Origin of the sequence: Caballeronia sp. ATUFL_F1_KS4A (assembly GCF_023630905.1) — a bacterium.
GTDB lineage: Bacteria > Pseudomonadota > Gammaproteobacteria > Burkholderiales > Burkholderiaceae > Caballeronia > Caballeronia zhejiangensis.
This window is the reverse complement of record NZ_JALQEB010000002.1, coordinates 453,494-509,871: the sequence shown is the minus strand read 5'-3', so window position 1 is coordinate 509,871 and position 56,378 is coordinate 453,494. Positions and strand designations below refer to the sequence as shown.

The following is a 56,378-nucleotide window of genomic DNA, read 5'->3' as shown; positions in this document are numbered from 1 at the left end:
AGCTCGCCGCCTTGTCGAGATTCAAGACGAAGGAACCGCTGACATTGCTGTCTCCGTCTACGTAGAACTGATTGACATCTGCGGTCATTCCGGCGTGAAAGGGTGACTGAAGGACATCCACGAAGTGATCCGGCGCATCGAAAATATAGTGATAATTCTTACCAAGAAACACTAGCGTCTTCTGGTCAGCCGAGATAAGCACACTGCTTATCGTTTCCGCGTACCTGTAGTAATCGGGCGACTTTGCTTCCTCGTTCAATCCGGATGTCAGGCACCCGCTGAGAGCGAAAGGCATCGATACCGTGAGGGCAATAAACTTTCTTCTTTTCATTTGACGTCCTTTGACCGCATCGCCGCCTGTCGTTGGTTCAAACAATCAGCGCGATCAATCGGCGTTCGTCGCGACCAACCTCTTGCAATCCATCCACTGCACACCCGATGCCGTCAACCGGTCATGCAACCAGGGCACCGCAACCTGCGCCTTCGGATGAATATCGTGGAAGAGAATGATCCCGCGTCGCCACAGCAGCATGAGCGTGAGCACGCGCTGTTTGACTTCATCCGCGCTCACCTTCTCGTTCCAGTCTTGCGAATCGATATTCCAAAGCGCCACACGCAGGCCTTGCGATGCGAAGAAGTCGCCGCTGTCCGCTCGGCGTTGACCATAGGGCGGCCTGAAGAGCGGAACGGAACTGTCCGGCAGATTCGCCTGCGCCAGCCCGATGCTCCGCGCCACCGACTCTTCCCACGACGGCCAGGTTGCGTGCGAACGATGCTCCCAGCCATGCGCGCCGACGCACATGCCGCGATAGGCATACGCCATCGACGACGCACCCGCCTGCTGCAAGCGCGCTTGCAACCGCGTCCCGAGCGTGAAGAACACGCCATTCAAGCGAGCGTCTCGCAACGTCCGCAGCAACGCGTCGGTTGTGCCGCCGGCGGTGGTCGGGCCATCGTCGAAGGTGAGCAGGAAGGTGCGGTCGGCGAACTCGTTGCCGTCGATCTCTCGCGACGAATACGTGTCGATCTCACTGCTGACCTTCGGAAAGAGCGCGGCCAGTCTCAGCAGTTCGTCGAGATACGTGTTGTGAAACGTCCGAGCCTGCGATGACCACGCGCGATACGGACTATCCGCCGGGACTGCGAAGACTTTGGCCGCGTTCACGAAGTCAGCCTCGCCATGCACCTTTACGCAAAACGGAGCACTCGGCGTGCAATTCGCCGAAGCGTTCAGATAGTTTCCGGTCAGACGCTTCCAATAACGGCCCCGGATACGATCGACCGATGCCCGATCGAACGATTTCACCTTCAGCCGGCTCTGCAACTCGGCGTCTGACAGTCGTTCGCTATCGGCCAGCGCTTTGCCGAATGCGAGAAGTTCGGCGCGCGAAGCGAGATCGAAGTTCTCCGTACTATCGATGGATGTCGGCCACGTCCCGCGATCGCCGATGGCGACCGAAACCGGACCTGCCGCGTGCGACGACATCGCGGCGAATGCCATGAGCATCGCCGCGAGAGCTTTCTTGTACATGTGATGAGCGATGCGGGCCCCGGCGCGATGCCGGGGCCTGGATTGAACGGATTTAGCGATTGCTGACGCGCGTAATGGCGGCGTCGTAGACCGGATTCGACGTTTCGCGTCGCGCTGCGCGGTAGTTGCTCAATGCGTCGGTGAACTGGCCGGCGTCCTCATAGATGCGGCCGATGTTGTAGTACGAACTGGCGCGGACCGTCGCGGCCGTCGCTCCATTCGCGAGCGCGATCGCCTTGCGATTGGCCCAGATGGCTTCGGCAGCACGTCCGGCCTTCTGGAAGGCGAGCCCGAGATTGCTGTACGCCTGGCCGAATTCCGGATTGAAGCTGATCGCCTCGCGGTACAGCCAGATAGCGTCGTCGAAGTTGCCTGCGTGATAGGCACGCTCGCCGTCCTTGTTGATCAGGCTCGCGCGGGCCGCGTCGACATAGTCCTGATTGGCCGGCACGATTCTCAACTGCTCGTCGTTGTAGTTGTCGATGGTGCCGAGCACCTCGCTCGCTCTGACCGTCACGCCACGCATGGTGTTGATGTCCTGAATCTCGCCCTCGCCGTTGACGCGGAACACGGTCCACAGCTTGCCCGCCTGACGCGGCACGCTGAACGTTCGAACCAGCGACTGGCCGACATACACGAACACCCTTGCCTCGCTGTTCGCAAGCTCCGACGACGCGGGGTTGCTCTCGTTGCTGAAATCGTGCACGGCGAAGACGTAGGTCTGGCCGGAACGCTTGTGATCGAGCGTGATGGTTTCCGGACCGTAGCTATCCGTGTGGTCGACATCCAGATTGGCGTCGTCCCCGGCTTGGTGTTGAAAGTAGACGTGATTCTGCGGATAGGACACGTGCAGATCGAGATCGCGCGGGCGCTGTCCCCATGTAAGCACGACGCGCATGCCATCCAGATTCTTCATCACCGGACTCAGCGCATAGGACAGTCCAGCGCATGGGCACCTGGCGGCCAGATCGGAATAACCAGCCTTCTTGATGATCAGAAGCACCTTGCTGTCATTCGCCATATCGGCTGGAATCTGCGCAGCGCCTTGTGCATCACTCTGGATACGAACCGACTGGGCGCCGTCCTTTTGAAGAATGACAGTCGCGCCGGATATCTTTTGGTCCTTTACGGTAGCGCTGAGCACCTGAATAGGCGCAGTCGCCGCCTGAGCGCCTGCAGCGCAGAACAGCGCGAGCATCATCGATAACTTACAGATGGAACGAAACATATTGTGAGGAGTAGACGATTGATTGATGAAGCGATTCATCGCATCGTTACTTATTCGGATACCGAATCATGAAAGCATAGCAATCGCCGATTCGCTCGATCTAGCAGCCGATGCGCAATTTCTTCAAATTTCTGCAAAAGCCATACGGCACCGTGGACAACAGCGCAGCGTGCTGCAATGCTCGCGACCGGACATACGAAAGGACCGCACACTCGAGGCAAGCATCATGGAACCAACCGAACATCAACTAGACGTGCCTCAAATCAACACCGAGATACAGTCGCCCACGCTCGAACTGGACGTCGCTCTCTTCGTCGGAAAGAACGCGAAGTACTACGCGTACAAATGGTCCTTTCTGAACAAACGCGGGCAGCCAAGGTGTACATGGAACGGAGCCGCGTTCGTGATCGGTCCAATTTGGCTTGTCTATCGAAAGATGTACTGGCAAGCTGGAGCGTTGTTCGCGGCTGCTGTCCTGCTTCGGCTCGCCGTCGGTTCGCTGGGAGATGGGGCTGGCGGCTTTGTGTCGTACGCGATTTCGTTCACGCTGGGACTCTCCGGCAATCTTCTCTACCGGGAACATGTGCTAAGGAGCATCGGCAAACTTCGCAACCAGGGTTCATCCGGCAGCGCGCTGGAATACGAGCTGTGCCGCAAAGGCGGCACGAACGCCGCGGCGGCATGGATGCTCGCGCTTCTGATGATCGTGGTTCTGGGCATTGCCCTCTTCGGCTGACGGTGTGTCGGGGATGGGAGTGGCTTTGCTGCAAGCGTTTGAAGCAACGATGTCACCCGCCCTCAACCACCACCGCCACACCCACGCACACCCACTGCACGACCGCAAGCATCACGCTCGCCCTGAGCAGTCGAGTCACGCCGCGCACACGTGCATCGAGCGGCCGGCCGGCACGCGATGCAGCGGTCCATCCGAGCTCGATCAGCACGCGGTCGAGATCATCGAGCGTCGAAGATTCCATTGCGGCAAGCGTGGCGAACAACTGTCGGTCGATGACGATTCGCACCATTAGCCACGAAGCGCCTATGCCCGAACATGTGCTGATGAGCGCGATCAGCGTTCGCACGTAATGCAAATGCTCGCAATGAATGGCGACACCCCACCCCACGCCTGCCGCTGCCAAGGCGACCGCGCACGCACAGCAGCCAGCATCGAGCGCACCACGCGCCGCCGCGATGAAATAGGCGTTCATCCTTGTCTTCCATGAACCGTGCAATGATCGATCCAGTCCTGCAGCAACGCGACGGTGTCCTTCGACCAGACCGCGCGACGCTGCGCCGACCGCACAGCCAGAAGTGCCGCGCGTGCATCGTGCAAACCTTGCGTCTTCGCGATCCACGCCGCCGCGCACAGCACGCTGCGCCCATAACCGAGCGCACAGCAAACCAGCACATCGCGCCCGTCGCGATGCAGTTCACCGAGCGCCTCGACAGCCGCGTTCAGACGCAGCAGAGTCGGCGGCACGAGATCCAGATGCGGCACGCATAGGTACACATGCGATTGATCGAGCGCGATCCAGCGCGGCATCTCGGCCGTCAGATCGAGCAATGCATCGAAACCATGCTGCCGCCATTCGCGAGGCGTCGGCGTGCGACCGATGGAAACGCCGGTCGCAACGCGAACAGGCGATGGCCTCTTGCGCGTCCATAACCGTGAGTTGATGAATGCGCCAGCGATAGCCGGAGCGAGCAGCAGACGGACGGCCAACGGAATGCGGCCCCGCTCGTCCTTCTGAAACGCGGCAGGCGAGCCTTGCCAATAAATCCACGCAACGCAAGCGAATGCCAGCGAAACCCATCCCGTGACAAGCGCGGCACCAACGGCATGCCTCACAAGGATCAACGTGAACGCGGTCAGCGCGACCGCGACGGTCGCATAGACGCCGGCTATCCGCCGGCTTCGCGCGCAAGGGAGCGCGGCGCCGGTCACATCGTCTGCGAGAGGAAAGAGAAATAGCGCAAAGGCACCCACCGCCGCGCCGGTCGGCACGTCGATCACATGGTGCTGCCATGTGGTCAGAACGGAAACACCGATCGCCATGAACCAGAGATGCAAGACCGCACGAGCAGCTTTGTTCCGCAGAACGCCCGCGTAGAACGTCCAAAGCACGATCAGCAATCCGATGTGCAGCGATGGAGCCTGGTTATACGGCTTATCGATGCCCGTCAGGAGGTCGAATAGCACGCCGGTCACACCGCTCGAGACTGGCCGCTCGGCGCCGAAGCTCAACGGCCACGCGATGAAACATGCCACGGAGATCATTTGCACCGTGAAAAGCCTGCGGACGTGCGCGTAGAGCGCCGCGCGCCTGACGCACAACAGGAACGAGAGCGCGTAGAACACATCGATGGACCAATACGGCACGATGCTCCACGGCATGAACGGAATGGCCCGTTCCCATGCGAATGCGAAGGTGGGCACCGAGGCGCGCGTCGACGCCAGCCAGTTCGCGAAGGCGTATGTCGAAAAGAACAACGCGCCCATGATCGCGAGCCATCCGGATCGCAACATCAAGGAGGCGTCCCGTTCGCTTCGCGCACCGGCGACGGACAAGGCAGCGCTATTCATCAGGACGCGACGCGCTCGGCAAGCGTCACCGTGAAGATCCCCTTTTCATCGATGCGCTGCGTGATCTTGCGAAAGCCGGCGCGCGCGACGAGTTCGTCCATTTCCGCCTGCGAACGGCGACGCATGACCCACGCTGTCTCGCCACGATGATTCCCAAGCACGCGCGCAATGAATTCGAGCTGCGGATGCCACGGCTGTCCGGTATAGACGAGGTAGCCGCCAGGTTGCACGGCGCGCGCGAGGCCACGGAGCGACTGTTCTATCGAAGCGTTGTCGCCAAAAAGCTCATACAGCCCTGACACGATCGCAAGCGTCGGACGGGGATCGAGCGCGGCGAGCGAGGCCTCGTCGAAGGCATCGCCTTGCTCGAAACGCGCAACGCTTTCGAGACCACGTTGCGCAATCAGAGCGCGTCCAGCATCGACGTTCGGCGCGCTGTAATCGCGCAACAGAATGTGCTCGGGCGACACGCCATCGCGACGGGTCACCGCGGCGATGGCGTCAAGGACATAACGGCCATGTCCCGCCGCGATATCGACGATCCGGACCGTCTCGCCCGAGCGCGTGATTCGCGTCATCGCCTCGGCGATCAACGCCTCGATATTGATCTTGCGCTGACGGATGCCCACCCAGCCAGGAGAGTCGAGGTAGTTGCGATCGATGTGCCGCCCCACACATCCGCGTCCCCTCGCTTCGTTGCGGTACACGTAGTCGAGCGTCGAGCCGGAATCGAACCCGAGCCGATGCCCAAGTGCAATGCCTTCCGAGAATGCGCCGCCCACCCGCAACCCCGCGCGCGCAGCCATCCAGTACAAACGCGCGAGCGGACTGGCGGGAGCTTGTTTCAACGCTTCGTATTCCGCATGAAAAGGTCCGCGCGTGTCGGCATCCACGAGCGAGACTCGCGCGCAAGGCGCCTCGAACTCACGCAGCAGAAACGCCCGCAGCGGCGCGAGCGCCTGCGCGCGGTCGCGTTCACCGAGCGTATCGTGATAGAAACCGGGCAGCACGATGCGCTCCTTGCGCGCCGACCCGAGCCGCTCGAAGAAGCGTTCCTGCGGTCCGCGATGCACGACCCAATCCGCACCCGAGATCAGCAGTTGCGTCGGCACGGTGATGGCGGCCGCATCGTCGACGATGCGCCTCGCCGTGTCGTGCAGGTCCAGCAGCATATTGACCGCGATCGGCCGCGTGATCAGCGGATCCGCGGCATAGCTCGCGATGCGCTCCGGATCGTGCGTCAAAAATTTTGGCTTCACATAGCTGTTCACATAGAACAGACCGCGAAGCTCGTGCATCAGACGCAAACCCGGACGTGCAAATGGCACGTACAGCTTGATATGAAACGCCGGCGATGCGAGCGCGAGACAGCGCACGGGCGGCGCATAATCGTGCGCCCAGGCCGCGGCCAGCACGGCGCCGACGCTCTGACCGACGACCGCCATGTCTTCGATGGCGACGCCATGAACGTCGCGGATGTGTTCGACGAAGCACTGGAGGTCGCGCACGCAAGCCGCTGCGTTCGGACTGTATCCGCGCGCGCCGGGCGAACGTCCGTGCCCACGCGCGTCCCACGCAAAGAAATCGTAGCCAGGCATGTCGAGTTCATCGACCAGATGCGCGACACGCGCCGAATGCTCGTGCCCCCGATGCAGCAGCACCACAGCGCCGCTGCGTGTCGCGCCCGCCGCGGGCCAGTGCCGATAGAAAAGCGCTTCACCGTCGTGAGTCGTGAAGCGCGCCTCTTGTGCGCGTCGAATAGTCGCTTGAGTCATGTGATTTTTGCCTTCGTTGTTTCGATGTTGCAGGTAACGCTTAACGGCCCGTTTCACGCGATAAGCGAACGCCCATCGCGACGCGTCTGATCGCAGTCAATACCGCGAGTGCGATCAGTGCACGCCACAGCCAGACGAACGTCGAACCGACCGGCAGCCCCATTCCGAACCAGAGCGCAAATGCCCCGAGCGCCAGCGCGCGGTCGCTCTTGCCGAATGGCCCGTCGTAGCGACGATCCGCGCCGGCCAGTGGTCCGATCAGTCCCGCGCACTCGACTACGCACGCCGTCCAGGCGAAAAGCCACACGTCCGATGGCGCGAAAGCCGGCACGGCCAGAAACGGCAGCACGAGCGCCGTGTCCGAGATCACATCGCCTAGTTCGTTCAGGTAAGCGCCCAATGCGCTCTTATGGCCGTGTTCGCGCGCAAGCATGCCGTCGATGGCATTCAGCGCCATGCGGATGAAAAGCCACAGCGGAATGAGCAGAAACAGACCGCGCTCGGGATAACCGAGCCACGCCGATGCACCGACTGCCATCGATCCAAGCATCGCGGCTACCGTGACCTGGTTTGCGGTCACGCCTCGCCGCGCGAGCCAATTTGTGAATGGACGAAGCAGAATTTGGAAGCGCGGCTTGAGTGCGTAGAGGCTCATTGCGATGTTTTCGCCGGTTCGTCGACCATGCCTGACGTCCCGATGGATCGAAAAAGCCGCTACTATCATGGCACTTTTGCATCTCGTCAACCGTTAGGATTGCAGAGCCTCTTTGTTATGCAGTTCTGTTATCACTTGCTAAACATCTGACACATCTTGTCAAGACCACTTGCTCCGTCGATGCGCATGTGAACGGAATATAAATAAGCAATCCACACCACTAACGACTCATGAAACGGATATATGCCTGGCAACGCGATTTACTGTTATCTCTCGTTCGGTTGGTCGCTGGAGCCTACCCAGTCTGTCATGTCCCTCGTGCAGGCGAAACTCAACAGATCTACTTCTCGAATCACACGAGCCATATCGACACACTCGCTATCCTCGCTGCGTTGCCGCGCAGTTTGCGCGATTCGGTGCGGCCCGTTGCTGCGCGCGACTACTGGAACGCCAACGCGCTCAAGCGACATATCGCGCAGAAACTGCTGAACGTCGTGCTGATCGATCGTCGACGCGAAGGAGATGGCGATCCGCTCGATCCGGTTCGCGATGCGCTCACGAAGGGGCATTCGGTGATTATCTTTCCCGAAGGCACACGTGGCACGGATGCTTTGCCGCAAGGCTTCAAGAGCGGACTCTTTCATCTGGCAAGCGAGTTTCCCGGCATCGCCCTCACGCCGGTCTATCTCGAGAATCTTCAGCGGATCATGCCCAAGGGCGCGATCTGGCCGATTCCGTTGATCTGCAAAGTCCATTTCGGCGCGGGCGAAGCGCTTCGGGCGACCGATGACAAATCTGCTTTTCTCACACGCATGCGCGATGCGATCGTCGCGCTGGCGCCATCGGCTTGCTCAGACTGAGCTTGCTGCAACAACATCTCCGATTCTCGAACATGCCAGAACTGTTTTGGAAATTGATCGCAGGCGTGGCGGGCTTTCTCGCCGTCGCGACCGTGACAGGCGCCATCCTCGCCGCCCGGCCGAATGGCAAGAGCGCGACCATCGTCAACCTCAATGAACGCATCCGCGCGTGGTGGGGCATGGTCGCCGTCATGGCGATCGCCATTGGACTCGGCGAGACTGCAACTTATGTGGTCTTCGCGCTACTGTCATTCCTCACGTTGCGCGAGTTCATAACACTCACGCCGACCACGCCGAGCGATCACTCCACGCTGTTCCTCGCGTTCTTTGTCGCGGTTCCCGTTCAGTACATTCTGCTTGGCATCAACTGGTACGGCATGTATTCCATCTTCGTACCGGTGCATCTCTTCTTCGCGATGTCACTGGTATCGGCGCTGACGCAGGATACGCGCGACTTTCTGAGTCGCAATGCACGCATTAACTGGGCGCTGATGGTCTGCGTCTACGGCCTGAGCCACGCCGCCGCGTTCCTGACGCTCGACATTCCCGGCTATCGCGGGCAGAACGCGTTATTGCTCTTCTACTTCCTGCTCGTCGTGCAGATCAGCGATGTCTTGCAGTACGTCGTGGGGAAACTGTTCGGCAAGCGCAAGATCGCACCCGTGCTTTCGCCTTCTAAAACGGTCGAAGGCTTCGTCGGCGGTGGCGCGCTGGCGACCCTTTGCGGCGCGGCGCTTTACCGGATCACGCCATTCGGCTTCGGCGCGGCGCTCGGCATGTCGTTCGCCATCGTTCTGGCGGGGTTCATCGGCGGGCTGGTTCTTTCAGCGGTGAAGCGTTCGCTCGGCGCGAAGGACTGGGGCTCGATGCTCGCCGGACACGGCGGCATGCTCGATCGTGTCGATTCGATCTGCTTCGCCGCGCCTGTGTTTTTTCATCTGGTCAGATTCGTTTATGTGTGACGTCTGCGAGCCCGCCCCGCCCCACCGCTCCGCTAGAATCGAGCCTTCAGCGCAACGGCCGCGCTCTACGAAGAAAACGGGCACTCATGAAAATCGCCACCTGGAACGTCAATTCCCTCAAAGTCCGCCAGCAGCATGTCATCGACTGGCTCGCGCTCTCGGGCGTCGACGTGCTGTGCCTTCAGGAACTGAAGCTCCCCGACGAGAAATTTCCCCGCGCCGAACTCGAAGCCGCCGGCTACAAAAGCTGGTTCGCCGGGCAGAAGACGTACAACGGCGTCGGCATTCTGGTGCGCGCCGATGCGGGCTTCGAAGTCGATGAAATCAGCGTCGTGCGCAACATTCCCGGATTCGAAGATCTGCAGCAACGCGTGATCGCCGCGACGATCGACGGCGTGCGCATCATCTCCGCATATTTCCCGAACGGACAGGCGCCCGGCTCCGAGAAATTCGCCTACAAGATGCGCTGGCTGGACGCACTGCGCGAATGGTTGCGCGAAGACATGGCGCGTCATCCGCAACTCGCGTTGCTGGGCGATTACAACATCGCGCCGGAAGACCGCGACGTGCACGATCCGAAAGCATGGGAAGGCCAGAACCTCGTGTCGCCCGAAGAGCGCGCGCACTTCGCGCAACTCGTCGGGCTCGGCCTGACCGATGCCTTCCGCAAGTTCGAGCAGGCCGAGAAGCTCTTTACGTGGTGGGATTACCGGATGATGGCGTTTCGCCGCAACGCGGGGCTGCGCATCGACCACATCCTGCTGTCGGCGGAACTGGCCGCGCGCTGCACGTCATGCGAAGTCGACAAGGTGCCGCGCAAGTGGGACCAGCCGTCGGACCACGCGCCCGTGATCGCGACGATCGGCTGATCCCGTCGTAACGACGTTCACGCGTCGAGATGCAACTCCTGAATCTTGCGCGTGATCGTATTGCGGCCGATGCCCAGACGCTCCGCCGCCTCCACCTTGCGCCCGCGCGTGAAGTCGAGCGCCTCGCGGATCACCGCCGCTTCGAAACGGCGCGCGAGTTCGTCCATGACATCGGCGGAATTCTCGCGCAACAGTCGCGCGACTTCCGTGCGCAAGCCGTTCTCCCACACGCTCGCCGCGACGCCCGCCGGCGCCGCCGCGATCGGCGCGGATCCGGCGCCGTTCACGGCATTGGGAACCGGCGCGACCGCGCCATCCGTCGATACGGCGAGACTCTCGGCGCTCACCTCCTGACGCGACGTGAGATCGGGCGGCAGATCCTTCTGCTCGATCACCTGCGCGGGCGCCATCACCGTGAGCCAGTTGCACAGGTTCTCCAGTTGACGCACGTTGCCGGGAAACGGCAGCGACGCGAGATACGCGAGTGCATCGTCCGACACGCGCTTGGGCTCGACACCCAGATCGCGCGCGCTCTTCTGCAGGAAGTGTCGCGTGAGCAGCGGGATATCCTCGCTGCGTTCGCGCAACGCCGGCAGACGCAGCCGAATCACATTCAATCGGTGATACAAGTCCTCGCGAAACAAGCCCTGCCGCACGCGCGATTCGAGATTCTGATGCGTCGCCGCGATCACGCGCACGTTCGCCTTCAGCGGATTGTGCCCGCCCACGCGATAGAACTGCCCGTCCGACAGCACGCGCAGCAGGCGCGTCTGGAGGTCGAACGGCATGTCGCCGATTTCATCGAGAAAGAGCGTGCCGTTCTCGGCTTGTTCGAAGCGGCCCTGACGCATCGCCTGCGCGCCGGTGAACGCGCCGCGCTCGTGCCCGAACAGTTCGGACTCCAGCAGATCCTTCGGAATCGCCGCCGTGTTCAGCGCGATGAACGGTCCGTTTGCGCGTGGGCTATGTCGGTGCAAGGCGCGCGCGACAAGCTCCTTTCCGGTGCCTGATTCGCCCGTGATGAGCACGGTCGCCGCCGAATGCGACAGACGGCCGATCGCGCGGAACATGTCCTGCATCGCGGGCGCCTGACCGAGCATCTCGGGCGTCTCGGTTACGCGCTCGTCGACCGACGCTTCGCCGCGCATGCTTTCATCCACGGCGCGGCGGATCAGCTCGACGGCCTTGTCGACATCGAATGGCTTGGCGAGATATTCGAAGGCGCCGCCCTGAAACGCGGCCACTGCGCTGTCGAGATCCGAGAACGCCGTCATGATGATGACAGGCAAGCCCGGCAAGCGGTCGCGCACGGTCTGCAGCAGTTCCAGCCCGGACCCGCCCGGCATGCGGATGTCCGAGACGAGCACTTGCGGGCTTTCTCCTTCGAGCGCGGCAAGCGCGTCGCGCACGCCGGAGAAGCTGCGCGTCGTGAAGTTTTCTCGTGCGAGCGCCTTTTCCAGCACCCAGCGGATGGATTGGTCGTCGTCTACTATCCAGATCGGCTTCATATCGTTCGGCGAGAAGTCTTCGTGTGGTTCGGTGTGAGCCCGTCGAAACGGTCAGGCGTCAAAGCATGCGGCACTACGTTCCTTGGCGTGAAGTCGCTGGTCAATTCTCGAACGGCAACAGGATGGCGAACTCGGTACAGCCCGGCCGGCTTTCCACTTCGATCAGCCCATCGTGCTGATGCACGAACGACTGCGCGAGCGTGAGGCCGAGACCGCTGCCGTCTTCCCTGCCCGATACGAGCGGAAAGAAGATCCGGTCGCGGATTTCGCTGGGGATGCCGGGACCGTTGTCAGTGATATGCAAGTCCAGTGCCAGTTTGTGCAGCTTCTTGCCGATGGTCACCTTGCGCGCGATGCGCGTGCGCAGCTCGATCTTCGCATCGCCTTGTGAGATGCGTTCCTTCAGCGCTTCGGCCGCGTTGCGCACGATGTTCAGCAGCGCCTGAATCAACTGTTCCTTGTCGCCGCGCAGGTCGGGCACGCTCACGTCGTAGTCGCGCTCGATCGTGAGGCCGCGCGGAAACTCCGCGAGGATCACGGCGCGCACCCGCTCGCAGACTTCGTGGATGTTCACGTCGCCCACGATATGCGGATGCCGGTGCGGCTCCAGCAAGCGATCGACGAGCGTCTGCAGCCGATCCGATTCCTTGATGATGACCTGCGTGTATTCGCGCAGTTCGTCGCGTTCGCGCGCGCCGAGTTCGAATTCGAGCAACTGCGCCGCACCGCGAATGCCGCCGAGCGGATTCTTGATCTCATGCGCGAGATTGCGGATGAGCTGCTTGTTGACCGCGGTGAGATCGTGGATACGCTCTTCGCGGTCCGTGCGCAGATGTCGCTCGTTCTCGAAGAGTTCGAGCAGCACGTATTCCGGCGCGGCTTCGAGATAGCCGACGATCGCATGAACATGCACCGGCTCGCGATTCTGCCTCTCGAGCACCGCGTCGAGCCGCGTCGCGTTGAAGCGGTTCTCGGCGATCGACGCGATCGTGGTCGCGAGCTCGTCCGCGTTCGCGAAGAGGTCGGGCCAGTTCGTCTGCGTCAACTGCTTGCGCGACATTTCCAGCATCGCTTCGGCCGATGGATTCGCATACGCGATCCGCAGATTGCGCACGTCCAGAACGAGCACGTTCGTGGGCAGCGCCTCGAAGCCGGGCAGCAGTCCGCTTGCCGCGAGCTGCGTATTGTCGGAGAGCGCATCGGCGTGGCCTTTGCGCGCCTTGATCAGATTCTTGAGCACCATCGTGCAGTCGATGAGGTCGTTCGTGACACCGATCTTCTTATCGTTTCATGACACTGAGCAGCGATTAAAAAAGGGACGGCGCGCCGTCCCTTTGGATCACTGTTCAGCACACGTCGCGCGCCTCATCGGACTGCTCACGACAAAACGCGCTTCGATCATGCTGCTTTACAGCGAGTAGTACATCTCGAACTCGATCGGATGCACCGCCTGACGATAACGCTGCAGCTCGTTCGTCTTCAGTTCGATGTATGCGTCGAGCATCGAATCCGTGAACACGCCGCCGCGCGTCAGGAACTCGCGATCCGCGTCGAGTGCGTCGAGCGCCTGGTCGAGGCCCGCGCAAACGGTCGGGATCTTCTTGTCTTCTTCCGGCGGCAGGTCGTACAGATTCTTGTCCGCGGCTTCGCCCGGGTGAATCTTGTTCTGCACGCCGTCGAGACCCGCCATCATCAGCGCGGAGAAGCACAGGTACGGGTTCGCGAGCGGATCCGGGAAGCGCGTTTCGATACGGCGGCCCTTCGGGTTCGAGACGTGCGGAATACGGATCGATGCCGAACGGTTGCGAGCCGAGTAAGCCAGCTTCACCGGCGCCTCGAAGTGCGGCACGAGGCGCTTGTACGAGTTCGTGCCCGGGTTCGTGATCGCGTTCAGCGCGCGCGCATGCTTGATGATGCCGCCGATGTAGAACAGCGCGAATTCCGACAGACCCGCGTAGCCGTTGCCCGCGAACAGGTTCTGACCGTCCTTCCAGATCGACTGGTGAACGTGCATGCCCGAACCGTTGTCGCCGACGACCGGCTTCGGCATGAACGTCGCCGTCTTGCCGTACGTGTGCGCCACGTTATGGATGATGTACTTCATCTGCTGCAGCCAGTCCGCGCGCTGAACCAGCGTCGAGAACTTGGTGCCGATTTCGTTTTGGCCCTGGCCCGCCACTTCGTGGTGATGCACTTCGACCGGAATGCCGATCTGCTCGAGCAGCAGACACATTTCCGAGCGGATGTCCTGGAACGTGTCGACGGGAGCGACCGGGAAGTAGCCGCCCTTCGTGCCCGGACGGTGGCCGGTGTTGCCGCCTTCGAATTCCTTCGCCGACGACCACGGTGCTTCTTCCGAGCCGATCTTCACGAACGTGCCCGACTGGTCCGTGTTCCACTGCACCGAGTCGAAAATGAAGAATTCCGGCTCCGGACCGAAGTAGGCGGTGTCGCCGAGGCCCGAGCTCTTGAGATAGGCTTCCGCGCGCTTCGCGAGGGAACGCGGGTCGCGCTCGTAGCCCTTGCCGTCGGCCGGCTCGACCACGTCGCAGGACAGAACCAGCGTCGATTCTTCGAAGAACGGGTCGATGAAGGCGGTGTTCGCGTCCGGCACGAGCAGCATGTCCGACGCTTCGATGCCCTTCCAGCCTGCGATGGACGAACCGTCGAAAGCGTGGCCGCTTTCAAATTTGTCTTCGTCGAATGCCGAGACCGGCACGGAAACGTGTTGTTCTTTGCCGCGCGTGTCGGTGAAGCGGAAGTCGACGAACTTGACGTCCTCGTCCTTGACGAGTTGCATGACGTCGGCCACGGATTTACTCATTACCTATCTCCTGATTAACAAAAGTCGGCGAATCGCTTCGCCGCCCCGACCAATCCTGTACATCGATTCAATCGAGGATGGAAAAGCAGCTTCCGTGCCAAGCGCACCATCTTCGCGCTAAGCGCTTGAAGCAGCGCGCGTTTTGGGTGAAACCACTTCGCTTTCGATGGCGGCGTTCGTGTCGCCGTCTCCGCGTCGAGCACCAAATCAGTGCAGCACGGTTTGTCTGATATTTCTTCAGCACTTTTATAGTGCATCCGAGTCTTCTTGCACCAATTTCGCGCGCGGCGTCGAAACTGCGCGCCACGCTAGAATGATTCTTTGCGCCTACGGAGACCCATACGTCATGAGCACGCTCGAACAGCTGTATGCCCAGGCCGGCCAACGCGCCGCCGAAAACAATCTGACCTACGCGGGCGCGTTCTCACCCGCCGAAGCATTTGAATTACTGCAACTCGACCCGCGCGTACGCCTCGTCGACGTTCGCACCCGCGCCGAACTCGATTGGGTCGGCCGCCCGGCCATCGATGGCGCTCAGTACGCGCACATCGAATGGATTCGCTACCCCGGTTCCGTGCCAAACGCCGAGTTTATCGAACAATTGCGACAGGTCGCCACCCCGGAAACGCCTGTCGTGTTTTTGTGTCGCAGCGCCGCGCGCTCGAAGCTCGCTGCGGTCGCGGCGCAGAAGGAAGGCTACGCCCAGGCGTACGACCTGCTCGAAGGCTTCGAAGGCGACAAGGACGGACAGGGGCATCGGAAAACGGTATCGGGATGGTGTTTCCGCAAGCTGCCCTGGATCGGGGCTTGAAGGTTTTGCTCAAGCACGCGCGTCGAGCAAGGTCCGCACGCGCCTGACCCTCGTTTCATCGACGGGCGCCAGAGACTTCCCATCGACGCGCACGCCCGAGCCAAAGTGCACCGCTTTCACGCGCGTCGATGCGACGAACGGCGCGACCGCATCGACGGTCAATCCGGCGCCCGCCAGAATCGCGCAGCGCGTTCCCGCCGCGTTTTCGACGAGCTTCGAAATCGTTTCCTGAGCGTCCAGCACGGAAGGCTTGCCACCCGACGTCAGCACATTCGTGACGGCACCGAACTGCAGCAGCGTATCGAACGCAGCGAGCAGATCGCGTGTTTCGTCGAATGCGCGGTGAAACGTGAGCTGCAGGCCATCCGCTGCTTCTATCACGCGCGCGAGGCCGTCGGTGTCGACGGAGCCATCGGCGCGCAGCATCCCCACGACGATCGCGTTCGCGCGCGTCTTCGCGATCGCGCGAACATCGCGCAGCATGACCGCGTAGTCGTCGGCATCGTAGACGAACGAGCGGCTGTGCGGCCGCACGATCACGTTCACCGGAATCCCGACCGCCTCGATCACCGATTCGATCAGGCCGATGCTCGGCGTCAGTCCGCCCTCGCCCATCGCGGTGATGAGTTCGAGACGGTCCGCACCGCCGCGCTCGGCTGCCCGCGCGTCGGCGACGGTCGTGGCGATCACTTCCAGCAGCGTCACTTCGCTTCCTCCGGCGGCACTTCCACGACTTCACCGCCGAGCGCGATCACGCCCTCGCGCAGCACGTCGAACGCCGCGTTCGCCTGCTCGGGATCGCCCTTCACGCCCAGATCGATATGCGCGCGCTCGTAAAGCGCCCCGCGCGTAGCATCGCCGACGCTCGGCAGGCTGAACGCACGCACGCCCTCGAAGTCGCGCTCGATCGAAACCATCAGCGGCGTGATGCGCGACTCGGGCAGGCCGAAGACGAGCAGCGACCGCTCGACATGCGGCGTCGCGTGATGCAGATGCGCGTACTTCGTGTCGAGCACCCATTCGATCATCGGCCAGGCCATGACCGGAAAGCCCGGCACGAAATGATGATCGCCGACCGAAAAGCCCGGAATCTTGTTGTAGCTGTTCGGGATGATCTCTGCGCCGCGCGGAAACGTGCCCATGTTCAGCCGATGCAAGTTCTCCGGCGACTCCAGCTCGACCGGCTTGCCTGCCTGCGCCGCCGTGTCGCGGATGCGCGCGCGGATCAGTTCCGCCGCTTCGGGATGCAGCTCCAGCGGCACGCCGAGCGCCTTGGCGGCGCACTGGCGCGTGTGGTCGTCGGGCGTCGCGCCGATGCCGCCCGTCGAAAACACGATATCGCCCGATGCGAACGTGCGCGCGAGCGTCGCGGTGATGCGCGCGGGATCGTCCCCGACGTATTCGGCCCAGTCGAGCGACAGGCCGCGCGCGCCCAGCAGTTCGATGATTTTCGGCAGATGCTTGTCGGTGCGGCGGCCGGACAAGATTTCGTCGCCGATGATGATGACGCCAATGCCCATGAATGCCCCTTTGCTTTTTTCGTGCTTACAGTGAAACGTCGCGGGATTCGACCGTGATCGCCGGGAATTGCGGCTCGCTCGCGCGCAAGCGCTCCAGCGCGTGCAGGCAGTAATGCGCGAACCAGAGCGCCGAAAACACGAGGATGAACGCATACGCCCAGATCGTCACGGCGGCGACGACCGGAAAGAGCGGCAAGAGCCAGACGGACCATGCCCAGAGCATCGTCGGGACAGAACTGAGCAGGCCGCTCACGATGCCGATCGCAAGCAAGGGCCAGCGTGCATCGCGCACGATCGCGCGGCGCTCGTCGGCGCTCGCGTGAAGCGCGAGCGCGTCGTAAGTCATCACGCGATACGTGAGCCAGCCCCACAACAGCGGCGGAACCAAGGCGAAGAACGGCGGAATGAGCCACAGCGGCAGCGTGACGACGAGCAGCACGAGACAGACGACCGTGGTCACGACCGAGTGCCCGAGACTGCCGTACCACGAGCCGCCGCGCCGCTCTTCGAGCGATGAGTAATGACCTTTCGGGCGACGTGTGAGGAGCTTGACGACGCCCGGCATCGACAACGTGGCGATGAGCAGCAGCACCGTCACGACGATCAGCGGCACCGTCATGATGACGACGAGAAACGGCGCGATCACCGCGTGCAGCGACGAAAAGCCGACGGCATCGAAGAGACGGTACATCCACGAGGTCAGCGCCCACGCGCTGAGCCAGTCGTTGGCGGCGCCGGTAAGCGTCTGCCAGAAGAACCAGAGCACCGCGCCCCAGACCACCGTGGCGACGCCGAAGGGCATCAGCGTCAGCCAGAGCATGCGCGGATGAAAGACGTTCGCAAGCGCGCGCACGAACGAACGCAGCAAGTCACTCATGCGTGTTTCTTAAAAGAAGAAGGAACCGACAGGATAAACCAGCGCCGCGCACGGGCGCTGGTCGAACCGGAGACGCTCAGACGGCCGCCGAGTTGTCGGAAGCGGACGTACCCGCACGGCGAGCGGAAAGGCGCGCGGCGATGCGTTTGAACGCGAGCCAGTGCTGTTCGACGAAGCCGTCGCCGTAATGGACGGGCGCAACGCCCGGCGCACCGAGCTGGTCGCGAATGCCCGTCGGCTCGACGGTGCGGTCGAACGACGCCGAGCGGAAGATGATGTCCCAGAACGAGAACAGCACGCCGAAGTTGCAACCGTAAGTCGTGCCTTCGTGACCGAAGCCGATCGCGTGATGGCGGCGATGAAACGCCGGACTTACAACAATGCGCTCCCCGAGCCAGCCGAAGTGCATGCGGATGTTCGCGTGCTGCACGCTCTGCATGAAGTTGGTGATGGCGACGAGCACGACGAACTGCGACGGCTCCACGCCGATCACGAGCGCGACGCACGCGAAAAAGCTCGCCTGAAGAACGTCGTCGAGCAGATGGTTGCGGTCGTCGGTCCAGAGCGACATCTTCTGCTGGCTGTGATGCACCGCGTGCAATTCCCACCAGATGCCGAAACGATGCTCCAGCCGGTGATACCAGTATCCCGCCAGATCGAGAATGAGCAGATAGATGACGAACGTGACGAGCGGCTGCGTCGTCACGCCGGGCCACAGGTTGTCGATCTCGAGATTCGGCACGTTATGGAGGCGCAGCCAGCTCTGCATCGAATCGAAGAGCGGCTGGAACGTGAAGAAAAAAAACAGATTGAGGATGCCGAGCTTGACGATCCACGTGTAGAGCACGTCCACGCGCACGCCTTTGCGGTCTTTCCACTCCTCCGCCGGGCGGAAAGCTTCGAACGGCCGCAGGATCGCGTACATCGCGAGCACTTCGAGCACGCCGACGATCACCCAGTACAGCGCGTCGTAGGTGTCTTCGTCGTAGTCCATCATGCCGATCTTGAACAGGACCGGCTGCACGACATCGACGTAGAGCTGCGTCTGAAGCCAGGAAACGAGACCGTCCAGCGACGAAAGAATGGAATGAAACATGGTGCTCCGTGGTGCGTGCGGCCGTCCGGGACCGGCCATCCCTCAATCGTAGTACAGGGCGCGAATGCGCGCCCTGTTTGCTTACGCCCCGTTCGGCGCCGTCACCGGCGCGCGATTGTAGAAGTAGATGCCATGCGGCGAGCGGCCGACCTTGATGGTTTCGATCAGCTTACGATTCGCCAGGTCGATTACGCCGACGTGCTTCGCGAAGCGGAACGTAACCCACAGATACTTCTTGTCGGCGGAAAGTTCCATGTCGTCGGGGCCGGGCAAGAGACCGGTGATGTCGCCGACGTTCGTGAGCGTGTCCTCGTCGATGATGCTGATCGTGTTCGCCACGCGATTCGAAACGAGTACGTGCTTGCCGTCGACCATCGAGCGGAAGTTGTGCGCGCCCTTGCCGGTCGTGATGGTCTTGACGACCTTCTGGTTGCGCCAGTCGACCACGGCCACGTAATCCGCGCCGGTCATGCCGACGAGCAGATATTTGTCGCCCGGCGTGAGCCAGACGCCCGCGGGCACCTTGCCGACCTTCATCTTCCATTTGACGGTCTGCGTCGGCAGGTCGATCGCCGCGATTTCGCCGGACACCTGCAGCGAGATGAACGCGGTCGAGCTGTCGTTCGTGAACGCGATGTGGCTCGGCATCGTGGCGAGCGGCAGGCGCTTCGCGACGCTCAAATTCTTGCCGTCGAAATGATAGATATCGAGGCGATCGAGGCGCAGACCCGTCGAGACGAACCATTTCTTGTCCGGCGAAAAGCCGAGCTGATACGGATCTTCGATGTCCTGCACCCAGCGCTGGAACGCGCCGGTTTTCGGATCGACGAACATCAGGTTGTTCGACACCGAATTCGCAACGATCAGCGATGAGCTGTCGGGCGTGGGCATCAGGTGATGCGGCTCTTTGCCCGTCGGCACGGTGCCGACGACCTGATGCGTGTTTTCGTCGATGAGACTCAGCGTCGCTTCCGCCGAGTTGAGCACGATGACATTGTTGGCGAGTGCTGCGGAGGCGACCAAGGCGGCGCCGGTTGCGATGGCTGCGCGTGCGGCGAAGGCACGCACACGGCCGGAACGGAAAATATTGCGCATGAAAAGTAGGCTTCGGAGGGCAGGCGTCATTGTAGAACGTTTGCCTCGCGCGGCGGGTTGACGAGCGAGGTCTTTTTGCGCAATACGTTGATTCTTTGCGTCTTTCCAGCGGAAACCTAACGCTGCATCGATTCCCACACCTTGTGGAGGCGTTTTACCGAGACCGGCATCGGCGTGCGCAGTTCCTGCGCGAACAGCGATACGCGCAATTCCTCCAGCAGCCAGCGATATTCGGCAAGCCGCGCATCCGCGACGCCGCCGCGCTGCGATAACGCGCGCTGATAGTTCTGCGCGAGCGGCTGCAGATCGGCGGCGAGACGCGCGTCGCGGGCCGGATCGGCCTTGAGCTTGTCGACGCGCTGCGCGATCGCCTTCAGATAGCGCGGAAAATGCGCAAGCTGCGCATACGGCGTATCGATGACGAAACGCTTGCCGATGAGCGCGCTCAATTGCGCCTGCATGTCCGCATAGGCCGACGCGAACGATTTCACCGACGCCAGCTTTTTGGCGAGCGCCGCATATTCGTTGAGGATCGTGCCGACGAGCCGCGCGATTTCGTTCGCGAGCAGCGTCAGACGCCCTTTCGCGGCGTCGCGGCGCGCGTGGAAGCTGGCGTCGTCGTCGGGCAGCGGGTCTTGCAGGCACGCGCGATCGAGCGCCGTTTCCACGATCTGATCGCGCAGTTCGTCCGCCGTGCCGAGCGCCATGTATTGCATCGACATCTCCCGCAGGCCCGGCAGATTTTTCTCGAGATAGCGAATCGGCTCGCGCAACTGCAGCGCGAAAAGCCGGCGCAATCCCGCGCGATGAATACGCACCGCTTCCTCGGGCGAATCGAACACTTCGACGTCGCAATGCGTGCCGCGATCGACGAGCGCCGGATAGCCGAAGAGCGTCTGCCCGCGCCGGCGGATTTCCAGCAGCTCGGGCAGCTTGCCGAAGTTCCAAGTCGTCAGGTTTTCGTAGAGCGCGGTGCCTTCGCTTGCCGGTTGCTGTGCGGGCGGCGTATCGGAGTCCCCGGAAAGCGCATCGAACGCCGCCGCCGACGTCAGTTTCTGGAACTGCTGCTGCGCCTGCCCGCCGAGTTCCGCGCGCAACTGCGCGAGATTGCGGCCCATCGCGAGCTGGCGGCCGTGTTCGTCGATCACCTTGAAGTTCATGAACAGGTGCGCGGGCAGCGTTTCCAGCTTGAAATCGGCGCTTTTCACGGCGATTTGCGTCTGCTCGCGAATATCGGCGATGAGCGAATCGACGAGCGCGCCCGCGCCGAACTTCGGCCCGCCATGACGCCCGGCGAAAGCCGCGGCGTATTCCGGCAACGGCACGACGTGACGGCGCAGCTTCTGCGGCAGCGACTTCAGCAGCAGTTGCACCTTCTCCTTGATCATGCCGGGCACGAGCCATTCGACGCGGCGCGCATCGACCTGATTCAGCCCGTAAAGCGGCACTTGCAGCGTGACGCCGTCGCGCGGCGAACCCGGCTCGAAGTGATACGTCAGCGCCATTTCGATGCCCGACATCGTCATGCGCTTCGGAAACAGATCCGTCGTGACGCCGGCAGCTTCGTGACGCATGAGGTCGTCGCGCGACAGGAACAGCAGCTTGTCGTTGCCCTCTTTCTTCTGCTCGTCGCGATACCAGCGCTCGAACGCCGCGCCCGTCCAGATGTTTTCGGGGATCAGCGAATCGTAGAAGCCGTAGATGAGTTCATCGTCGACGAGCACGTCCTGACGGCGCGACTTGTGTTCCAGTTGCTCGATGTCCGCGACGAGCTTGCGGTTGTGCGCGAAGAACGGCAGACGCGTATCGAATTCGCCTTCGACGAGCGCCCCGCGAATGAACAGTTCGCGCGCGTATTTCGCGTCCTGCTTGCCGAAGCTCACGCGCCGACGCGCATACACCGTCAGCCCGTACAGCGTCGCGCGTTCGTAGGCGACGACCTGCGCGGCCTTCTTCTCCCAATGCGCGTCCGATAGCGATTTCTTCAGCAGATGCGCGCCGACCGTTTCGAGCCATTCCGGCTCGATCTTCGCGATCGTGCGCGCGTAGAGGCGGCTCGTCTCGACGAGTTCGCCCGCCATCACCCAGCGCCCCGCTTTCTTCAAGAGCGCCGAGCCCGGCCAAAGAAAGAACTTGATGCCGCGCGCGCCGAGATAATGCGGCTCGTCGTCGGCCTTGAGACCGACGTTGCCGAGCAGGCCCGTCAAGAGCGACAGATGCACCTGCTCGAAGGTCGCATCCGATTCGTTCAGACGCCAGCCGTGCTCGCGCACGACCGTCAGCAGTTGCGAATGCACGTCGCGCCACTCGCGCAAACGCAGATGCGACAGGAAATTCGCGCGACACGCATCCGCGAGCTGCTTGTTCGATTTCTTGTGCGCGACCGCTTCCTCGAACCACTTCCAGATGCGCGTCCACTGCAGAAATTCGGAGCGCTCGTCGACGAACTGCCGATGCGCCTGATCCGCCTGCTCCTGCGCCTCGATCGGCCGGTCGCGCGGGTCCTGCACCGACAGCGCCGACGCGATGATCAGCACTTCCGCGAGCGCATGATGATCGCGCGCGGCGAGAATCATGCGGCCGACGCGCGGATCGAGCGGCAGGCGCGCGAGTTCGCGGCCGAGACTCGTCAGCGCGTTGTCGTCATCGACGGCGCCGAGTTCGTTCAGCAATTGATAGCCGTCCGCGATCGCGCGGCCCGGCGGCGGTTCGATGAACGGAAACGTTTCGATCGCCGTCAGATGCAGCGACTTCATCCGCAGAATCACGGCCGCGAGCGACGAGCGCAGGATTTCGGGATCGGTGAAGCGCGGCCGCGCGGCGAAATCGGCTTCGTCGTACAGACGGATGCACACGCCGTCCGCGACGCGCCCGCATCGGCCCGCGCGCTGATTCGCCGCCGCCTGCGACACCGGCTCGATCTGCAGTTGCTCGACCTTGTTGCGATACGAATAACGCTTCACGCGCGCCATGCCGGTATCGACCACGTAGCGGATGCCCGGCACCGTCAGCGACGTCTCCGCGACGTTCGTCGCGAGCACGATGCGCCGCGCGTTCGACGGCTTGAACACGCGCTCCTGCTCCTGCGCGGAAAGGCGCGCGAAGAGCGGCAGGATCTCCGTATGCGGCGGATGATGCTTGCGCAACGCTTCTGCGGCATCGCGGATTTCGCGCTCGCCGGGCAGGAACACGAGCACGTCGCCGGGACCGACGCGGCACAGTTCATCGACGGCATCGACGATGCCTTCCATCAGATCGCGATCGGCTTTGCGATCGTTGCGTTTGGGCGCCGTGCCCTGCGCGTTCCTGATCGCCTCGCTTTCCTCTTCGATCGGCCGATAGCGTACTTCCACCGGATACAGCCGTCCGCTCACCTCGATCACCGGGGCGGGCTTTTCGTCGCTGCCGAAATGGCGCGCGAAGCGTTCGGCGTCGATGGTCGCGGACGTGACGATCAGCTTCAGATCCGGGCGTTTCGACAGGATTTCCTTCAGATAGCCGAGCAGAAAGTCGATGTTGAGGCTGCGTTCGTGCGCTTCGTCGATGATGATCGTGTCGTAGGCGGTCAGCAGCGGATCGGTCTGCGTTTCCGCGAGCAGAATGCCGTCGGTCATCAGCTTGACGGACGCGCCGGGCGCCAGATTGTCCGTGAAGCGCACTTTGTAGCCGACGACTTCGCCGAACGGCGTGCCGAGTTCCTCCGCGATGCGCCGGCCGGTCGCCGAAGCGGCGATGCGGCGCGGCTGCGTATGCCCGATCAGCCCGCTGCCGCCCGCGCCGAGACCGCGTCCGAGCGCGAGGCAGATCTTCGGCAATTGCGTCGTCTTGCCCGAGCCGGTTTCGCCGCTGACGATCACGACTTGATTCGCAGCGATCGCGCGCGCGATTTCCTCGCGTCGTCCGGAAACGGGCAGCGCTTCGGGAAACGTGATCGGCGGAATGGGATTCGGCGTGACGACGCGCGGCGCGCGCGGCGGACGTTGCTCGCGAGGCGGACGCGTTTCGGCCGGGCGTTCGACGTGCGACGGACGTGCTTCAACCGGGCGTTGTTCGCGCGGCGGACGTGCTTCAACCGGGCGTTGTTTGCGCGGCGGGCGCGTTTCGGCCGAAGGTTCGACACGCGGCGCAGGTTGCGGCTGCGGCTGCGGCTGGCGCGCTTCGACGGGCTTCGGCTGCTGAACGCGCGCCGGACGCTGCGGCCGCGCACCTTGTTCACGCCTCGCGTCTTCGCGTTTCGGGGGCGCTTGCGTGGCAGCTTGCGCCGTGTCGCGCGGCTTCGGCGGACGTTGCGCCGTGACCTCCGCTTTCGCGGGCCGCTCTTTCGATTGCGCCGCCTTCTTCGGTTGCGAAGGAGCCTCCGCCGCCGCTTTCCCGCCCGCGAACCGCTGCGCGGCGCGTTCCTTCTTGCTCAAACCCGCCGCTTCGCCGGAATCGGACGTGCCCGCGCCCTCCCGCGTCTCGCGCAGCAGACTTTCACGCAGTTGTCGCAACTGCTCCTGAGTATCGAGGGATTTGTCGGCGGACTGAGACTTGCCCGCCTGATCGGGGCGTGAGGGACGAGAAACATTCGGCATAGCGTCGCATTATAATCCCGGGATGAATTCCCAAACCGACCTCACGATGACCGCGACGCAGCCGGCAGTCGAGCCCGAAGCGCCGAATCCCCACGCCCAGTTCGTCGACTGGATGCGATCCGTCGCGCCCTACATTCACGCGTTTCGAAACAAGACTTTCGTTGTCGCGTTCGGCGGGGAACTCGTGCAGGAAGGTCGCCTCAACGCGCTCGTGCAGGACGTCGGCCTGTTGCACGCAATGGGCATCCACGTCGTGCTCGTGCACGGCTCGCGTCCGCAGCTCGACGAGCAACTGAGCCTGCACGGCGTCGAGTCGTCGTTCTCTCACGGCTTGCGCATAACGGATGCCCGCGCGCTCGAATCCGCAAAAGAAGCCGCCGGCGAAGTGCGTCTCGACATCGAGGCCGCGATCAGCCAGGGCTTGCCGAACACGCCGATGGCGCACGCGCACATCAGCGTGGTGTCGGGCAACTTCGTGACGGCGCGGCCGGTCGGCATTCTCGATGGCGTCGATTTCCAGCACACCGGCGTCGTGCGCAAGATCGACGGCGATTCCATCCGCCAGTCGCTCGCGTCGAACAAGCTCGTGCTGCTGTCGTCGCTCGGTTTTTCGCCGACGGGCGAAGCCTTCAACCTGTCGATGGAAGATGTCGCGTCCGCCGCGGCCATTGCGCTGCGCGCCGACAAGATCATTTTCGTGACCGAAATTCCGGGTCTCGGCGACTCGGAAAACGAGCTGATCCGCGAAATGTCGCTCGACGACGCCTATCGCTTGCAGGAAAGCGGCGAATTGCAGGGCGACACGGCGTTCTATCTGAAGCATACGGTGCGCGCGTGCCGCGGCGGCGTTGCGCGCGGCCACATCATTCCGTATTCGCTCGACGGCAGCGTGCTGCTCGAACTGTTCCTGCACGACGGCGTCGGCACGATGATCTCGTACGAGAATCTCGAAAGCCTGCGCGAAGCGACGCCCGACGACGTCGGCGGCATTCTCACGCTGATCGAGCCGCTCGAATCCGACGGCACGCTCGTACGGCGCGGACGGCACCAGATCGAGCGCGACATCGACCATTTCTCGGTCATCGAGCACGATGGCGTGCTGTTCGGCTGCGCGGCGCTCTATCCGTACACACAGGAGCGCATCGGCGAAATGGCCTGCCTGACGGTCGCGCCGGAAGCGCAAGGTTCGGGCGACGGCGAACGCCTGTTGAAGCGCATTGAACAGCGCGCCCGCGCACGCGGCTTGACGCGCATTTTCGTGCTGACGACGCGCACCGAACACTGGTTCCTGAAACGCGGTTTCGTGAAAGTGACCGTGGACGATCTGCCCGAAGATCGCCGGCGGCTCTATAACTGGCAGCGCAAGTCGCTCGTCCTGATGAAACAGCTTTGAACATGATCCAAGAAGCGTCGAACGGCGCTTTGCCCCCGATACAGAGGAGAAACTCACAATGGCCCGAATGGTTCAATGCGCGAAGCTCGGCAAGGAAGCCGAAGGACTCGATTTCCCGCCGCTGCCGGGCGAGCTCGGCAAGCGCATCTACGAAACGATCTCGAAGGAAGCCTGGCAAGGCTGGCTCAAGCAGCAGACCATGCTCATCAACGAGAATCGGCTGAACATGGCCGATCCGCGCGCACGCCAGTATCTGATCAAGCAGACGGAGAAGTATTTCTTCGGCGAAGGCGCCGATACGGCGTCCGGCTACGTGCCGCCGCAAAGCTGAAATCGCGCGTTCATCGCATCGCAAAAACCGGCCCGAGCGGCCGGTTTTTTGTTGTCCGCGCGGCGGAAAATTGTTCCGCTTAGTACATCGGACCACGAGATGACAATCGGCGCAATCCTAAGTCCGACAAGGCTTTGCGGCCGCCGGGCTCGAGCGCGGTGGCAGACCGGTTTGCAGATCGTCTGTCATCGTGTTATCATCTTGCTCGTTATCAACAGCAATTCACCATCATTCACGTGCAAATGTTTCCGACTTCAAGTTCGGGCGTTGCGCGGTAGTGACAGTTTCTTATACAAAGAGGCGCGTCGGTTTTCCAAGCAGTAACGCCGGCCTTTTTCGTCTCAAGTTGTTTTTTCGCCGACGTCGCGGCCCACCCGCGGCAACTCAGTCATTCAGCGCTGCGTTCGCCGTCCGCACGTCAAATTCGTGTGTTTCACCCGAGTGCAATTTCGCGACTACACCCGCGCGAGGCACCGGCACCGTGTTTCTTTTCGCTCATCGACTTCGAGCCGCTCGGCCCGAGGTCGCGGAAAGCCTTTGCTTTCGTCTTCAAGCGTTCGCGGCGCCGTCTCGAAACTGCACTATCCCGGTAATTTGCGTCCGTCCTCCGCGGCGACGCACCCGACGTTCTTTGAGCGTCGGGATCGAATACGGAGTTTTTCGAACTATGTCTTCTCTTAACGAGGGCCTTTGGCGCAAACGCGATTCATCCAGTCAGAAGTCCGACCTCACCCTCGACGACATCACCATCGTCGATCAATCCCTGTTGAAGCGCGCCGTCGGCGCCATGGCCATCGGTAACGCGATGGAGTGGTTCGATTTCGGCGTGTACAGCTACATCGCCGTGACGCTCGGCCGTGTGTTCTTCCCGTCGAGCAGCCCCACCGCGCAGTTGCTCGCGACCTTCGGCACGTTCGCCGCCGCTTTCCTCGTGCGCCCGATCGGCGGCATGGTGTTCGGCCCGCTCGGCGACCGCATCGGCCGCAAGCGCGTGCTCGCGATGACGATGATCATGATGGCCGTCGGCACCTTCTGTATCGGCATCATTCCGAGCTACGAATCGATCGGCGTGATGGCGCCGGTGCTGCTGCTCATCGCGCGTCTCGTGCAGGGCTTCTCCACGGGCGGCGAGTACGGCGGCGCGGCGACCTTCATCGCCGAATTTTCGCCGGACAAGAAGCGCGGCTTCATGTCGAGCTTTCTCGAATTCGGCACGCTCGTCGGCTACGTGCTCGGCGCGGGCGTGGTCGCGGTGCTGACGGCGGTGATGTCGGAAAAAGACCTGCTGTCGTGGGGCTGGCGCATTCCGTTCATGATCGCGGGTCCGCTCGGGCTGATCGGTCTCTACATCCGGATGAAGCTCGAAGAAACGCCTGCATTCCAGCGTGAAGCCGAAAAGGCCGAAGCCGTGTCGCACGAGACGACCAAGGAGCAGTTCCGCGAGACGCTGATCCAGCAATGGAAGCCGCTCTTGCAATGCGTGGGCCTCGTGCTGATCTTCAACGTGACCGACTACATGGCGCTGTCGTATCTGCCGAGCTATCTGTCGGCGACGCTCAAGTTCAACGAGACGCACGGCCTCTTCATCGTGCTCGTCGTGATGGTGCTGATGATGCCGCTCACGCTCCTCGCCGGCCGTCTGTCGGACACGATCGGCCGCAAGCCGGTGATGCTCGCCGGCTGTATCGGTCTGCTGGTGCTGTCGATTCCTTCGCTCTCGCTGATCCGCATGGGCACCGTTCCGTCGATCTTCGCCGGCATGATGATTCTCGGCGCGCTGCTGTCGACGTTCACGGGCGTGATGCCGTCGTCGCTGCCGGCGCTCTTCCCGACGAAGATCCGCTACGGTGCGCTCGCGATCGGCTTCAACGTGTCGGTGTCGCTCTTCGGCGGCACGACGCCGCTCGTCACCGCATGGCTCGTCGACACGACCGGCAACCTGATGATGCCCGCGTACTATCTGATGGGCGCGTCGATCATCGGCATCGTGTCGGTGCTCGCGCTCTCCGAGACGGCGAAGAAGCCGCTGAAGGGCTCGCCGCCGGCGGTCGCGTCGAAGTCGGAAGCGCATGCGATTCTGCGCGGCCATCGCGAAGCCGCCGAAATGGACGATGCGTTCCCGGAAGGCACGGTGCGCGCGTAAGCGTTCTGGCGTGATCGAATGGAAGGGCCGGTGCGTGAAGCGCCGGCCCTTTTTTCATTCGATCAGCGAAACGATGCGCGCTTCCGCTTTGCCGTCGTCGATATCGAGCAGCGCGAGCGTGACCGGCAATCTGAAGCGACGCGGCCCCGCGCTGCCGGGATTCACGAAGAGCACGCCGCCGCGCCGCTCGATGAGCGGCTTGTGCGAATGACCGGTCACGACGACATCGATGCCGTCGAGCTGCTTCGGCACATCGGCGATATCGTGGACGACGTGAATCGTCGCGCCGCCCAGTTCGATGCGCGCGTGTTCGGGCAGCCGCGCGAGGTCATCGGCGATATCGTTGTTGCCGCGCACGACGGTGAGCGGCGCGAGCGACGCGAGCGCATCGAGCACGTCGCGTCTGCAGATATCGCCCGCGTGGATGATGTGCGCGGAGCCGCGCAAGGCGTCGAGCGCTTCGGGGCGCACGAGGTTATGGGTATCGGAGATAAGGGCAATACGCATGAGGCGTCACGCTTCTTCGTTCGCGCGCACGCCGAAGTCCTCGCCGTGCGCCACGTTCGGTTCCGGCACCATCATCGTGTCCTCGCGACTGAATCGGTGCCGGCGATTATGCGGGACGGCCGAAACCTTGTCGAACGGCTTGTATACGACGAGCGGCGCGGCTTTGGCGCGGTCGCATGCAATGGTAGAATCGCGTCCGCCCTGCCGGGGTGATGAAATTGGTAAACATAGCGGACTTAAAATCCGCCGCCTCACGGCTTGCCGGTTCGAGTCCGGTCCCCGGCACCAAGCAGTATGAAGGGCAGCGCGCCGCACCCTCACACCGCGTTCAACAACCGCTCCGCATCCCTCACTGCATCGAACAGCGCTTCGATCGCCGTATCGCGTTCGAGCAGGCACACATGCTCGATATCGAACGGCAACGCATCCACGCCGACGAAGCGCACCGTACCGCCGAAGCAGTCGCGCGCCTTGCCGCTCTTCACGGAAGCGATGTAGTTCGGGGTGATGTAGAGCGCAACGGGCGTCATGGCGGGCTCCGCGATGGTCCGGTCGATGAACCCGAGTCTAGCCGCACGCACCATCTCGCTGAACCCGCCGCACGCGGGGAAACCGATCCCCTCTTTCGCTGCCTTCGCTGCCTACACCGCATGCCCCAGCACACGCGCGACGTAGTGCCGTCCCCACGCCTCGCCGTGCGCGATCGCCTCGGCGACGGTCTCGAACGGGCCGCGGTCGCCGGTCATTTCGCCGGAGTCGTCGGCGAGTTTCGAACCGTGCAGCGGCTTCTGGTCGAGGCGCGTCACGCGCACGCGGATCGCGTAACCTTCGGACGGCGCCGCATCCTCGTCGCCATCGGCCGCGAGCGGCTTCGGCACGGCCTGCATGGCGAGCAGGTAATCGCCTACTTCGATGTCCTTCTGCATGGCGGTCGTCTCCATCGGTGAGGAACGCGCTCGTCGAACGTCAGTGCCGATTGTGCTACCGCATCGCTGCACAAAACAAGCGGTCACGCGCCGCGATGCACTACAGTGATGCACTGCGGCACGCATGTTATAAAGCTCCGCCCGACACTCATCACGCCCCGGCGCGTCTCGCCGCATCGGGCACCGACCGAATTCATCGATGAACCATCGCATCCGTCACCTGCTGCCCGTCCTGCTCACGACTTCGCTCGCCTGTCTCGGCGGCTGCACGTCCTATTACAAAAACGTCGAGACCTGCAAGGAGAAGGTGCGGGCCGACTATCCCGACGCCGCGAGCGCGCCGCTCAAAATCACCGGTTCCGGCGCGAGTTATCATGGCTCGCGGGTCGTCGTGCACGGCACGATCCAGAATCCGCCGAAGCCGCCGGCCACGAAGTCTTCATCGGTGCCCGCAGCCGCCGAATGCACGTTCAGCGAAACGTCGATGACCGGCTTCCAGTGGCTCGTCCCCGCGAAGCTCGCGCCCAAGCCGCCGGTCGCCGAATCCGACGACTGAATCCGACGACTGAATCCGACGACCCAGCCCGAAACCGTCCGCGACGAGGAGATTCGCGCATGCTGCTCGCCCAGATCAGCGATCTGCACATCACGCCGCCGGGCACGCTCGCCTACGGCCGCGTCGATACTGCCGCGTATCTCGCCCGCGCGATCGACGTCCTCAACGCGCTCGATCCGCGCCCCGACGCCGTGCTTGTTACCGGCGATCTCGTCGATGCGGGCGGCATCGACGAATACCGGCATCTGCGCACGCTCCTCGACCGGCTCGCCATTCCGTGGCGCGTCATCGCCGGCAATCACGACGACCGCGCGAATCTGCGCGCCGTCTTCGGCGATCTCCCCGAGCTCGCGGATCACGACGGTTTCCTGCAGTACGCGTTCGACGTCGGCGAAGTCCGCGTGATCGCGCTCGACACGCTCGATCCCGGCTCCGGCGCGGGACGCCTGTGCGCCACGCGCCTTGCCTGGCTCGGAGCGCAGCTCGACGCCTCGCGCGACCGGCCGGTGCTGATCGGCATGCATCATCCGCCGATCGAATGCGGCATCGGCTTCATGGACGACATCCGCCTCGCGCCCGACGACAGCCGCGCGCTCGACGCACTCGTGCGGCGTCATCCGAACGTCGAGCGCATCGTATGCGGCCACGTGCACCGCGCGATCAGCGCGCGCTTCGGCGGCACGATCGTGTGGTGCGCCCCGTCGACGGCGCATCAGGTCGCGCTGCAATTGAAATCCGATGGTCCAGAAGCCTTCGTGATGGAGCCGCCCGCATTCGGGCTGCATCTGTGGCGCGCCGGCGTCGGCCTCGTCACGCATTGCATGAGCGTCGAACAAGGTGGCGGGCCGCAGCCTTTCTGAGCCGAGCCTTCAGGTGCGCTCGCGCGCGTAGTCGTCGAGCGCGTCGAGCACGCGATCGAACTCGAGCGATTTGTCGAAGAAGTGACGCACGCCGTATTGCAGGCAACGCTCGCGATACGTCGGCAGCGCGTGATTCGTGAGCACCGCGATGAACGCGGTTTCCGAGCGCGGCGCGCCGCCCTCCTTGAGCCAGGCGAGCACGTCGATGCCCGAGCCGCGCTTCAGTTGCAGATCGACGATGATCGCATCGAAAGTCCGCGACGACAGCAGCGCGATGGCCTCGTCGGGCGCATCGGCGAACGCGGTCACGCGCCACGGCCCGAGCGCGTCGATCGCCTCGGTCAGGCTGCGGCGGATAAGCGGCGAATCCTCGATCAGCAACGCCGCGAGCGGCGGCCGCCGCGCGCCCGGCTGCTCCATTCGGTCGTCAGTGTCGATGTGATTGCCCACGGCGGGCGTCCTCCGGCAGTGCTCTCGCGGATGTTCGAACGATGCGCCGCTATTCGATCAGGCCGTTCTTGATCGCGTAATACGTGAGGTCGGCGTTATTGGAAAGCCGCATTTTTTCGAGCACGCGCGCGCGATACGTGCTCACCGTCTTCACCGACAGATGCAGTTCCTGCGCGATTTCCGTCGGCAACTGGCCGCCCGCGAGCTTGCAGAAAATCTGAAACTCGCGTTCCGACAGCAGTTCGTGCGGGCGCTCGGCGGCGGGCTTGTCGAGCTTGTCGGCGAGCGCATCCGCGATGAACTCCGACAGATAACGATGCCCGCGTGCCACCGTGCGGATCGCGCGCACGATTTCGTCGGGCGCGGCATCCTTGTTCAGATAGCCGTTCGCGCCCGCCTTCAGCAGGTTGATTGCGTACTGGCTTTCGGGGAACCCCGAAAGCATCAGCACGCCCTGCTCCGGGCGGATCTGCTTGATGACGCGCAAGGTATCGACGCCGTTCTTGTCGGGCATCGCGATGTCGAGCAGCACGACATCGAACGCCTGCGCGCGCACGAGCGCGATGGCCTCGTCGCCGGTGGCGGCTTCCGCGCCGACTTCCATGTCGGGTTCGTCGGCGACGAACTGCCTGAACCCGCTGCGCACGATGGCGTGGTCGTCGGCTATCAAGACTCGAATCATTCGCGTGGTCCGTGCTGCCGGACGGTCGGCTACCAGTGGATCGGCCATGTCATGCGGGCGCCGGGCGCGCGACGCGTGCCCGGCGCCCTCGTCCTCATCCGTTGCGGCCTTCCAGCAGATCGGCCATGTCGTCGGCGTGCTCTTCCTCGACGGCGAGAATGTCCTCGAAGATGCGACGCGTCGTGACGTCCTTGTCGCCGAGATAGCGGATGATCTCGCGATACGTGTCGATCGCGATGCGCTCCGCGATCAGATTCTCGCGGATCATGTCGATCAGATCCTTACCTTCGCTGTACTGCGAATGCGAGCGCGACGAGAGGCCGTCGGGCGCGAAATTCGGCGCGCCGCCGAGTTGCACGATGCGCTCGGCGAGCGTGTCGGCGTGCTGCTGTTCCTCGTTCGCGTGCTCGAGAAACTCCTGTGCGACGGCTTCCGAGTGGATGCCCTTCGCCATGAAATAGTGGCGCTTGTAGCGCAGCGTGCAGACGATTTCCGTGGCGAGCGAATCGTTGAGCAGCTTCAGCACGGTCTCGCGATCGGCGCCGTAGCCGGTCGTCACCGCGCCTTCGTCCATGTGCTGCCGGGCATCGGCGCGGATCTTCTCGACATCGAGAACGAAGGCGTCGGTGGATTGGCTCGGCTCGGCGTTTACCGCAGACGATTTGGACATTTGGTTCGCTCCTCTTTGACAGGTGAGTTGACGTTGTTCGCTGGAGCAGGCTTCGGCGCCAGGGTTTTCATAGCGCCCTGCTATCCAATCCGATACTCCGATGCACACACCATGCCTGATCTGTCGAAGAAACCGCGCGACGGTGATGAAACCCGCGCGCGGCTTGATGGCTCGTGGCTTTTAGCTAAGCGGGCGTCACGTTCGGAACACGCCGAGCAGCAAAGTGACCACGAACACGACGAGAAAAATGAAGAAAAGGATCTTCGCGATTTCCGCCGCGCCGGCCGCGATGCCCGTGAAACCGAACACGGCCGCGATGAGGGCGATGACGAAGAAGACTGCAGCGTAATGAAGCATGTGACCTCCTTCCTGAGTTGTTGATTACGTTTTGTCGATACGTCCGGAACGCCGCTAATCGATCGCTTTCTTCGTGACGACGAAGCCGAGCACGAGAAACACGACGCACAGGATCAGGAACAGCACGAACAGGAACTTGGCGATGGCGGCCGCTCCGGCAGCGACGCCGGTGAACCCCAGCACGCCGGCGATCACGGCTACGATCGCGAAAAACAAGGCCCACTTCAGCATGATCGTTCCCCGTAGGAGTGGATGACGGAACTATCGTAGCCACGCGATGCGCGCCGCGCATTCGGGCAGGCTCCTTTTTTGCTGTGGGAATCCACCGACACTTGCTTTCAAATCGGCTGCTCTAAGTGAAACGCCGGACGACCCACGCCATGAGCCACGTACCGCCCACCGCGATACCGACGACGATCTTGCCCGAGGACACGCCGCCGCCCGCGCCCGAAGGAATCGCGCGCCGCGCCACGCGCTTCAACGACTGGATGCGCCGCTATAGCTGGGCGGTCGCGATGACGGTGGCGATCGTCATCACGGTCGGCGGGCTGATCATTCTGGAATCGGGGCGCATGCGGATCGCGTCGGAATACGAGACCGCGCTCGAAGCGAAAGGCGCGACCGCGCAGCTTTCGATGCTCGCCGCCGATATCGCCGCGCTCACCGCCGACGAACGCGGCTTCGCGCTACAGGCCGACGACGCGTATCAGGCGCATTTCCGCGACGCGGCCGGACGCGTGCGGCGCACGCTGGCGTGGCTCGATGCGTATTACCGGCGCATCGGTGACGACACCGCGCTCGCGAGCTTCGCGCAGATCCGCTCCGCCGCCGACGATGAAATCGCGCAAGGCACCGCGCGCATCGCCGATTCGCCCGACGCCGATGCCACGCGTGCCCTGCCGCCACCCGACGCGAGCGCCACGCTCGATGCGGCGCTGTCGCTGTTGCGCCTGAACGAAGAGCAGCGCGCGCAACACGCGCTCGACGCGAGCCGCGCCGACCAGCGCATCTCGACGCTGTGCGTGGGCGCGTTGTGCGCCCTCAACATCGTGCTATTCATCCTGCTGTTTCGTAATCTCGGCATTCAGCTCGACAAGCAGGCGCGCGTGCAGAAGGCGCTCATCACGCAGCAGGAAGAGCTCGATCAGCTCGTGTTCGCGCGCACGCGTCAGCTCGAGGCGCTCGCGTGGCACTTGCAGTCCGTCAGCGAAAACGAGAAGACGGAGCTCGCGCGCGAACTGCACGACGAACTCGGCTCGATCCTCACCGCGAGCAAGATGGATGTCGCGTGGGTGCGCGGCAAGCTGAAGGACAGCGAGCCCGCGATGGCCGAAAAACTCGCGCGCGCGCTCGGCAATCTGGATCAGGGCATCGCGTTGAAGCGCCGCATCATCGAGGACATGCGCCCGACGGTGCTCGCCAACTTCGGTCTCGTCACGGCGCTGCGCTCGCTCGCCGATGAAGCCGCGCAGCGCAACGGCTGGAACGTCGAATTCGATCTGCCGGGCGAGGACGTGAAGCTCGGCGAGGCGATCGAAATCGCGCTTTTCCGCGTCGCGCAGGAGACGCTCACGAACGCGGCGAAGTACGCGCACGCGAGCCGTATCCGCGTGGCGCTGACGGTCGATGAAGCGAACGTGTCGCTCTCGATCACCGACGACGGCATCGGCATTCGGCCGCAGGATTTGAAGCGCACGCAGACGCATGGGCTCGTCGGCATGCGGCAGCGCGTGTCGGCGCGCGGCGGACGCTTCGAGATCGAGCGCGCGACGCCGCGCGGCACGGCGATCAGCGTGTCGATGCCCCGCGAGCGCAGCGCCGATGCGCCGGTCGTCGCGGCATCCACGTAGGACGGCGCCGACACGAAATGCGGACGACGCCGACACCAGAATCGCATGCGTGCCTACATCCGCGAACGATGCGCTTTTTTATGATTGATCACACCGGTAAGACAGGACGTCAGCCAGGCGCCCGTCGACCACACACGATGCGCGAACCGTTTTTCCTGTCACGCATTTCAACTCCAAGGGGAATACACATGACTCGACTCATCGCTCTACTCCTCATCGCCGGCAGCGCGGCTCTCGCAGGCTGCAACACCGTTTCGGGAGCCGGTCAGGACATCTCGAAGGGCGGCCAGGCCATCTCGAACTCCGCGGAGCAGCACAAGTAATTCACGAGGCGCGCCGCTTCGCTGCGGCGTTCCCGCTCAGGCGTTCCATAGCGTTGACGTAGTTCTCTCTCTTCCCGCCACCTTCGCGTGGCGGGATTTTTTTTGTCTTTGGAGCCGTTCGTGTGTCGTCCAGGCCGCTCGCGGCGTCCCACGGGTCACGCGTCATTCTCTGCACAATGACGCCGATGACCCAGATCCCCTTCGCTGCGATAGAGTTCGCTCATCTCGATGCCTTCCTGAGCGATGATGCCTGGCTTCAGACATCGGGATTCACAGCGCAAAGGGAGACACGAATGGCCAAAGTAAAAGTAGCCGGGTTCGGCGTTTCGCTCGATGGCTTCGCCGCGGGAACCGGTCAGAGTCTGGAACATCCGCTCGGGGTGCGGGGCCCGGAGCTCTTTCAGTGGTTTTTCCCGACGCAGACGTTTCGGCGGATGCAGGGAAAAGACGACGGCGAAACCGGTGTCGATGACGACTTCGCCCGGCGCGCGATGGACGGATTCGGCGCGTTCATCGTCGGGCGCAACATGTTCGGGCCGATTCGCGGCGAATGGCCGGATGAACAATGGAAAGGATGGTGGGGTGAGGATCCGCCCTATCATGCGCCGACTTTCGTGCTGACCCATTACCCGCGTCCGCCGATTCGGATGCAAGGCGGGACGACGTTTCACTTCGTCTCGGACGGCATCGAGGTCGCGCTGCAAAAGGCACGCGAAGCGGCGGGCGCGAAGGACATCAAGATCAGCGGCGGAGCGGCCACGGTCAAGCAATACATTCAGGCCGGCCATGTGGATGAAATCCACCTCGCTTTCGCGCCGGTGGCGCTCGGGCAAGGGGAATCGCTCTTCGACGGTCTGGATTTGCGCGCTTTGGGATATCGGACGGTCGAGCACGTTCCGACGGAGCGGGCCACGCACATCGTCCTTGCGAAGTAGCTGCGCGCGATACGAAAAAGCCCGGCCGATTCTTCCGGCCGGGCTGTGCGGTTCATGCCTTATTGCGTGTCGGGCAATTCGAGCGCCGGCTGCTGCGTGTTTCCGCCCTGCGCGACGAGCACGCGAATCTTCTCGGGCACGAGTTGCGTGGCTGCATTTCCCGAAGGCAGCGTCGTCACGAGCCAGTCCGCGTTGTTGACGAGATCGAACGACGCCGATTTATAGACCGGCGTCTTCGAGCCCGGCAGCGTCGCGATCAGTTGATACGTGCCGCCGGAGACGTAGATCGAGTCTTGCGTCGTCGCCGGTACGGCGTTCTTGTAGGCGACGCCCGCCATCGTCGGGCTGACGGTCGAGATGTTCGTGCCCGGCGCGACGAGATAGATGTCGAGGTTCGGCGCGTTCGTCGATGCGTTGAACGCGCGCACGCGTGCGCTGCTCGATAGCAGGCCCTTGTCGAACGGATCGTCGATCACCGCGATCGACGGCACGAAGCCCGCGTCCGGCAGCGCGATCACCGTGTATTCGTGCCCTTTCGCCGCGTTCGAGATGGTCGTGTCGGTCGCGAGTTGCGTCGTCGTGTTGACGGCGGCGTAGGAAAAGTTGTGCTGGCCCGTGTCGATGTTCGCGAAGTTCGTCACCGCCTTATAGGCGAGATTCGGCTGCAGGATCTTGCTGTTGTCGTAGAAGTCGACGTTCGGGCCGCTCGGGATCGCGTGGATGAAATGGACTTGCGGCTGAGTGACGCCGATTTCCTTGCCGACGTCATCGGAGCTTCCGCCGCAAGCGGAGAGCAAAGCGGCGACGGCGGCAAGCGCGGCAGCGGTGCGGATGAGCTTCATGGTTTCACCTTCCTTTGTTTTGATTTGATTTGATCGGCCACATCGTCATCCGGGTCCGGACGATTAGGCATCCGCAGGACTTTGCGCGCTCGCTCGCCGGGCCCGATTCGGGTTTCCCTCTTGCCATTTCGATCGATCAGATTTGCCGTCGAAGTGGCGCATGCGTTGAGCAATGAGCATGCCCCGAGACGGTGCGACGATGGCGTGTATCGGCCGCTGAGGCCCGTCCGGAAAGGGTTTCGGATTCGTTAGAGGAATTGCTCGGGATGCGCGAAGACCCCGCGCGGTGCTGCATCGATCAATGCAGCGTCGCCGCGTGACGAGAAGCGGTTTTTACAAGGATGGTGCGTTCAGAGAAGTCCCCGCCGCCGCTGATCAAACCCGAACGAAAGCCCAACGGAAAGCAGAATGACAACGGTCGCAATCACGGTCCATTGCGTGACGATTTCCCCGAGCAGCAGCGCGCCCAAACCAACCGCCACCACCGGATTCACATAAAGACAACTCGTCGCGACGATCGTGCTCGTATTGCGGATCAGAAAGTTATACGCGACATAAGCGGCCATCGAACCGATCACAACGAGATACAAAAACGAGAACCCCGCGCCGACGCCGACGCTCGCCAACCGCTCGCCCGATGCGAACGCGATCGCCGTCGCGATCAATCCGCCCAAACCGATCTGCAGCGCCGTCGACATCAGCAGATCGGAAGGCTGCGGCAGGCGCGTCGCCAGATGCGCGCCGCCCGCCCAGAAGATCGCGGCGCACAGAATCGCCAGCGTGCCGACCGTCGAACTCGGCGAGGGATCGCCGTGATTCAGCAGCACGATCCCGAGCAGACCCAGCGCCACCGCGAACCACTCGCCTTTCGCGACGCCGCGTCCGCTGAGCGCGGTGAAGATCGTCGCGAAAAGCGGCACCGTCGCGACCATCACGGCGGCCGTGCCGGTCCCCACGGTCCGCATGCCGTAAGCCATCATCCCGCTCGACAGACCTTCCAGCAACGTGCCGACGATCGCCGCGTTGCGCACTTCCCGCGCGCTGGGCCACACCGACTTGCGATGCACCGCGATCAAGAATAGCCCGATGCCCGCGAACAGATTGCGCAGCCCGCCGAGCATCAACGGCGGAAAAGATTCGAGCGCGAGATGGATGCCGAGATACGTCGATCCCCAAACGAGATAGACGACCGTCAGTGCAAGCGCGACCTGCCCCTTGAAAGAGCGCGGCGCGCGAAACGGAAAACGGTCAGGGAAGCTGAACGGCAGGCGCGGCGGAGGCAGTGCGGACATGCATCACTCCGCGGCGACGGCTGCGCGCCGGAGAAAAACGGGCAAAACCAGACAGAACGACATGGCGTAAAGCAAAGGGGAATGGCGCGAGGAAGGACCGCGCGACCTTCGGGAAAACCCGGAAATCCGCGGCGCCCGACATTATGCAGTAAGCGCTCGCATCCATCGGCTCATTTTCGGGATGGTTGCCAAGACGCCACGCCGCGGTGTAACGTGTCGGCTGCTAACGCGGGGGTCCTGCGTTGCACATCGCGGTTTCGTGCGGTTTCATCGACGAAGCGCTTCGTGTGGCGTGGGTGAGAAATACCCTTTGAACCTGATCTGGATAATGCCAGCGCAGGGAAGCGTTCGGGTTCCATAGGCCGCAGTCCACGCCACTTCAACCGAACCCGTACCTTTCCATCTCGTTCCTCCCTGTTTAGCTCCTGAGTCACCACGAGCTACGACATCGCTCGTGCTGAAAAAAAACGTCCCTTAGGAGATCAAGCACATGAATGCCAACCCGAAGTTCCTCTCGGAAAACGCCGTCGTCGATGCCGCCGCCATCGCGCCGCTGCCGAACTCGCGCAAGGTCTATGTCGAAGGTTCGACGCCCGACATCCGCGTGCCGATGCGCGAGATCACGCAATCCGACACGCCCGACGGCTTCGGCGGCGAGAAGAATCCGCCCGTCTACGTGTACGACACGTCGGGCCCGTATACCGATCCCGACGCGCAGATCGACATTCGCAGCGGTCTGCCCGCGCTGCGCGGCGCGTGGATCGAAAAGCGCGGCGACACCGAGGAACTGAGCGGCCTGTCGAGCGAGTTCGGCCGCGAGCGCGCCGCCGATCCGAAAACGGCCGAACTGCGCTTTCCGGGTTTGCACCGTCATCCGCGCCGCGCGCTCGCCGGCAAGAACGTCTCGCAGATGCACTACGCGCGGCAAGGCATCATCACGCCGGAGATGGAGTACATCGCGATTCGCGAGAACCAGCGTCGCGCGGAGTATCTCGAAAGCCTGCGCACGAGCGGCCCCAACGGCGAAAAGCTCGCGAAGATGATGGGCCGCCAGCACGCCGGACAAGCCTTCGGCGCGGCGGCGTTCGGCAAGGACGCGGCGAAGGAAATCACGCCTGAATTCGTGCGCGAGGAAGTGGCGCGCGGCCGCGCGATCATCCCCGCGAACATCAATCACCCGGAAAGCGAGCCGATGATCATCGGCCGCAACTTCCTCGTGAAGATCAACGCGAACATCGGCAATTCGGCGGTCACGTCGTCGATCGGCGAGGAAGTCGACAAGATGACGTGGGCGATTCGCTGGGGCGGCGACACGGTCATGGATCTGTCGACCGGCAAGCACATCCACGAAACGCGCGAGTGGATCATCCGCAATTCGCCGGTGCCGATCGGCACGGTGCCGATCTATCAGGCGCTCGAAAAGGTGAACGGCAAGGCCGAAGACCTGACGTGGGAAATCTTCCGCGACACGCTCATCGAGCAGGCGGAGCAAGGCGTCGATTACTTCACGATTCACGCCGGCGTGCGCCTGCAATACGTGCCGCTGACCGCGAACCGCATGACGGGCATCGTGTCGCGCGGCGGCTCGATCATGGCGAAGTGGTGCCTCGCGCATCACAAGGAAAGCTTCATTTACGAGCACTTCGAAGACATCTGCGAAATCATGAAGCAATACGATGTCTCGTTCTCCCTCGGCGACGGCCTGCGCCCCGGCTCGATCTACGACGCCAATGACGAAGCCCAGCTCGGCGAACTGAAGACGCTCGGCGAACTGACGCAGATCGCGTGGAAGCACGACGTGCAGGTGATGATCGAAGGCCCCGGCCACGTTCCGATGCAGCTCATCAAGGAAAACATGGACCTGCAACTGGAATGGTGCGACGAAGCGCCCTTCTACACGCTCGGGCCGCTGACGACCGACATCGCGCCGGGTTACGACCACATCACGTCGGGCATCGGCGCTGCGATGATCGGCTGGTTCGGCACCGCGATGCTCTGCTACGTCACGCCCAAGGAACACCTGGGGCTGCCGAACAAGGACGACGTGAAGGAAGGCATCATCACGTACAAGCTCGCGGCGCACGCGGCCGATCTCGCGAAGGGTCATCCGGGCGCGCAGGTGCGGGACAACGCGCTGTCGAAGGCACGCTTCGAATTCCGCTGGGAAGACCAGTTCAATCTCGGTCTCGATCCGGACAAGGCGCGCGAATTCCACGACGAAACGCTGCCGAAGGATTCCGCGAAGGTCGCGCATTTCTGCTCGATGTGCGGCCCGCACTTCTGCTCGATGAAGATCACGCAGGACGTGCGCGATTTCGCGGCGAAGCAAGGTGTCAGCGAAAGCGAGGCGCTCGCCAAGGGCATGGAGACGAAGGCGATCGAGTTCGTGAAAAAGGGCTCGGAAATCTATCAGCCGACCTGAAGCTTCTGACTCGCTGACAACGGCCTGTCGCACAGCGCGTGCGGCAGGCCGTTTTTTATGTGTGCGCCGGGCGCAAAGCCTTGTCGGGCCTGAATGAGCGGTTCATCCGACGATTCGGGCATCTTTTCTGCTGGTTGAGTGCGTGAACCGGCGCAAATGCGGCCGAGCCGCAGCCGATTCATCTCATCTTCGAATTGGAGAGTCGACATGAAAATCATCAAACAGATCGGCGCCGCTGCAATGATCGTTGGGTTTCTGGGAGGACTGACCGCTTGCGGCGACATGACCACGCGTCAACGGGATACGGCTATCGGCGCCGGCGTCGGTGCGGCGGGCGGCGCGGTGATCGGCGGCAGCGCGCTTTCGACGCTCGGCGGCGCGGCGGTCGGCGGGATTATCGGCAATCAGGTCGGGAAGTAGCGCGAACATCGTCTGAACGACGCAACGGACGCGTTTCGCCGCCATCAACGACCCGCTGTTTCATTTCTGTTACATAAACGCGCGCCGCAATGCTTTTTCACATCACGCGGCGCGCCTCCCGGTTGTCGTTCGACTAAGCTGCTTCTTAAGGGGCCAATTTCATTCGATCCCACGTCCCGCAAGCCGTAACGCAAGGAGCAGTGCCATGATTTCCGCCCGCAGCATGTCCGGACCCGGGACGGCCGCCGCAGCGCTCGCCGCCGGGCTTCTTCTCGGCGGATGTTATTACCCTTACGGTTATCCGGCTTATCCAGCTTATCCGCCCGCGCCTGTCGTCGGCGCGACCTACACGCAGCGGGAATTCGCGTTGCCCGCGTCCGGCACGGCGGCCACGCCGACGTCATCCGCGACCTTGCCGCCACAGTACGAATACGCCGTCGGCTCGTCGTACTCCGACTACTACCGGACGTATCCCTATCCGTATTACCCGCCGTATGCGGCTTACCCGTACTACGGCTATCCGGCGTACTACGGCTACGGCTACGGTTATCCGGCGGTTTCGTTCAGCTTCGGCTACTGGGGCGGCAGCGGATGCTGCTGGGGACATGGCTATCGCGGCGGCTACCACGGTGGCGGATGGCACGGCGGCGGCGGGTGGCATGGGGGCGGCGGCTGGCACGGCGGCGGCGGCAGTTGGCATGGCGGCGGAGGCGGCGGCCGCGGACACTGATCGCCGCGCCGCGATACGCCAGGTGAGACAAAAAGCCGTTTGTCGCCTTGCCGCGTAACACTGCTGCAACATTTTCCTTTCGACACGGGCTCGCGCGCACGACGCGCTTCATCGTGCGCCGGCGCACTTTCCTTATCCGACAAGGCTTCGCCACTATTCGCCAGATGATTGGCACGGTTTTGGCTACATAGCTTCCCTGCATCGAGTCGCAACGGCGATAACCGTTGTTCCGCGCACTTTTCCGTATCGGGGGATCGGACATGATGGCCTTCGTGTTTTTCCTGCTGTGGATTTTCGCCTCGCTCGGCCTTCTGACCGTGTGGGTCTTCCGCCAGACGCCATCGGCCGGTCGCGACGAGAGCGCGCCGAGCGCCGTCGCCGAGGGCTGATCGCGCTCGTCCGTGCTTCTCCGTCCGCATCGATGACGCGCCCGCAAGCGGCGCGTCCCTTCACGTCCATTCACCTCTGCGCGCCACGCCGTGGCCGGAATGGACGGGCATTCACGCCTTGACGCATGCCCTTCGCGCCCTATTCTTAGTGTGCGCGTTATGCGGTTGCTTAAGCCGGCGGCCGGACATCGAACTCCACGCGCATCGCGGCTTCGCGTTGGCGCCGCTTCGGTTCATGACAGAACGAAGGAGACCCGATGTTCCACCAGCTACTCACCCCGATCGCCAATTCCCTGTTCGCATCCTTCATCGTCGCCGCGCTGCCGATCATCCTCGTGCTCGTGCTGCTCGGCTGGGCGCGCCGTCCCGCGTGGCAGGCGTCGCTCGCGGGGCTGGTCCTTGCGCTCGTCATCGCCATCGCGGGCTGGCATTTTCCGGTCGGGCTCGCGCTCGATTCGGTCGCGGCCGGCGCCGTGTTCGCGCTGTGGCCGGTCATGTGGATCGTCTTCGCCGCGATCCTGCTCTACAACGTCGCGCAACGCTCGGGGCGCTTCGAAGCGTTTCGCGTGTGGATGGTCGATAACCTGCCGAACGACCGGCGCATCGTGCTCGTCGTGATCGGCTTCTCGTTCGGCGCGCTGCTCGAAGGGATTTCGGGCTTCGGCACGCCGATCGCAATCACGAGTTCGCTCTTGATCCTGCTCGGCTTCCCGACGCTCGAAGCGCTGACCTTCACGTTGATCTTCAACACGGCGCCGGTCGCGTTCGGCGCGCTCGGCGTGCCGATCACCGTGCTCGGCGCAGTGACGCACCTGCCCACCGATGCGCTCGCCAAAATGGTCGGTCGCCAGTTGCCGTTCTTCGCGCTCTTTCTGCCCTTCTATGTGATCGGTATCTACGCGGGCTTTCGCAACATGATGCGTATCTGGCCCGTGCTGCTCGTCTCGGGCGGCGTGTTCGCATTGACGCAGTTCGTGACGTCGAACTACATCAGCTATGCGCTCACCGACGTGCTTTCGTCGCTCGTCTCGCTGATCGTGACGATCGCGTTCCTGCGCGTGTGGAAGCCCGTCGCGGACGAGCGCTTCGCGGTGAACGTCGAGCGCGCCGGCGCGACGCGTTCGGCGATTCCGGGCGGCCAGGGCTGGGTGCCGTGGATCGTGGTCTCGGTGGTCGTGATCGTGTGGACGGTGCTCAAGATCTTCATGATCGGCGACGTGAAAATCGCGTGGCCGGGCCTCGACAAGGCGGTCTACATCACGCTCTACAAGCAGCCTTACGGCGCGATCTGGGACTTCCAGCCACTCGCGACGGGCACGGCGATCCTGGTCGCGTCGATCATCACCGCGTTGATGGTGAAGCTGCCCGCGCGCGAATACGTCGCGGCGATCGGCGATACGTGGGTGCAGACGCGCATCGCCATTCTGACGGTCGCGACGATCGTCGGCCTCGCGTATCTGATGAACTACTCGGGCATGAACTACACGCTCGGTCTGGGCGTGGCGTCGGTCGGGCCGTTCTTCCCGCTCGTGTCCGCGTTCCTCGGGTGGGTCGCGGTGTTCCTCTCCGGCAGCGACACGTCGGGCAACGCGCTCTTCGGCAATCTGCAGGTCGTCGCGGCGAACCAGCTCAACCTCAATCCGGTGCTGATGGCGGCGACCAATTCGTCGGGCGGCGTGATGGGCAAGATGATCTCGCCGCAAAACATCTCGACCGGCGTCGCGACCACCGAGCTCAAAGGCAAGGAAGGCCTCGTGTTCGCGCGCACGTTCAAGCATTCGATCTTGCTGACGATCCTGCTCGGCGTGCTCGTGTGGCTGCAGCAAAACGTGCTGACGTGGATGATCCCGCCGCATTGAGCTTTCGCGCTTCTCCTGTTTCTCCCGCTTCTTGCGCTTTCGTCCGGCGGACCATTTCTGAGACGAACGCGGTGCTAACATGCGCGGACTTTCGATGAGCCTTGCGAAGTCCGCCCGCCATGTCACCCGCCAATCTGCTGCAACTGATCGTCCTCGCCGCCCTGTGGGGCGCGTCGTTTCTCTTCATCCGCGTGGGCGTCGCCGAGTTCGGCGTCGCGCCGCTGATGGCCGTGCGCGTGGGCATCGGCGCCGTGTTCCTGATCGCGATGCTGCTTTCGCGGCGGCCGCTCGCTGAAACCGCCGCGACGCTGAAGAAACGCTGGCTTCAGTTGCTCGCCGTCGGCATTCTCAACTCGGCCGCGCCGTTTTGTCTCTTCGCGTATGCCGAATTGACGCTTTCGGCCGGGGCCACGTCCGTCATCAACGCGACGACGCCGCTGTTCGGCGCGCTCGTCGCTTTCCTGTGGCTCAAGGATCGCCTGACGACCGCGCGCACGATCGGCATGGCGATCGGCTTCGCGGGCGTGCTCGTGCTGGTGTGGAACCAGATCGCGCCGGAGCACGCCGGGCAAGCCGCCGCGCTGCCGGTGCAAGGCATGCTCGCGGCGGCGGCGGCGCTGGCGGCGTCGGCGCTTTACGGCGTCGCGGGCAACTTCGCGAAAAAGTATCTGATGGACGTCGACGCGATGACCAACGCGGCCGGCAGCATGATCGGCGCAACGCTCACGCTCGCGCCGATCGCGCTCTTTACCTGGCCCGCCGCGCCGGTTTCCGCGCACGCATGGGGCGCGGTGCTCGCGCTCGGCATCGGCTGCACGGGGATCGCGTATTTCATCTACTTCCATCTGGTCGCGGTCGCGGGCCCGGCGCGCGCGATGACCGTCACGTTCGTGATTCCGCTGTTCGGCATTCTGTGGGGCGCGCTCTTTCTCGGCGAGCACGTCTCGCTCGTCATGATGGCGGGCTGCGCGATCGTGCTCGCGGGCACCGCGCTCGCGACGGGCGTGGTGAAACGCGTGCCGTTCGTCGGACGGCGAAAATTCGCGCGCTGACTATACTGCTTTCGGGAAAAGCGGCGGTGTGCGGGCGGCATCGTCCGCAAGGGTGAAATTGTTTGGATGCCGTTGCACGCCGTGCGGCGCCGCGTCATCCTTCGCGCTTTTGCCGGGAGCCGTCATGCACGATCTGTTCGCCAAGCTCAAGCACGAAATGATGAAAATGGTCCCGCCGACCGTTTTCTTTTTCATCCTCCTGCATGCCGTCGCCATCGTGCGCGCGTTGATGGTAATGGGCACCGGCATTTCGCTGACCTCGTCGATGTCAGTGCTCGTCGCTTCGCTGATTCTCGGCAAGTCCGTGCTGATCGCCAACATGCTGCCGTTCATCAACCGCTATCCGGACCGTCCGCTGGTCTGGAACGCCGCCTGGAAAACGCTGATCTACACGGCCATCGCTGGCATCCTGCACTATCTCGAGCGGCTGCTGGACTTCTGGAAGGAGACCCACGGCCTTGCTGCCGCGAATCAGGCGCTCATCGCGCATATCAACTGGCCGCAGTTCTGGGCCGTCCAGATCCTTCTCGTGCTGATGATCGGCAACTACTGTGCGTTCGCCGAACTGGGCCGCGTGATCGGACGCGACGTGCTCAAGTCGTGGTTCTTCGGGCCGCGCGTCGACATGCCGCCGAAGTGGCAAAGCTGAGTCATTCGCCCCGCACCGGCCCGCGCCCCGCCTTGATCGCGCCGCGTTTCACCTTGCCTTCGACGCGCCGCAACTGCGATGCGCGCGTCGGCTTCGTCGCGATTCGCTTGCGGCGCGTGACCGACACGCTGCGGATGAGTTCGTCGAGACGCGCGAGCGCCGCCGCGCGATTCATGTCCTGCGTGCGATGCTCCTGCGCCTTGATGACGATCACGCCCTCGCGCGTGACGCGGCTGTCGGAAAGCGCGAGCAGACGCGCCTTGATGTGCTCCGGCAACGAAGACCCGCGGATGTCGAAGCGCAGATGGATCGCGCTCGACACCTTGTTGACGTTCTGACCGCCCGCGCCTTGCGCGCGCACGGCCGTCAGCTCGATTTCGTTGGGCGGGACGGCGAGGCTGTCGGTGATGGTCATCGGTCGAATTCCCTTGATAGGCGCCGCATTCTCGCGGCCAGCCCGGAGTCGCGGCGCGTCGGCTCCCGGACGGCTTGCGCGAAGATCGCCGCCGAGCCGATCACTTCGACTCTGCGCTTCGCCCGCGTGATCGCCGTGTACACCAGCTCGCGCGACAACACGCGCACGAACGCGCCGGGCAACACGAGCGCCGCGTGCTCGAACTCCGAGCCTTGCGACTTGTGCACGGTGAGCGCGAACGCGGTGTCGTGCGGCGGCAGCGCAGCGGGCGACACGTAGCGCAGCGCGCCATCGGCCAGGCGGAACGCGACGCGCAACAGGCCGTCGGCGCCAGGCAGCGCGATGCCGATATCGCCGTTGAAAAGCCCGAGCGCGTAGTCGTTGCGCGTGACGATCACCGGCCGTCCGGCGAACCACTGTGCACCGAGTGCAAGCGCAATGCCCGCTTGCTCGCGCACTTTCGCCGCGATGCGCGCGTTCACTTCGTCGACGCCGCGCGGCCCCTTGCGCGTCGCGCACAGCACGCGGAAGCGATTCAGCGCATCGAAGAGTCGGGCGTGATCCGCTTGCTCGCCGTCGAGCACGGCCGATAGCGCGTCCGCGTACGGCGCGAAGCCTTTCGCGAGACGCGCGAGGGTGCGCTCGGACAGCGTCGCGTCGCCATCGTCGAAGAGCACGGCCGCGCGCTCGCCCGATGGATCGAGCGCATCGAGCGCGGCCCGTTCGTCGCCATTGCGGATTGCGATCGACAGACGCCCGATGTCCGAATCGAGCCCGAAGCGATAGTTCTTCTGCAGCCACACGACGCAATCGGTGAGCGCGGGCTCGGCCTTCGCGTCGAAGAGATCGCCGTAGCCCTCGGAATCGTCGATGGGCGCGGCGTTCGGCAATGCGGCTTCGAGGCGCTTCGCATCGACCGAAAGCGCCGCCGCGATGCGCGCCACGCCCGCATGGCTGAACGACGGCTCCGCGCTCAGTTCCGCGAACACCGCGCCCGCTTCCACCGCCGACAGTTGATCCTTGTCGCCGAGCATCACGAGACGGCTCGCCGGCGCGACGGCTTCGAGCAGATGGGCGGCGAGCGCGACGTCGATCATCGAGGCTTCGTCGACGACGATCACGTCATACGGCAACGGATTGTCGCGATGATGCCGGAAGCGCCCGTCCGACTGCACGCCGAGCAATCGCTGCAACGTGAACGACGTGCGCGGCAGGCGTTCGGCGAGTTCGGGCGGCAGCTTGTCCGCGCGTTCGATGAGCGCCTCCTGCATGCGCTGCGCCGCCTTGCCGGTCGGCGCGGCGAGCGCGATGCGCAAGTCCGGATCCGCGTCGAGCAGACACGCGAGCACGCCGACGACGGTCGTCGTCTTGCCGGTGCCCGGCCCGCCGCTCACGATCGTCAGCCGTCCCGCCAGCGCGACGAACGCCGCGACCCGCTGCCAGTCGATGTCGTCATCCGCGTGCGGGCCGAAATAGCGCGCGATGCGTTCGGCCTGTCGCGCGATGTCCTCTCGCGAAGCGGTCATGCGCGTATCGCGCGAACGTTCGACGAGCGAGCACGCGAGCCTGCGCTCGTAGTCGAAGTAGCGCGCGAGATAAAGCCGCCCGTCCTCGTCGATGACGAGCGGCAGCAGGTCGGCCGCGTCCGCGCGCGCGCCGCCGCGCACGAGGCACGCGACACCGCTTGCAAGCAGCGCGTCGCGCGCCTCGTCGAAACGCGCGTCGTGACGGCGCGCGAGCGCGGCGAGCGGCAGGCACACGTGGCCTTGCGCGGTCGCGCGGCTCATCGCGAGCGCGGCGCGTTCGGCCCACAGCACGCTGCGTTCGTCTGCGTTCAGGCGCGCCGCGAGCGCGCTCATGCGCCGCGCGAAACCTTCGGCGAGCGCCGCGCTTTCATCGGCGGGCGCGGGCACGGGGCGCGTCGCCTGCATTGCATCGAGCGTGCTCATGCCGCGCCTCCCGACATCAAACGATCGAGCGCCTCGACCAGTTCCAGCGACGGCCGTCCGCGATGCACGCCGCACGCTTCTTCACCGTCGCGCCAGTCCGGGCGCACGCCGCGCACGAACAGATACAGATAGCCGCCGACATGCGTGTCGTACGCATAGCCCGCGAGCCGCGCGCGCAAATATCGATGCAGCGCGACCACGTAAATGAGCGCCTGAAGGTGATACGCGTGCTCCGCCATTGCCGTGGCGAGCGGCGCGGCGGCGTAGTCGGAAGCGGCATCGCCCAGGTGATTCGACTTCCAGTCGATGATCCAGAAACGGCCTTCGTGCTCGACGATCATGTCGATGAAACCCTTGATGAATCCGCGCAACGCGCCCGCCTCCAGCGCGACGTCGGGAAAACCGTGCGCCGCGAGCAGACGCCGCAACGCGCTGAAATCGAGCGAATCCGCCGGGAACAGGAACTCCAGTTCGTTCATGCGGCGCGGCGTCGGGATGGTCGCGAGCCGCATGCCGGGCGCGATTTCGCTCCTCACGGTGTCGCCGATGAGACGCAGCATCATCGGACGCAGACGCGGCGCGAGCGCTTCCGGCGCGGGCGTCGGATGCTCGTGCAGCGCGCGCTCGACGGCGGCCGGCCAGCTCGACTCATCGGTGAAATCCGCCAGCTCGAACATGCGATGCAGGCATTCGCCCGCCGCCGCGCCGCGCGGAAACGCGAGAATGTCGTCGGGATCGAGCGGCGATTCGTCACTTGAAGCGGCGTCCGTGCGCGCGGTGTCATCGAGCGCGGCGAGTTCGTCGTGATCCGGACGCGCTTCCACCGGCTGCGCCTGATTCGCCTCGTCGCGCGCGCCCGCCGCGATCAGCGAACTGAAGCTCGCCATGCGCCAGCGATCGCGCAGGATGCGCCGGTTCGTGCGCGCGGCGATGTCGTGTTCGTGGGACGCGTCGGCTTCGAGCGGCTCGCGCGTGTCGATCACCGGCAGCGGCGCGACGCCGATCGCGCCCTGCGACCGCGCCGCAACCGCATGCCACGCCGCGACGATTTCCGCTTCCTCGGGCGGCGCATCGCAGAACGCATCGAAGTCTTTTCCGCCACCCGCGACGAGCCAGTTGAGGACGCTTCGGCGCGACTCCTTCGTCGACCGGCTCGACAGATAAGAACCCGCGACGACATAGCAGCGGAACACCGCGCGCGTCAGCGCGACATACACGAGACGCGCGCTCTCGGCCGCCTGCTCGCGCGCAATGGCCGCACTCGCGAGATCGTCTTCGTCGCCTTCCATGCCGTAATGCAGCACCGCCACGCCCGCGTCGTCGTGATACTCGCGCGCATCGGGCAAACCGGATTTCGACGCCTCGCGCGACGCGCCGTCGTTCAGGAACGGACAGAACACGACCCCATACTCAAGCCCTTTCGACTTGTGCACGGTCACGATCTGCACGAGATTGCGGTCCGATTCGAGACGCAGTTGCGCTTCCTCGCCGCCGCCCTGCTGCTCGCGTTGCGCCGCGAGCCAGCGCAGCGTCGGCGCGATGCCGGGCTGTTCGGCCGAGCGCGCCTGCAGCAGCTCCGCCAGATGATTCACGTTCGTGAGCCGGCGCTCGCCGTCGGGCCGTGCGACGAGACGCGTCGCGATCGACAGCTCGCGCGCGAGCGTGCGCCACATCACCGCGAAGCCGCGCTCGTGCCAGATCGTGCGATAGCGCGAGAAGCGCTCGACCCAGCTCGTCGAATCGATCGGCTCGCCGTGCGGATCGGCGGCGTCCGCGTGTTCGAGCCGCCAGAGCGCGGCGGCGTCGAGCCCGAACCAGTCGGTGGCGAGCGCGGCGCGCAGGCGGCGCAGATCGCCCGGCGTGTCGATGGCGGCGAGCACGCGCTCGATCTGCTCGGCATCGAGCGAGCCGAACACGGACGCCTGCGCGAGCTCCACGCTGCCGATGCCCCATGCCGCGAGCACGCGCTTCACGAGACTGCCCTGCCGATGCGTCCGCACGAGCACGGCGATATCGCCCGCCGACAGCGGCGCTTTCCCGATGGTCACTTCGCCGCGCTGCGCACCGCGCAACAGCCGCGCGATCTCTGCGGCGCAGGCCTCTGCGGCATCGCGCTGCGCATTCGCTTTCACAAGCACCGATTCGCCGTGCGGCAGCATCCACACGCAGAAATCCGCGATGTCCGAATACGCGGCGGCCGGCGTGTTGTCGACGAACGGTCCGCGCTGACGCGTGCCCGCGCGCACCGGCTGATAGTCGAGCCCATCTAGGATGAACGCCGACGGATTCGCCTCGAACAGCCGGTTGCACGCCTCGATGATCGGCGGCGTGGAGCGCTGGTTGACCGCGAGCGTGTAGCGCGCGCTCGCGCCGTCGCGCGCGGCGAGATACGTGTGGAGGTCGGCGGCGCGGAAGCTGTAGATCGCCTGCTTCGGGTCGCCGACGAGAAAGAGCGGCCCGTGCGGCGCGAATACGCGATCGAAGATCGCGAACTGCAGCGGGTCCGTGTCCTGAAATTCGTCGATGAGCGCGGCTGGATAACGCGCGCGCAACGCCTCGGCGAGCCACGCGTGCTTCACGAGCGCGTGATGCAGGTTCGACAGCAGATCGTCGAACGACACGACGCGGCGCGCGCGCTTGCGCGCGGCGAGTTCCGAAGGCGCGTGATCGAGCCATTCACGCACGATGTCGAGCCACATCGCGCGCTGCGATGCCTCGGCGGCGGCGGCGGACGCGGCGAGCGCATCGGCCTGATCGAAGAAGGCGTGCGCGGGCGGCGTGTTCTTGACCTTGGTGCCCTTGGCGAGCGCGGTCGCCGTGAGCTTGAGCGCCCGCTCGGGCGGCGGCGCGTGGCAATCGCCTTCCGCGAAGTAGGCGCTCCATGCCTCGATGGCCTCGCCGACGATCTTCGTGCTGTAGCTGTTCGCTTTCAGCGCATCCTTCGCGTCGGAGAGCAGCTTCACGATGCCGTCGCGCTCGGCGTGCCACAACGCGCAGGCTTGGTCGAAGAGCGCCTGCATGTCGGCGGTTTGCGCGGCGCCGAAGTCACCGAAACGCAGCGCCGCGAGCGGCTTCTTCAGACGCCGCGCGAGCTGCGCATCGAGCGATGCCGGACCCGCGCCCTTCGCGACGAGCCAGGACGCGAACGACGGCACGCGCGCCGCCACCGGCTCGACGCGCTCGCGCCAGAAGTCGGCGGCGAGTTCGAAGCGCAACGCGCTGTCGTCGGCTTCCATTTCGAACGCGAACGGCATCGCCGCGGCGAACGGCGCTTCCTGCAGCGCGCGCTGGCAGAACGCGTGAATCGTGTGGATCGCGGCCTGATCGAAGGTCGACACCGCGATGCGCAGGCGCTTCGCGGCTTCGTCTGCGTCGATGCCGGCGAGCGTCGTGTCGAACAGTTGCTCGATGAACGGATCGCCCGCCGCATCGCCGTTTTCGATCGCATGCGCAACGCCCGCGAGCCGCGAGCGGATGCGCTCGTGCAGCTCGGCGGTCGCCGCCTTCGTGAACGTGACGACTAGAATCTGCTCGACGGACAGGCGCTTTTCGAGCAGCAGCCGCACGTAGAGCGCGCAGATGTTCCAGGTCTTGCCGGTGCCGGCGGAAGCCTCGATCTGATTGACGCCGTCGAGCGCGCAAGAGAAGACGTCGAGTTCCTGCACGCCGATGTTGTCCAGAGATGAAGTCAGGTTGGTCATGCGCCGCTCCGCAGATGTTGCACGAGCGGTTCGAACACGATGCGCGCGAGCGCGGCGAAGGCGTCGTCGAGTGCGAGGTCCGCGCCGCGAAAGGCGATGCGAAACACCGGATCGTCGGATTCGGCGTGCGTGCGCTCGGATTCCCACGCGGCCTGCGCTTTCGAATCGCCCTCCTTCACCTTGAGCCACGCGCTCTTCGGAAAGAAGCGCAGCGGCATGCGGCGTCCCGCGCGATAGAGCGACGCGAGCGCGGCGAGATGCGCGAGCGGATCGGCGACGGGCATCAGTTCGAAATCCGCCGATTGTGCGCCGCGCCCATGCCAGATCGTGCGGCGCGGTCCGTCGGGCAGCGCCGCGCAGTAGGCGAGATGCGCGAGCCACGCCGACAGATAATCGCGTGCGCGCGGTGCGTCGTAGCGATAGATCACCTGGCCTTGCGGCGTCAGCGCGTTCAACGTGCCGACGAGCGCCATCGGACGGACGTCGACGAGCGAATCGTCGTGCGCGCCGAATAGCGCGATGCCCGCGGTGTCGGGCCAGCGTGGCCTCACGTCCAGCAAGAACGGCAGACGTTCGACGCCCGCCGACGTCGATGCCCGCACGCGCTCCGCCAGTTGCCCGAGCGCGTGCAGTTCGCGCGCCTGCCACACGCCGCCCGTCGCGCCACCCGGCATTTCGGGACTCGCGCGCGCGACGCGTCTTGCGAGTTCCCGCGCGGCGCGCTCGCCATCGTCGGCGGCGTCGAGCAGCGCCGGCAGCACGCGCGCGGCGAGCGCATCGCGGCCCGCGAAGCCGAGCTCGAACGGCTCGGTGTCGTCGAGTTCTGACTCGGCATCGACGAGCGCAATGCCCAGGCGGTCGCGCAACAGCGAGCGCGCCGGATGCCGCCAGAAGCGCACGAAGTCGTCGAACGCGACGGTCTGCGCGTCGTCTTCCGGCGGCAACGGCGCGCTGAAGAATCGCGCGACGGGCTGCGACTTGCCCGACTCCAAAGCGCGAGCGAGTTCGGCGCGCTCGGGTTCGTAAGTGAAGAGCCTGCCATCGTCGCGAAAATACTCGGGCGCATACGGCTGCAGCGGATGCTCGAACACGAAGCGCGCGCGCGCGTTCGCGAGTTCGTCCGGCGCCGCGTGCTTGCCCGCGACGGACTGCGCGAGATAGTCGAGCAGTTCGTCGATGAGCGCGGCGGGCGGCAGCACGGCGTTGTCGCGGATGCTGCGGCCCGTGTACGCGATCATCAGCCGGTCGCGCGCCGCGAGCGTGAGATCGAGAAACAGATTGCGCTCGTCGTCGCGGCGCTGACGGTCGCCGAGCTTGCCGAAGCGCGCCATCAGATCGAACTCGTCGGCGCGCGCGAGGCTCGGCAGCATGCCGTCGTCCATGCCGAGCAGACACACGACGCGATACGGCAGCCCGCGCAAGCTCGTCAGCGACGAGAACGTGACGCCGCCCCAGGGCACGCCGCCCCGCGCTGGATCGTCGAGCGTATCGGTGAGCGCGGTGCGGATCACGGCGGCCGATACTTCGGTCTCGCCCGCGCCCTCGTCCATTGCGGCGATCAGCGAATCGATCGCGCGGCGCACGTCGCCGACGGCGTCGGCGAACGCGACGCCCGCATCGAAAAAACGCTCCAGCGCGTCGAGCAGCAGATCGCCCCAGGCGCGCGCGGTGCGCGCTCTCGCGATGCGTTCGGCGAACGCGTCGATATCGTCGACGAAGCGCGTGAGACGGCCGAGCAATTCGGCCTCCGACCCGTTCGCCCCTTCGATCGGCAGCCAATCCGCGACCGGCGCGCCGCCGCCCGGCAGCGCATAGCCGAGATAGAGCCGCGTGAGCGCATCGGCGAATGTGTGACGCGCGGCGGGCACGTCGTCCGCCGTCACGTCGTCGGGACGCAGGCCGCGCCGCGCGCCTGCCGCCGCGAGCCACGCCTGCGCCGTTTCGAGCGCGGCGGCGTCGATGCCGTAGCGCGCCGCGATCGCATCCACGCGCAGCCATTCGACGAGCTCGGGCGCGCCGACGCTGCGTTCGGTGAGCGCGAGCCAGTCGATGAGCGCGCGCGCGACGGGATTCGCCTGCGACGGCGGCAGGCCGGTAATCCGATACGGAATGCGCCGGCGCTCGTTGCTCGCGCCCGCGGGCGCGGTGCCGAAGATGCCGTCGATGAGCGGCCCAGCGACTGCGAGATCCGGAAACGCGACGAGCACGTCCGAAGGCTCCAGCCCTTCGATATCGTCGAACCAGTCGAGCAAGCGGTCGTGCAGCACTTCGAGCTGGCGCGACAGGCTGTGACAAACATGCACTTCGATGCCGTTCTCGACGATGTCCTCGGGCTGCGGCTCGGCGCTGTCTTCATCGAGCGCGAGGATGCCGTTTTGCAGACGCGCGAGCCACGTAGGCGCGGGATTGTTCTCGTACAGTTGCCGCTCGCTCGACGCCGCGCTCTCGGTCAATTCGTGCAGCATGTGCAGTTGCGCCTGCGTCTGCCGGCCCCACTCCGCGAGCAGCGGATGACCGACTTCCTGATAGTCCGCCTCGCCCTTCAATTCGAGTTGCTCGACGCGCGCCTCGCTCACGATGTCGAACCAGAACTCGCGGCAAGGATTCTGTGCATAGACGCGCACGTCGATCCAGCGCGACAGCTCGCGCAAGAGCGCGATGTGCAGCGGCGGCATCGTCGGCAAGGCGAACACGCTGATGCGGCTCGGCCATTGCGCGCGCATCACCGTATCGAGATCGAAGCCGGGGGAACCGGCGAGGAAGCGGTATGCGGGCGGCGTCGGGTCTTTCTCGTCGCCGTTCGCATCGCGGGACAGGTCTTCGAGCAGTGCGCGCCAGAGCGCTCGTTGCCAGCGCTCGTCCTCGCGCTGGATGTCGTTCGCGCCAGAAAGACGCGGGCCGCGCGCGTCGATTTCGGCATTGCTTCCCGTGAGAATCGAGCCGCCCGCCTGCCAATGCGTGAGCCACTCGGGCCGATACGTCAGATAGTGATCGAAGACTGTCGCGATGCGCCGCGCGAGTTCGTAGCGCATGGAATCGTCGGCGGCGTTCAGATACGTCGATAGCCGCGCCGAATCGCCGAACGATGGATCTTCGAAGAGCCGATAGCAACGCCACGCGAGCCGGTCCGGCGAAAACGGCGAATGCGCGGGCACCGGCAGCACGCGCCCGATCTGCGCCCACAGCCATTGCGCGAGATAACAGAAGTCGACGTTCGCGCAGATGCCGAAGCGCTCCGCCATATCGAGTTCGAGCCGGCGCCGCAACGCCGCGCTCGGCACGATGACGGACTCGCGCGCGAAGGGATCGCCCTCGCGCATCGCAAACGCGTCGAGGTCTTCGAAGAGCGCTGCGGCGAGCGTCTCGTGACGATTCGAATAGAAGAGTTCGAGCATGGAAAGCGGCTTGCTATGCGGTCTGTGAAAGCTTCACCGGCGCGCGATTTGAAAAGCTTTGTCAGCTAATGCGCCAGCATAACAAAGCGGACGTGCCGCCGAGAACCTGGCCGAATGGCCGAGGGTCGAAGCCCGGGTGAGTTGGGTTAGACTCGATTCTCGCTTCGTCTCCATGACGTCAACGAGCGTAAAACAGGAAGTCGATGCGCTATTCGTTCGAAATCAGGAAGTTCATTTACAGCCAGTATTTCTTTGGCGGGTTGCGCATCGCGCTCGGCGTATCGCTGCCCGCCGTCCTGATGCTCACCGTCTTTCACAATCGCGAGCTTGGTTTCACGATCGCAACCGGCGCGCTCGGTGCGTGCGTCGTCGACATGCCCGGCCCGCTCAGGCACAAGCACAACGAGATGCTCGCGTGCACGGTGATCGGCTTTCTTGCGGCGCTCGCAACGGGCATCGCGACCGCGAATCCGATCACGCTCTGGCTGACCATCGTGCCGCTGACGTTCGT

51 protein-coding genes, 1 tRNA gene and 1 riboswitch (2 of these 53 running past the window's edge) are annotated in these 56,378 nt (G+C 64.0%); of the genes, 22 read left to right on the top strand and 30 right to left on the bottom strand.

Annotated features, from left to right (window positions below; genetic code table 11):
• The 3 genes in view from NCS03_RS05485 to NCS03_RS05475 are tightly spaced (at most 54 nt apart) and all read right to left on the bottom strand, a layout consistent with a single transcriptional unit that may run on beyond the window.
• Positions 1–331, bottom strand: the 5' portion of a protein-coding gene (locus tag NCS03_RS05485; RefSeq protein WP_250501904.1) for a YidX family protein. Its footprint begins 305 nt before the window's first position; 331 of the gene's 636 nt are visible here — the first part of the coding sequence; the start codon lies at positions 329–331; the stop codon falls past the left edge of the window.
• A 54-nt stretch (positions 332–385) separates the two neighbouring features.
• A complete protein-coding gene (locus NCS03_RS05480) occupies positions 386–1,531 on the bottom strand; it encodes a polysaccharide deacetylase family protein (RefSeq protein WP_250528901.1) in 1,146 nt (381 codons plus the stop codon).
• A 52-nt stretch (positions 1,532–1,583) separates the two neighbouring features.
• Positions 1,584–2,447 carry a YfaP family protein gene (locus tag NCS03_RS05475; RefSeq protein WP_250528900.1) on the bottom strand — a complete coding sequence of 288 codons (864 nt, stop codon included), beginning with the start codon at positions 2,445–2,447 and terminating at the stop codon, positions 1,584–1,586.
• A gap of 337 nt (positions 2,448–2,784) precedes the next feature.
• Here NCS03_RS05475 and NCS03_RS05470 point away from each other — a divergent pair, with 337 nt between their 5' ends.
• Positions 2,785–3,495, top strand: a complete 711-nt coding sequence (locus tag NCS03_RS05470) for a DUF2628 domain-containing protein (protein WP_250528899.1) — start codon at positions 2,785–2,787, stop codon at positions 3,493–3,495.
• 52 nt (positions 3,496–3,547) lie between these two features.
• Here the strand turns inward: NCS03_RS05470 and NCS03_RS05465 are convergent, their stop codons facing one another.
• The 4 genes from NCS03_RS05465 to NCS03_RS05450 are packed head-to-tail and all read right to left on the bottom strand — an operon-like array spanning position 3,548 to position 7,773.
• Complete coding sequence (locus NCS03_RS05465) at positions 3,548–3,967, bottom strand: hypothetical protein (protein ID WP_250528898.1); 420 nt, start codon at positions 3,965–3,967, stop codon at positions 3,548–3,550.
• Positions 3,964–5,286 carry a phosphatase PAP2/dual specificity phosphatase family protein gene (locus NCS03_RS05460; RefSeq protein ID WP_502801512.1) on the bottom strand — a complete coding sequence of 441 codons (1,323 nt, stop codon included), beginning with the start codon at positions 5,284–5,286 and terminating at the stop codon, positions 3,964–3,966. The genes NCS03_RS05465 and NCS03_RS05460 overlap by 4 nt, the downstream gene beginning before the upstream one ends.
• A 56-nt stretch (positions 5,287–5,342) precedes the next feature.
• On the bottom strand, positions 5,343–7,118 hold the full coding sequence (locus NCS03_RS05455; RefSeq protein ID WP_250528896.1) for a bifunctional alpha/beta hydrolase/class I SAM-dependent methyltransferase: 1,776 nt from the start codon (positions 7,116–7,118) through the stop codon (positions 5,343–5,345).
• Positions 7,119–7,158: 40 nt separating this feature from the next.
• Positions 7,159–7,773, bottom strand: coding sequence for a CDP-alcohol phosphatidyltransferase family protein (locus NCS03_RS05450; RefSeq protein ID WP_008350520.1), 615 nt, complete (start codon positions 7,771–7,773; stop codon positions 7,159–7,161).
• 230 nt (positions 7,774–8,003) lie between these two features.
• Between NCS03_RS05450 and NCS03_RS05445 the strand changes: the two genes are divergently transcribed.
• From NCS03_RS05445 to xth, 3 genes are all read left to right on the top strand, one after another.
• On the top strand, positions 8,004–8,633 hold the full coding sequence (locus NCS03_RS05445; protein WP_034474110.1) for a lysophospholipid acyltransferase family protein: 630 nt from the start codon (positions 8,004–8,006) through the stop codon (positions 8,631–8,633).
• A gap of 32 nt (positions 8,634–8,665) precedes the next feature.
• Entirely contained in the window at positions 8,666–9,595 is a 930-nt protein-coding gene (locus NCS03_RS05440) for a phosphatidate cytidylyltransferase (RefSeq protein ID WP_250528895.1), read from the top strand.
• Positions 9,596–9,681: 86 nt separating this feature from the next.
• Positions 9,682–10,464 carry an exodeoxyribonuclease III gene (gene xth / locus NCS03_RS05435; RefSeq protein WP_008350523.1) on the top strand — a complete coding sequence of 261 codons (783 nt, stop codon included), beginning with the start codon at positions 9,682–9,684 and terminating at the stop codon, positions 10,462–10,464.
• Between the two features lie 17 nt (positions 10,465–10,481).
• Here the strand turns inward: xth and ntrC are convergent, their stop codons facing one another.
• The 3 genes from ntrC to glnA all read right to left on the bottom strand — a co-directional run bounded on the left by ntrC (position 10,482) and on the right by glnA (position 14,796).
• Positions 10,482–11,972 (bottom strand): nitrogen regulation protein NR(I), encoded by a 1,491-nt coding sequence (ntrC, locus tag NCS03_RS05430; RefSeq protein WP_008350524.1) that lies wholly within the window; start codon positions 11,970–11,972, stop codon positions 10,482–10,484.
• A gap of 100 nt (positions 11,973–12,072) precedes the next feature.
• Entirely contained in the window at positions 12,073–13,215 is a 1,143-nt protein-coding gene (gene glnL, locus NCS03_RS05425; protein WP_008350525.1) for a nitrogen regulation protein NR(II), read from the bottom strand.
• A gap of 165 nt (positions 13,216–13,380) precedes the next feature.
• Positions 13,381–14,796, bottom strand: a complete 1,416-nt coding sequence (glnA, locus tag NCS03_RS05420) for a type I glutamate--ammonia ligase (RefSeq protein ID WP_008350526.1) — start codon at positions 14,794–14,796, stop codon at positions 13,381–13,383.
• A 346-nt stretch (positions 14,797–15,142) separates the two neighbouring features.
• Here glnA and NCS03_RS05415 point away from each other — a divergent pair, with 346 nt between their 5' ends.
• Positions 15,143–15,607, top strand: coding sequence for a rhodanese-like domain-containing protein (locus NCS03_RS05415; RefSeq protein WP_250528894.1), 465 nt, complete (start codon positions 15,143–15,145; stop codon positions 15,605–15,607).
• Positions 15,608–15,616: 9 nt separating this feature from the next.
• Here NCS03_RS05415 and NCS03_RS05410 read toward each other — a convergent pair whose 3' ends face one another.
• The 6 genes from NCS03_RS05410 to hrpA all read right to left on the bottom strand — a co-directional run bounded on the left by NCS03_RS05410 (position 15,617) and on the right by hrpA (position 24,769).
• Complete coding sequence (locus tag NCS03_RS05410) at positions 15,617–16,312, bottom strand: copper homeostasis protein CutC (RefSeq protein ID WP_250528893.1); 696 nt, start codon at positions 16,310–16,312, stop codon at positions 15,617–15,619.
• Complete coding sequence (locus NCS03_RS05405; protein ID WP_008350529.1) at positions 16,309–17,127, bottom strand: competence/damage-inducible protein A; 819 nt, start codon at positions 17,125–17,127, stop codon at positions 16,309–16,311. Before NCS03_RS05405 ends, NCS03_RS05410 begins: the two co-directional genes overlap by 4 nt.
• 25 nt (positions 17,128–17,152) lie before the next feature.
• Positions 17,153–18,004, bottom strand: coding sequence for an EI24 domain-containing protein (locus NCS03_RS05400; RefSeq protein ID WP_250439484.1), 852 nt, complete (start codon positions 18,002–18,004; stop codon positions 17,153–17,155).
• Positions 18,005–18,080: 76 nt separating this feature from the next.
• On the bottom strand, positions 18,081–19,100 hold the full coding sequence (locus NCS03_RS05395) for a sterol desaturase family protein (protein ID WP_250528892.1): 1,020 nt from the start codon (positions 19,098–19,100) through the stop codon (positions 18,081–18,083).
• 81 nt (positions 19,101–19,181) lie between these two features.
• Positions 19,182–20,195, bottom strand: a complete 1,014-nt coding sequence (locus NCS03_RS05390) for a YVTN family beta-propeller repeat protein (RefSeq protein WP_034474119.1) — start codon at positions 20,193–20,195, stop codon at positions 19,182–19,184.
• Positions 20,196–20,311: 116 nt separating this feature from the next.
• Positions 20,312–24,769 (bottom strand): ATP-dependent RNA helicase HrpA, encoded by a 4,458-nt coding sequence (gene hrpA / locus NCS03_RS05385; RefSeq protein WP_250528891.1) that lies wholly within the window; start codon positions 24,767–24,769, stop codon positions 20,312–20,314.
• A 22-nt stretch (positions 24,770–24,791) separates the two neighbouring features.
• Here hrpA and argA point away from each other — a divergent pair, with 22 nt between their 5' ends.
• The 3 genes from argA to proP all read left to right on the top strand — a co-directional run bounded on the left by argA (position 24,792) and on the right by proP (position 28,636).
• Positions 24,792–26,162 (top strand): amino-acid N-acetyltransferase, encoded by a 1,371-nt coding sequence (gene argA, locus NCS03_RS05380; protein ID WP_033536863.1) that lies wholly within the window; start codon positions 24,792–24,794, stop codon positions 26,160–26,162.
• Between the two features lie 58 nt (positions 26,163–26,220).
• Positions 26,221–26,493 (top strand): oxidative damage protection protein, encoded by a 273-nt coding sequence (locus NCS03_RS05375; protein ID WP_008350541.1) that lies wholly within the window; start codon positions 26,221–26,223, stop codon positions 26,491–26,493.
• A 667-nt stretch (positions 26,494–27,160) separates the two neighbouring features.
• Positions 27,161–28,636: a glycine betaine/L-proline transporter ProP gene (proP, locus tag NCS03_RS05370; RefSeq protein ID WP_033536864.1), complete on the top strand. Its 1,476-nt coding sequence runs from the start codon at positions 27,161–27,163 to the stop codon at positions 28,634–28,636.
• 54 nt (positions 28,637–28,690) lie between these two features.
• Here the strand turns inward: proP and NCS03_RS05365 are convergent, their stop codons facing one another.
• Positions 28,691–29,143, bottom strand: coding sequence for a metallophosphoesterase family protein (locus NCS03_RS05365; protein WP_008350545.1), 453 nt, complete (start codon positions 29,141–29,143; stop codon positions 28,691–28,693).
• A gap of 203 nt (positions 29,144–29,346) precedes the next feature.
• Here NCS03_RS05365 and NCS03_RS05360 point away from each other — a divergent pair.
• Positions 29,347–29,431 (top strand) — tRNA-Leu (locus NCS03_RS05360).
• A gap of 29 nt (positions 29,432–29,460) precedes the next feature.
• Here NCS03_RS05360 and NCS03_RS05355 read toward each other — a convergent pair.
• Both NCS03_RS05355 and NCS03_RS05350 read right to left on the bottom strand, forming a co-directional pair.
• Positions 29,461–29,673, bottom strand: a complete 213-nt coding sequence (locus tag NCS03_RS05355) for a hypothetical protein (RefSeq protein ID WP_250528890.1) — start codon at positions 29,671–29,673, stop codon at positions 29,461–29,463.
• Positions 29,674–29,784: 111 nt separating this feature from the next.
• Entirely contained in the window at positions 29,785–30,069 is a 285-nt protein-coding gene (locus NCS03_RS05350) for a hypothetical protein (protein WP_008350548.1), read from the bottom strand.
• Between the two features lie 199 nt (positions 30,070–30,268).
• Here NCS03_RS05350 and NCS03_RS05345 point away from each other — a divergent pair, with 199 nt between their 5' ends.
• Both NCS03_RS05345 and NCS03_RS05340 read left to right on the top strand, forming a co-directional pair.
• Entirely contained in the window at positions 30,269–30,625 is a 357-nt protein-coding gene (locus tag NCS03_RS05345; protein ID WP_008350549.1) for a hypothetical protein, read from the top strand.
• Positions 30,626–30,684: 59 nt separating this feature from the next.
• A complete protein-coding gene (locus tag NCS03_RS05340) occupies positions 30,685–31,485 on the top strand; it encodes a phosphodiesterase (RefSeq protein ID WP_250528889.1) in 801 nt (266 codons plus the stop codon).
• A gap of 9 nt (positions 31,486–31,494) precedes the next feature.
• Here NCS03_RS05340 and NCS03_RS05335 read toward each other — a convergent pair whose 3' ends face one another.
• From NCS03_RS05335 to NCS03_RS05315, 5 genes are all read right to left on the bottom strand, one after another.
• Complete coding sequence (locus NCS03_RS05335; protein WP_239295414.1) at positions 31,495–31,935, bottom strand: response regulator; 441 nt, start codon at positions 31,933–31,935, stop codon at positions 31,495–31,497.
• Between the two features lie 49 nt (positions 31,936–31,984).
• Entirely contained in the window at positions 31,985–32,617 is a 633-nt protein-coding gene (locus NCS03_RS05330) for a response regulator (protein ID WP_008350556.1), read from the bottom strand.
• 94 nt (positions 32,618–32,711) lie between these two features.
• Positions 32,712–33,287, bottom strand: coding sequence for a ferritin-like domain-containing protein (locus NCS03_RS05325; RefSeq protein ID WP_008350558.1), 576 nt, complete (start codon positions 33,285–33,287; stop codon positions 32,712–32,714).
• A gap of 195 nt (positions 33,288–33,482) precedes the next feature.
• Positions 33,483–33,644, bottom strand: coding sequence for a DUF1328 family protein (locus tag NCS03_RS05320; protein ID WP_008350559.1), 162 nt, complete (start codon positions 33,642–33,644; stop codon positions 33,483–33,485).
• 54 nt (positions 33,645–33,698) lie between these two features.
• Positions 33,699–33,875, bottom strand: a complete 177-nt coding sequence (locus NCS03_RS05315) for a DUF1328 domain-containing protein (protein ID WP_008350561.1) — start codon at positions 33,873–33,875, stop codon at positions 33,699–33,701.
• A gap of 149 nt (positions 33,876–34,024) precedes the next feature.
• On the opposite strand from NCS03_RS05315, the gene NCS03_RS05310 reads away from it, so the two are divergent.
• From NCS03_RS05310 to NCS03_RS05300, 3 genes are all read left to right on the top strand, one after another.
• A complete protein-coding gene (locus NCS03_RS05310; protein WP_250522902.1) occupies positions 34,025–35,494 on the top strand; it encodes a sensor histidine kinase in 1,470 nt (489 codons plus the stop codon).
• A gap of 188 nt (positions 35,495–35,682) precedes the next feature.
• On the top strand, positions 35,683–35,817 hold the full coding sequence (locus tag NCS03_RS05305; protein ID WP_008350566.1) for an entericidin A/B family lipoprotein: 135 nt from the start codon (positions 35,683–35,685) through the stop codon (positions 35,815–35,817).
• A gap of 293 nt (positions 35,818–36,110) precedes the next feature.
• Positions 36,111–36,752 carry a dihydrofolate reductase family protein gene (locus NCS03_RS05300; RefSeq protein ID WP_250528905.1) on the top strand — a complete coding sequence of 214 codons (642 nt, stop codon included), beginning with the start codon at positions 36,111–36,113 and terminating at the stop codon, positions 36,750–36,752.
• Between the two features lie 59 nt (positions 36,753–36,811).
• On the opposite strand, the gene NCS03_RS05295 is transcribed toward NCS03_RS05300, so the two are convergent.
• A complete protein-coding gene (locus NCS03_RS05295) occupies positions 36,812–37,594 on the bottom strand; it encodes a DUF4397 domain-containing protein (protein ID WP_008350569.1) in 783 nt (260 codons plus the stop codon).
• Between the two features lie 350 nt (positions 37,595–37,944).
• Positions 37,945–38,886: an EamA family transporter gene (locus NCS03_RS05290; RefSeq protein ID WP_250528888.1), complete on the bottom strand. Its 942-nt coding sequence runs from the start codon at positions 38,884–38,886 to the stop codon at positions 37,945–37,947.
• 220 nt (positions 38,887–39,106) lie between these two features.
• A riboswitch (TPP riboswitch) is annotated at positions 39,107–39,247 on the top strand.
• A gap of 129 nt (positions 39,248–39,376) precedes the next feature.
• Between NCS03_RS05290 and thiC the strand changes: the two genes are divergently transcribed.
• The 7 genes from thiC (at position 39,377) to NCS03_RS05260 (ending at position 46,407) form a co-directional block, all read left to right on the top strand.
• The gene (gene thiC / locus NCS03_RS05285) at positions 39,377–41,308 is read left to right on the top strand and encodes a phosphomethylpyrimidine synthase ThiC (protein ID WP_008350573.1); all 1,932 of its coding nucleotides are present in this window, start codon (positions 39,377–39,379) and stop codon (positions 41,306–41,308) included.
• A gap of 240 nt (positions 41,309–41,548) precedes the next feature.
• Positions 41,549–41,728, top strand: coding sequence for a YMGG-like glycine zipper-containing protein (locus NCS03_RS05280; protein ID WP_372492622.1), 180 nt, complete (start codon positions 41,549–41,551; stop codon positions 41,726–41,728).
• A gap of 205 nt (positions 41,729–41,933) precedes the next feature.
• Complete coding sequence (locus NCS03_RS05275; protein WP_250439467.1) at positions 41,934–42,458, top strand: hypothetical protein; 525 nt, start codon at positions 41,934–41,936, stop codon at positions 42,456–42,458.
• Positions 42,459–42,718: 260 nt separating this feature from the next.
• The gene (locus NCS03_RS31140) at positions 42,719–42,847 is read left to right on the top strand and encodes a hypothetical protein (protein WP_268811669.1); all 129 of its coding nucleotides are present in this window, start codon (positions 42,719–42,721) and stop codon (positions 42,845–42,847) included.
• Between the two features lie 257 nt (positions 42,848–43,104).
• Positions 43,105–44,706 carry an L-lactate permease gene (locus tag NCS03_RS05270; protein ID WP_250528887.1) on the top strand — a complete coding sequence of 534 codons (1,602 nt, stop codon included), beginning with the start codon at positions 43,105–43,107 and terminating at the stop codon, positions 44,704–44,706.
• Positions 44,707–44,825: 119 nt separating this feature from the next.
• Entirely contained in the window at positions 44,826–45,758 is a 933-nt protein-coding gene (locus tag NCS03_RS05265) for a DMT family transporter (RefSeq protein WP_250528886.1), read from the top strand.
• A 124-nt stretch (positions 45,759–45,882) separates the two neighbouring features.
• Positions 45,883–46,407: a hypothetical protein gene (locus NCS03_RS05260; protein ID WP_008350584.1), complete on the top strand. Its 525-nt coding sequence runs from the start codon at positions 45,883–45,885 to the stop codon at positions 46,405–46,407.
• Position 46,408: 1 nt separating this feature from the next.
• Here the strand turns inward: NCS03_RS05260 and arfB are convergent, their stop codons facing one another.
• From arfB to recC, 4 genes are read right to left on the bottom strand one after another with little or no spacing between them, the layout of a single operon-like run.
• A complete protein-coding gene (gene arfB, locus NCS03_RS05255; protein WP_244807860.1) occupies positions 46,409–46,822 on the bottom strand; it encodes an alternative ribosome rescue aminoacyl-tRNA hydrolase ArfB in 414 nt (137 codons plus the stop codon).
• Complete coding sequence (gene recD, locus NCS03_RS05250; protein WP_250528885.1) at positions 46,819–48,771, bottom strand: exodeoxyribonuclease V subunit alpha; 1,953 nt, start codon at positions 48,769–48,771, stop codon at positions 46,819–46,821. The genes arfB and recD overlap by 4 nt, the downstream gene beginning before the upstream one ends.
• A complete protein-coding gene (gene recB, locus NCS03_RS05245; protein WP_250528884.1) occupies positions 48,768–52,472 on the bottom strand; it encodes an exodeoxyribonuclease V subunit beta in 3,705 nt (1,234 codons plus the stop codon). Before recB ends, recD begins: the two co-directional genes overlap by 4 nt.
• Positions 52,469–55,867, bottom strand: a complete 3,399-nt coding sequence (gene recC / locus NCS03_RS05240) for an exodeoxyribonuclease V subunit gamma (RefSeq protein ID WP_250528883.1) — start codon at positions 55,865–55,867, stop codon at positions 52,469–52,471. The genes recB and recC overlap by 4 nt, the downstream gene beginning before the upstream one ends.
• A 203-nt stretch (positions 55,868–56,070) precedes the next feature.
• On the opposite strand from recC, the gene NCS03_RS05235 reads away from it, so the two are divergent.
• Positions 56,071–56,378: the 5' portion of an FUSC family membrane protein gene (locus NCS03_RS05235; protein WP_250528882.1), read on the top strand. 2,239 nt of this gene lie beyond the right edge of the window; the window shows 308 of its 2,547 coding nt (coding positions 1–308); the start codon lies at positions 56,071–56,073; the stop codon falls past the right edge of the window.

What these genes read in the sequence shown, in the direction of transcription:
- NCS03_RS05480 (WP_250528901.1), bottom strand. Translation starts at nt 1,531, where the DNA reads ATGTACAAGAAAGCTCTCGCGGCGATGCTCATGGCATTCGCCGCGATG.
- NCS03_RS05475 (WP_250528900.1), bottom strand. Translation starts at nt 2,447, where the DNA reads ATGAAGAATCTGGATGGCATGCGCGTCGTGCTTACATGGGGACAGCGC.
- NCS03_RS05470 (WP_250528899.1), top strand. Translation starts at nt 2,785, where the DNA reads ATGAAGCGATTCATCGCATCGTTACTTATTCGGATACCGAATCATGAA.
- NCS03_RS05465 (WP_250528898.1), bottom strand. Translation starts at nt 3,967, where the DNA reads ATGAACGCCTATTTCATCGCGGCGGCGCGTGGTGCGCTCGATGCTGGC.
- NCS03_RS05460 (WP_502801512.1), bottom strand. Translation starts at nt 5,286, where the DNA reads ATGTTGCGATCCGGATGGCTCGCGATCATGGGCGCGTTGTTCTTTTCG.
- NCS03_RS05455 (WP_250528896.1), bottom strand. Translation starts at nt 7,118, where the DNA reads ATGACTCAAGCGACTATTCGACGCGCACAAGAGGCGCGCTTCACGACT.
- NCS03_RS05450 (WP_008350520.1), bottom strand. Translation starts at nt 7,773, where the DNA reads ATGAGCCTCTACGCACTCAAGCCGCGCTTCCAAATTCTGCTTCGTCCA.
- NCS03_RS05445 (WP_034474110.1), top strand. Translation starts at nt 8,004, where the DNA reads ATGAAACGGATATATGCCTGGCAACGCGATTTACTGTTATCTCTCGTT.
- NCS03_RS05440 (WP_250528895.1), top strand. Translation starts at nt 8,666, where the DNA reads ATGCCAGAACTGTTTTGGAAATTGATCGCAGGCGTGGCGGGCTTTCTC.
- xth (WP_008350523.1), top strand. Translation starts at nt 9,682, where the DNA reads ATGAAAATCGCCACCTGGAACGTCAATTCCCTCAAAGTCCGCCAGCAG.
- ntrC (WP_008350524.1), bottom strand. Translation starts at nt 11,972, where the DNA reads ATGAAGCCGATCTGGATAGTAGACGACGACCAATCCATCCGCTGGGTG.
- glnL (WP_008350525.1), bottom strand. Translation starts at nt 13,215, where the DNA reads ATGGTGCTCAAGAATCTGATCAAGGCGCGCAAAGGCCACGCCGATGCG.
- glnA (WP_008350526.1), bottom strand. Translation starts at nt 14,796, where the DNA reads ATGAGTAAATCCGTGGCCGACGTCATGCAACTCGTCAAGGACGAGGAC.
- NCS03_RS05415 (WP_250528894.1), top strand. Translation starts at nt 15,143, where the DNA reads ATGAGCACGCTCGAACAGCTGTATGCCCAGGCCGGCCAACGCGCCGCC.
- NCS03_RS05405 (WP_008350529.1), bottom strand. Translation starts at nt 17,127, where the DNA reads ATGGGCATTGGCGTCATCATCATCGGCGACGAAATCTTGTCCGGCCGC.
- NCS03_RS05400 (WP_250439484.1), bottom strand. Translation starts at nt 18,004, where the DNA reads ATGAGTGACTTGCTGCGTTCGTTCGTGCGCGCGCTTGCGAACGTCTTT.
- NCS03_RS05395 (WP_250528892.1), bottom strand. Translation starts at nt 19,100, where the DNA reads ATGTTTCATTCCATTCTTTCGTCGCTGGACGGTCTCGTTTCCTGGCTT.
- NCS03_RS05390 (WP_034474119.1), bottom strand. Translation starts at nt 20,195, where the DNA reads ATGCGCAATATTTTCCGTTCCGGCCGTGTGCGTGCCTTCGCCGCACGC.
- hrpA (WP_250528891.1), bottom strand. Translation starts at nt 24,769, where the DNA reads ATGCCGAATGTTTCTCGTCCCTCACGCCCCGATCAGGCGGGCAAGTCT.
- argA (WP_033536863.1), top strand. Translation starts at nt 24,792, where the DNA reads ATGAATTCCCAAACCGACCTCACGATGACCGCGACGCAGCCGGCAGTC.
- NCS03_RS05375 (WP_008350541.1), top strand. Translation starts at nt 26,221, where the DNA reads ATGGCCCGAATGGTTCAATGCGCGAAGCTCGGCAAGGAAGCCGAAGGA.
- proP (WP_033536864.1), top strand. Translation starts at nt 27,161, where the DNA reads ATGTCTTCTCTTAACGAGGGCCTTTGGCGCAAACGCGATTCATCCAGT.
- NCS03_RS05365 (WP_008350545.1), bottom strand. Translation starts at nt 29,143, where the DNA reads ATGCGTATTGCCCTTATCTCCGATACCCATAACCTCGTGCGCCCCGAA.
- NCS03_RS05355 (WP_250528890.1), bottom strand. Translation starts at nt 29,673, where the DNA reads ATGACGCCCGTTGCGCTCTACATCACCCCGAACTACATCGCTTCCGTG.
- NCS03_RS05350 (WP_008350548.1), bottom strand. Translation starts at nt 30,069, where the DNA reads ATGCAGAAGGACATCGAAGTAGGCGATTACCTGCTCGCCATGCAGGCC.
- NCS03_RS05345 (WP_008350549.1), top strand. Translation starts at nt 30,269, where the DNA reads ATGAACCATCGCATCCGTCACCTGCTGCCCGTCCTGCTCACGACTTCG.
- NCS03_RS05340 (WP_250528889.1), top strand. Translation starts at nt 30,685, where the DNA reads ATGCTGCTCGCCCAGATCAGCGATCTGCACATCACGCCGCCGGGCACG.
- NCS03_RS05330 (WP_008350556.1), bottom strand. Translation starts at nt 32,617, where the DNA reads ATGATTCGAGTCTTGATAGCCGACGACCACGCCATCGTGCGCAGCGGG.
- NCS03_RS05325 (WP_008350558.1), bottom strand. Translation starts at nt 33,287, where the DNA reads ATGTCCAAATCGTCTGCGGTAAACGCCGAGCCGAGCCAATCCACCGAC.
- NCS03_RS05320 (WP_008350559.1), bottom strand. Translation starts at nt 33,644, where the DNA reads ATGCTTCATTACGCTGCAGTCTTCTTCGTCATCGCCCTCATCGCGGCC.
- NCS03_RS05315 (WP_008350561.1), bottom strand. Translation starts at nt 33,875, where the DNA reads ATGCTGAAGTGGGCCTTGTTTTTCGCGATCGTAGCCGTGATCGCCGGC.
- NCS03_RS05310 (WP_250522902.1), top strand. Translation starts at nt 34,025, where the DNA reads ATGAGCCACGTACCGCCCACCGCGATACCGACGACGATCTTGCCCGAG.
- NCS03_RS05305 (WP_008350566.1), top strand. Translation starts at nt 35,683, where the DNA reads ATGACTCGACTCATCGCTCTACTCCTCATCGCCGGCAGCGCGGCTCTC.
- NCS03_RS05300 (WP_250528905.1), top strand. Translation starts at nt 36,111, where the DNA reads ATGGCCAAAGTAAAAGTAGCCGGGTTCGGCGTTTCGCTCGATGGCTTC.
- NCS03_RS05295 (WP_008350569.1), bottom strand. Translation starts at nt 37,594, where the DNA reads ATGAAGCTCATCCGCACCGCTGCCGCGCTTGCCGCCGTCGCCGCTTTG.
- NCS03_RS05290 (WP_250528888.1), bottom strand. Translation starts at nt 38,886, where the DNA reads ATGTCCGCACTGCCTCCGCCGCGCCTGCCGTTCAGCTTCCCTGACCGT.
- thiC (WP_008350573.1), top strand. Translation starts at nt 39,377, where the DNA reads ATGAATGCCAACCCGAAGTTCCTCTCGGAAAACGCCGTCGTCGATGCC.
- NCS03_RS05280 (WP_372492622.1), top strand. Translation starts at nt 41,549, where the DNA reads ATGATCGTTGGGTTTCTGGGAGGACTGACCGCTTGCGGCGACATGACC.
- NCS03_RS05275 (WP_250439467.1), top strand. Translation starts at nt 41,934, where the DNA reads ATGATTTCCGCCCGCAGCATGTCCGGACCCGGGACGGCCGCCGCAGCG.
- NCS03_RS31140 (WP_268811669.1), top strand. Translation starts at nt 42,719, where the DNA reads ATGATGGCCTTCGTGTTTTTCCTGCTGTGGATTTTCGCCTCGCTCGGC.
- NCS03_RS05270 (WP_250528887.1), top strand. Translation starts at nt 43,105, where the DNA reads ATGTTCCACCAGCTACTCACCCCGATCGCCAATTCCCTGTTCGCATCC.
- NCS03_RS05265 (WP_250528886.1), top strand. Translation starts at nt 44,826, where the DNA reads ATGTCACCCGCCAATCTGCTGCAACTGATCGTCCTCGCCGCCCTGTGG.
- NCS03_RS05260 (WP_008350584.1), top strand. Translation starts at nt 45,883, where the DNA reads ATGCACGATCTGTTCGCCAAGCTCAAGCACGAAATGATGAAAATGGTC.
- arfB (WP_244807860.1), bottom strand. Translation starts at nt 46,822, where the DNA reads ATGACCATCACCGACAGCCTCGCCGTCCCGCCCAACGAAATCGAGCTG.
- recD (WP_250528885.1), bottom strand. Translation starts at nt 48,771, where the DNA reads ATGAGCACGCTCGATGCAATGCAGGCGACGCGCCCCGTGCCCGCGCCC.
- recB (WP_250528884.1), bottom strand. Translation starts at nt 52,472, where the DNA reads ATGACCAACCTGACTTCATCTCTGGACAACATCGGCGTGCAGGAACTC.
- recC (WP_250528883.1), bottom strand. Translation starts at nt 55,867, where the DNA reads ATGCTCGAACTCTTCTATTCGAATCGTCACGAGACGCTCGCCGCAGCG.